At 72.0% G+C, this 53,648-nt stretch carries 60 protein-coding genes and 1 tRNA gene (1 of these 61 running past the window's edge); 29 read left to right on the top strand and 32 right to left on the bottom strand.

Annotated features, from left to right (window positions below):
- Positions 1 to 556: the 3' portion of a peptidyl-tRNA hydrolase gene (locus tag ACFVYA_RS28610; RefSeq protein WP_387049328.1), read on the top strand. 224 nt of this gene lie to the left of the window's left edge; the window shows 556 of its 780 coding nt (coding positions 225–780); its start codon lies beyond the left edge, outside the window; its stop codon occupies positions 554 to 556.
- 16 nt (positions 557 to 572) lie between these two features.
- A complete protein-coding gene (locus ACFVYA_RS28605; protein ID WP_387049326.1) occupies positions 573 to 974 on the top strand; it encodes an OsmC family protein in 402 nt (133 codons plus the stop codon).
- Here ACFVYA_RS28605 and ACFVYA_RS28600 read toward each other — a convergent pair.
- From ACFVYA_RS28600 to ACFVYA_RS28585, 4 genes are all read right to left on the bottom strand, one after another.
- Complete coding sequence (locus tag ACFVYA_RS28600) at positions 934 to 1,209, bottom strand: hypothetical protein (RefSeq protein ID WP_387049324.1); 276 nt, start codon at positions 1,207 to 1,209, stop codon at positions 934 to 936. The genes ACFVYA_RS28605 and ACFVYA_RS28600 overlap by 41 nt on opposite strands.
- 1 nt (position 1,210) lies before the next feature.
- Positions 1,211 to 1,552: a hypothetical protein gene (locus tag ACFVYA_RS28595; RefSeq protein WP_328449633.1), complete on the bottom strand. Its 342-nt coding sequence runs from the start codon at positions 1,550 to 1,552 to the stop codon at positions 1,211 to 1,213.
- Between the two features lie 58 nt (positions 1,553 to 1,610).
- Positions 1,611 to 3,659 (bottom strand): ATP-dependent DNA helicase, encoded by a 2,049-nt coding sequence (locus ACFVYA_RS28590; protein ID WP_387049323.1) that lies wholly within the window; start codon positions 3,657 to 3,659, stop codon positions 1,611 to 1,613.
- A 101-nt stretch (positions 3,660 to 3,760) separates the two neighbouring features.
- Positions 3,761 to 4,348, bottom strand: a complete 588-nt coding sequence (locus tag ACFVYA_RS28585) for a biotin transporter BioY (RefSeq protein WP_387049321.1) — start codon at positions 4,346 to 4,348, stop codon at positions 3,761 to 3,763.
- A 211-nt stretch (positions 4,349 to 4,559) separates the two neighbouring features.
- On the opposite strand from ACFVYA_RS28585, the gene ACFVYA_RS28580 reads away from it, so the two are divergent.
- Entirely contained in the window at positions 4,560 to 5,177 is a 618-nt protein-coding gene (locus ACFVYA_RS28580) for a choice-of-anchor P family protein (protein ID WP_387049336.1), read from the top strand.
- On the opposite strand, the gene ACFVYA_RS28575 is transcribed toward ACFVYA_RS28580, so the two are convergent.
- From ACFVYA_RS28575 to ACFVYA_RS28565, 3 genes are read right to left on the bottom strand one after another with little or no spacing between them, the layout of a single operon-like run.
- Complete coding sequence (locus ACFVYA_RS28575) at positions 5,178 to 5,822, bottom strand: bifunctional 4-hydroxy-2-oxoglutarate aldolase/2-dehydro-3-deoxy-phosphogluconate aldolase (protein WP_387049319.1); 645 nt, start codon at positions 5,820 to 5,822, stop codon at positions 5,178 to 5,180.
- Complete coding sequence (locus ACFVYA_RS28570) at positions 5,819 to 6,397, bottom strand: isochorismatase family protein (protein ID WP_285985865.1); 579 nt, start codon at positions 6,395 to 6,397, stop codon at positions 5,819 to 5,821. Before ACFVYA_RS28570 ends, ACFVYA_RS28575 begins: the two co-directional genes overlap by 4 nt.
- Before the next feature lie 13 nt (positions 6,398 to 6,410).
- Positions 6,411 to 7,712, bottom strand: coding sequence for a nicotinate phosphoribosyltransferase (locus tag ACFVYA_RS28565; RefSeq protein ID WP_285985864.1), 1,302 nt, complete (start codon positions 7,710 to 7,712; stop codon positions 6,411 to 6,413).
- A gap of 74 nt (positions 7,713 to 7,786) precedes the next feature.
- On the opposite strand from ACFVYA_RS28565, the gene clpS reads away from it, so the two are divergent.
- The 3 genes from clpS to ACFVYA_RS28550 are packed head-to-tail and all read left to right on the top strand — an operon-like array spanning position 7,787 to position 9,629.
- Positions 7,787 to 8,086, top strand: a complete 300-nt coding sequence (gene clpS, locus ACFVYA_RS28560) for an ATP-dependent Clp protease adapter ClpS (protein WP_013229464.1) — start codon at positions 7,787 to 7,789, stop codon at positions 8,084 to 8,086.
- Positions 8,083 to 8,640 carry a DUF2017 domain-containing protein gene (locus ACFVYA_RS28555; RefSeq protein ID WP_020640928.1) on the top strand — a complete coding sequence of 186 codons (558 nt, stop codon included), beginning with the start codon at positions 8,083 to 8,085 and terminating at the stop codon, positions 8,638 to 8,640. The genes clpS and ACFVYA_RS28555 overlap by 4 nt, the downstream gene beginning before the upstream one ends.
- Complete coding sequence (locus ACFVYA_RS28550) at positions 8,637 to 9,629, top strand: P1 family peptidase (protein WP_387049317.1); 993 nt, start codon at positions 8,637 to 8,639, stop codon at positions 9,627 to 9,629. The genes ACFVYA_RS28555 and ACFVYA_RS28550 overlap by 4 nt, the downstream gene beginning before the upstream one ends.
- Here the strand turns inward: ACFVYA_RS28550 and ACFVYA_RS28545 are convergent.
- Positions 9,614 to 9,994, bottom strand: coding sequence for a hypothetical protein (locus ACFVYA_RS28545; RefSeq protein ID WP_387049315.1), 381 nt, complete (start codon positions 9,992 to 9,994; stop codon positions 9,614 to 9,616). The two genes, ACFVYA_RS28550 and ACFVYA_RS28545, sit on opposite strands and share 16 nt — an antisense overlap.
- A 114-nt stretch (positions 9,995 to 10,108) precedes the next feature.
- On the opposite strand from ACFVYA_RS28545, the gene ACFVYA_RS28540 reads away from it, so the two are divergent.
- The 3 genes from ACFVYA_RS28540 to ACFVYA_RS28530 all read left to right on the top strand — a co-directional run bounded on the left by ACFVYA_RS28540 (position 10,109) and on the right by ACFVYA_RS28530 (position 11,807).
- The gene (locus ACFVYA_RS28540) at positions 10,109 to 10,516 is read left to right on the top strand and encodes a Mov34/MPN/PAD-1 family protein (RefSeq protein ID WP_043776741.1); all 408 of its coding nucleotides are present in this window, start codon (positions 10,109 to 10,111) and stop codon (positions 10,514 to 10,516) included.
- Between the two features lie 64 nt (positions 10,517 to 10,580).
- Positions 10,581 to 10,853 carry a MoaD/ThiS family protein gene (locus ACFVYA_RS28535; RefSeq protein WP_086679767.1) on the top strand — a complete coding sequence of 91 codons (273 nt, stop codon included), beginning with the start codon at positions 10,581 to 10,583 and terminating at the stop codon, positions 10,851 to 10,853.
- 3 nt (positions 10,854 to 10,856) lie between these two features.
- Positions 10,857 to 11,807, top strand: a complete 951-nt coding sequence (locus ACFVYA_RS28530; RefSeq protein ID WP_285985861.1) for a PLP-dependent cysteine synthase family protein — start codon at positions 10,857 to 10,859, stop codon at positions 11,805 to 11,807.
- 1 nt (position 11,808) lies between these two features.
- Here the strand turns inward: ACFVYA_RS28530 and ACFVYA_RS28525 are convergent, their stop codons facing one another.
- Positions 11,809 to 11,976: a hypothetical protein gene (locus ACFVYA_RS28525; RefSeq protein WP_387049313.1), complete on the bottom strand. Its 168-nt coding sequence runs from the start codon at positions 11,974 to 11,976 to the stop codon at positions 11,809 to 11,811.
- Here ACFVYA_RS28525 and ACFVYA_RS28520 point away from each other — a divergent pair.
- Positions 11,966 to 12,682 carry an aspartate/glutamate racemase family protein gene (locus tag ACFVYA_RS28520; RefSeq protein WP_387049312.1) on the top strand — a complete coding sequence of 239 codons (717 nt, stop codon included), beginning with the start codon at positions 11,966 to 11,968 and terminating at the stop codon, positions 12,680 to 12,682. The genes ACFVYA_RS28525 and ACFVYA_RS28520 overlap by 11 nt on opposite strands.
- On the opposite strand, the gene ACFVYA_RS28515 is transcribed toward ACFVYA_RS28520, so the two are convergent.
- Positions 12,640 to 13,488: an arylamine N-acetyltransferase gene (locus ACFVYA_RS28515; protein WP_387049310.1), complete on the bottom strand. Its 849-nt coding sequence runs from the start codon at positions 13,486 to 13,488 to the stop codon at positions 12,640 to 12,642. The two genes, ACFVYA_RS28520 and ACFVYA_RS28515, sit on opposite strands and share 43 nt — an antisense overlap.
- A gap of 91 nt (positions 13,489 to 13,579) precedes the next feature.
- Here ACFVYA_RS28515 and ACFVYA_RS28510 point away from each other — a divergent pair, with 91 nt between their 5' ends.
- From ACFVYA_RS28510 to rdgB, 5 genes are read left to right on the top strand one after another with little or no spacing between them, the layout of a single operon-like run.
- The gene (locus tag ACFVYA_RS28510; RefSeq protein ID WP_387049309.1) at positions 13,580 to 14,209 is read left to right on the top strand and encodes a rhomboid family intramembrane serine protease; all 630 of its coding nucleotides are present in this window, start codon (positions 13,580 to 13,582) and stop codon (positions 14,207 to 14,209) included.
- Positions 14,206 to 15,012: a glutamate racemase gene (murI, locus tag ACFVYA_RS28505; protein WP_285985857.1), complete on the top strand. Its 807-nt coding sequence runs from the start codon at positions 14,206 to 14,208 to the stop codon at positions 15,010 to 15,012. The genes ACFVYA_RS28510 and murI overlap by 4 nt, the downstream gene beginning before the upstream one ends.
- Before the next feature lie 29 nt (positions 15,013 to 15,041).
- Positions 15,042 to 15,809 (top strand): MBL fold metallo-hydrolase, encoded by a 768-nt coding sequence (locus tag ACFVYA_RS28500; protein ID WP_285985856.1) that lies wholly within the window; start codon positions 15,042 to 15,044, stop codon positions 15,807 to 15,809.
- Positions 15,810 to 15,831: 22 nt separating this feature from the next.
- Entirely contained in the window at positions 15,832 to 16,608 is a 777-nt protein-coding gene (gene rph, locus ACFVYA_RS28495) for a ribonuclease PH (protein ID WP_091317310.1), read from the top strand.
- Positions 16,605 to 17,207, top strand: a complete 603-nt coding sequence (gene rdgB / locus ACFVYA_RS28490) for an RdgB/HAM1 family non-canonical purine NTP pyrophosphatase (protein WP_285985855.1) — start codon at positions 16,605 to 16,607, stop codon at positions 17,205 to 17,207. Before rph ends, rdgB begins: the two co-directional genes overlap by 4 nt.
- Before the next feature lie 43 nt (positions 17,208 to 17,250).
- Here the strand turns inward: rdgB and bcp are convergent, their stop codons facing one another.
- The 5 genes from bcp to ACFVYA_RS28465 form a co-directional block, all read right to left on the bottom strand.
- Positions 17,251 to 17,724 (bottom strand): thioredoxin-dependent thiol peroxidase, encoded by a 474-nt coding sequence (gene bcp, locus ACFVYA_RS28485; protein ID WP_285985854.1) that lies wholly within the window; start codon positions 17,722 to 17,724, stop codon positions 17,251 to 17,253.
- 24 nt (positions 17,725 to 17,748) lie between these two features.
- A complete protein-coding gene (locus ACFVYA_RS28480) occupies positions 17,749 to 18,294 on the bottom strand; it encodes a hypothetical protein (RefSeq protein ID WP_285985853.1) in 546 nt (181 codons plus the stop codon).
- 190 nt (positions 18,295 to 18,484) lie between these two features.
- Positions 18,485 to 18,667 (bottom strand): hypothetical protein, encoded by a 183-nt coding sequence (locus ACFVYA_RS28475; RefSeq protein ID WP_285985852.1) that lies wholly within the window; start codon positions 18,665 to 18,667, stop codon positions 18,485 to 18,487.
- 128 nt (positions 18,668 to 18,795) lie between these two features.
- The gene (locus ACFVYA_RS28470; protein WP_387049307.1) at positions 18,796 to 19,683 is read right to left on the bottom strand and encodes a hypothetical protein; all 888 of its coding nucleotides are present in this window, start codon (positions 19,681 to 19,683) and stop codon (positions 18,796 to 18,798) included.
- A gap of 49 nt (positions 19,684 to 19,732) precedes the next feature.
- Positions 19,733 to 20,611, bottom strand: coding sequence for an AraC family transcriptional regulator N-terminal domain-containing protein (locus ACFVYA_RS28465; RefSeq protein WP_387049306.1), 879 nt, complete (start codon positions 20,609 to 20,611; stop codon positions 19,733 to 19,735).
- Positions 20,612 to 20,729: 118 nt separating this feature from the next.
- Between ACFVYA_RS28465 and ACFVYA_RS28460 the strand changes: the two genes are divergently transcribed.
- Positions 20,730 to 21,812 (top strand): aldo/keto reductase, encoded by a 1,083-nt coding sequence (locus tag ACFVYA_RS28460; RefSeq protein ID WP_387049305.1) that lies wholly within the window; start codon positions 20,730 to 20,732, stop codon positions 21,810 to 21,812.
- 6 nt (positions 21,813 to 21,818) lie between these two features.
- Here ACFVYA_RS28460 and ACFVYA_RS28455 read toward each other — a convergent pair whose 3' ends face one another.
- Positions 21,819 to 22,736 carry a helix-turn-helix domain-containing protein gene (locus ACFVYA_RS28455; RefSeq protein WP_387049303.1) on the bottom strand — a complete coding sequence of 306 codons (918 nt, stop codon included), beginning with the start codon at positions 22,734 to 22,736 and terminating at the stop codon, positions 21,819 to 21,821.
- A 70-nt stretch (positions 22,737 to 22,806) separates the two neighbouring features.
- Between ACFVYA_RS28455 and ACFVYA_RS28450 the strand changes: the two genes are divergently transcribed.
- Entirely contained in the window at positions 22,807 to 23,754 is a 948-nt protein-coding gene (locus ACFVYA_RS28450) for a saccharopine dehydrogenase NADP-binding domain-containing protein (protein WP_387049301.1), read from the top strand.
- On the opposite strand, the gene ACFVYA_RS28445 is transcribed toward ACFVYA_RS28450, so the two are convergent.
- Positions 23,747 to 24,673: an AraC family transcriptional regulator gene (locus ACFVYA_RS28445; protein ID WP_387049299.1), complete on the bottom strand. Its 927-nt coding sequence runs from the start codon at positions 24,671 to 24,673 to the stop codon at positions 23,747 to 23,749. The two genes, ACFVYA_RS28450 and ACFVYA_RS28445, sit on opposite strands and share 8 nt — an antisense overlap.
- A gap of 84 nt (positions 24,674 to 24,757) precedes the next feature.
- Between ACFVYA_RS28445 and ACFVYA_RS28440 the strand changes: the two genes are divergently transcribed.
- A complete protein-coding gene (locus ACFVYA_RS28440; protein ID WP_387049298.1) occupies positions 24,758 to 25,597 on the top strand; it encodes an NAD(P)H-binding protein in 840 nt (279 codons plus the stop codon).
- Positions 25,598 to 25,693: 96 nt separating this feature from the next.
- Here ACFVYA_RS28440 and ACFVYA_RS28435 read toward each other — a convergent pair.
- A tRNA-Leu gene (locus ACFVYA_RS28435) sits at positions 25,694 to 25,767 on the bottom strand.
- Between the two features lie 99 nt (positions 25,768 to 25,866).
- Here ACFVYA_RS28435 and ACFVYA_RS28430 point away from each other — a divergent pair.
- On the top strand, positions 25,867 to 26,088 hold the full coding sequence (locus ACFVYA_RS28430; protein ID WP_004559246.1) for a DUF3618 domain-containing protein: 222 nt from the start codon (positions 25,867 to 25,869) through the stop codon (positions 26,086 to 26,088).
- A gap of 3 nt (positions 26,089 to 26,091) precedes the next feature.
- Here ACFVYA_RS28430 and ACFVYA_RS28425 read toward each other — a convergent pair whose 3' ends face one another.
- On the bottom strand, positions 26,092 to 26,511 hold the full coding sequence (locus ACFVYA_RS28425) for a hypothetical protein (protein WP_387049334.1): 420 nt from the start codon (positions 26,509 to 26,511) through the stop codon (positions 26,092 to 26,094).
- 204 nt (positions 26,512 to 26,715) lie between these two features.
- Positions 26,716 to 27,273, bottom strand: coding sequence for a TetR/AcrR family transcriptional regulator (locus ACFVYA_RS28420; RefSeq protein WP_285993936.1), 558 nt, complete (start codon positions 27,271 to 27,273; stop codon positions 26,716 to 26,718).
- A gap of 113 nt (positions 27,274 to 27,386) precedes the next feature.
- Here ACFVYA_RS28420 and ACFVYA_RS28415 point away from each other — a divergent pair, with 113 nt between their 5' ends.
- Positions 27,387 to 28,844, top strand: a complete 1,458-nt coding sequence (locus tag ACFVYA_RS28415) for a flavin-containing monooxygenase (protein WP_387049296.1) — start codon at positions 27,387 to 27,389, stop codon at positions 28,842 to 28,844.
- A gap of 41 nt (positions 28,845 to 28,885) precedes the next feature.
- On the opposite strand, the gene ACFVYA_RS28410 is transcribed toward ACFVYA_RS28415, so the two are convergent.
- The 3 genes from ACFVYA_RS28410 to ACFVYA_RS28400 form a co-directional block, all read right to left on the bottom strand.
- The gene (locus ACFVYA_RS28410; RefSeq protein ID WP_387049295.1) at positions 28,886 to 29,356 is read right to left on the bottom strand and encodes a helix-turn-helix domain-containing protein; all 471 of its coding nucleotides are present in this window, start codon (positions 29,354 to 29,356) and stop codon (positions 28,886 to 28,888) included.
- Between the two features lie 179 nt (positions 29,357 to 29,535).
- Positions 29,536 to 31,212 carry an LCP family protein gene (locus ACFVYA_RS28405; protein WP_387049294.1) on the bottom strand — a complete coding sequence of 559 codons (1,677 nt, stop codon included), beginning with the start codon at positions 31,210 to 31,212 and terminating at the stop codon, positions 29,536 to 29,538.
- Positions 31,213 to 31,356: 144 nt separating this feature from the next.
- Positions 31,357 to 33,510: a phospholipase gene (locus tag ACFVYA_RS28400; protein ID WP_387049292.1), complete on the bottom strand. Its 2,154-nt coding sequence runs from the start codon at positions 33,508 to 33,510 to the stop codon at positions 31,357 to 31,359.
- A gap of 166 nt (positions 33,511 to 33,676) precedes the next feature.
- Here ACFVYA_RS28400 and ACFVYA_RS28395 point away from each other — a divergent pair, with 166 nt between their 5' ends.
- A complete protein-coding gene (locus ACFVYA_RS28395) occupies positions 33,677 to 34,951 on the top strand; it encodes a hypothetical protein (RefSeq protein WP_387049291.1) in 1,275 nt (424 codons plus the stop codon).
- On the opposite strand, the gene ACFVYA_RS28390 is transcribed toward ACFVYA_RS28395, so the two are convergent.
- Both ACFVYA_RS28390 and ACFVYA_RS28385 read right to left on the bottom strand, forming a co-directional pair.
- A complete protein-coding gene (locus ACFVYA_RS28390; protein ID WP_285985839.1) occupies positions 34,929 to 36,371 on the bottom strand; it encodes a GGDEF domain-containing protein in 1,443 nt (480 codons plus the stop codon). The two genes, ACFVYA_RS28395 and ACFVYA_RS28390, sit on opposite strands and share 23 nt — an antisense overlap.
- Positions 36,372 to 36,655: 284 nt before the next feature.
- On the bottom strand, positions 36,656 to 37,903 hold the full coding sequence (locus ACFVYA_RS28385) for an MFS transporter (protein ID WP_285985838.1): 1,248 nt from the start codon (positions 37,901 to 37,903) through the stop codon (positions 36,656 to 36,658).
- 288 nt (positions 37,904 to 38,191) lie between these two features.
- Here ACFVYA_RS28385 and ACFVYA_RS28380 point away from each other — a divergent pair, with 288 nt between their 5' ends.
- Complete coding sequence (locus ACFVYA_RS28380) at positions 38,192 to 39,091, top strand: SDR family NAD(P)-dependent oxidoreductase (protein WP_387049288.1); 900 nt, start codon at positions 38,192 to 38,194, stop codon at positions 39,089 to 39,091.
- Here ACFVYA_RS28380 and ACFVYA_RS28375 read toward each other — a convergent pair.
- Positions 39,088 to 40,938 (bottom strand): AMP-dependent synthetase/ligase, encoded by a 1,851-nt coding sequence (locus tag ACFVYA_RS28375; RefSeq protein ID WP_387049286.1) that lies wholly within the window; start codon positions 40,936 to 40,938, stop codon positions 39,088 to 39,090. The two genes, ACFVYA_RS28380 and ACFVYA_RS28375, sit on opposite strands and share 4 nt — an antisense overlap.
- Before the next feature lie 212 nt (positions 40,939 to 41,150).
- Here ACFVYA_RS28375 and ACFVYA_RS28370 point away from each other — a divergent pair, with 212 nt between their 5' ends.
- The 5 genes from ACFVYA_RS28370 to ACFVYA_RS28350 all read left to right on the top strand — a co-directional run bounded on the left by ACFVYA_RS28370 (position 41,151) and on the right by ACFVYA_RS28350 (position 46,333).
- A complete protein-coding gene (locus ACFVYA_RS28370; RefSeq protein ID WP_387049284.1) occupies positions 41,151 to 41,807 on the top strand; it encodes a transcriptional regulator in 657 nt (218 codons plus the stop codon).
- Positions 41,808 to 42,353: 546 nt separating this feature from the next.
- Positions 42,354 to 44,963, top strand: a complete 2,610-nt coding sequence (locus ACFVYA_RS28365; RefSeq protein ID WP_387049282.1) for a nitrate- and nitrite sensing domain-containing protein — start codon at positions 42,354 to 42,356, stop codon at positions 44,961 to 44,963.
- Positions 44,963 to 45,382, top strand: coding sequence for a roadblock/LC7 domain-containing protein (locus ACFVYA_RS28360; RefSeq protein WP_387049280.1), 420 nt, complete (start codon positions 44,963 to 44,965; stop codon positions 45,380 to 45,382). Before ACFVYA_RS28365 ends, ACFVYA_RS28360 begins: the two co-directional genes overlap by 1 nt.
- Complete coding sequence (locus ACFVYA_RS28355) at positions 45,379 to 45,750, top strand: DUF742 domain-containing protein (RefSeq protein ID WP_020640886.1); 372 nt, start codon at positions 45,379 to 45,381, stop codon at positions 45,748 to 45,750. The genes ACFVYA_RS28360 and ACFVYA_RS28355 overlap by 4 nt, the downstream gene beginning before the upstream one ends.
- Positions 45,731 to 46,333: an ATP/GTP-binding protein gene (locus ACFVYA_RS28350; RefSeq protein WP_103344348.1), complete on the top strand. Its 603-nt coding sequence runs from the start codon at positions 45,731 to 45,733 to the stop codon at positions 46,331 to 46,333. The genes ACFVYA_RS28355 and ACFVYA_RS28350 overlap by 20 nt, the downstream gene beginning before the upstream one ends.
- Positions 46,334 to 46,443: 110 nt before the next feature.
- Here the strand turns inward: ACFVYA_RS28350 and ACFVYA_RS28345 are convergent, their stop codons facing one another.
- A complete protein-coding gene (locus ACFVYA_RS28345; RefSeq protein ID WP_285985833.1) occupies positions 46,444 to 46,875 on the bottom strand; it encodes a DoxX family protein in 432 nt (143 codons plus the stop codon).
- A 129-nt stretch (positions 46,876 to 47,004) separates the two neighbouring features.
- Here ACFVYA_RS28345 and ACFVYA_RS28340 point away from each other — a divergent pair, with 129 nt between their 5' ends.
- Complete coding sequence (locus tag ACFVYA_RS28340) at positions 47,005 to 47,472, top strand: NUDIX domain-containing protein (protein WP_387049277.1); 468 nt, start codon at positions 47,005 to 47,007, stop codon at positions 47,470 to 47,472.
- Here the strand turns inward: ACFVYA_RS28340 and ACFVYA_RS28335 are convergent.
- From ACFVYA_RS28335 to ACFVYA_RS28315, 5 genes are all read right to left on the bottom strand, one after another.
- Positions 47,462 to 48,109, bottom strand: coding sequence for an HAD family hydrolase (locus ACFVYA_RS28335; RefSeq protein WP_387049275.1), 648 nt, complete (start codon positions 48,107 to 48,109; stop codon positions 47,462 to 47,464). The genes ACFVYA_RS28340 and ACFVYA_RS28335 overlap by 11 nt on opposite strands.
- Before the next feature lie 28 nt (positions 48,110 to 48,137).
- Positions 48,138 to 48,656 (bottom strand): O-acetyl-ADP-ribose deacetylase, encoded by a 519-nt coding sequence (locus ACFVYA_RS28330; RefSeq protein WP_387049274.1) that lies wholly within the window; start codon positions 48,654 to 48,656, stop codon positions 48,138 to 48,140.
- 19 nt (positions 48,657 to 48,675) lie between these two features.
- A complete protein-coding gene (locus ACFVYA_RS28325; RefSeq protein ID WP_387049272.1) occupies positions 48,676 to 51,141 on the bottom strand; it encodes a hypothetical protein in 2,466 nt (821 codons plus the stop codon).
- A gap of 47 nt (positions 51,142 to 51,188) precedes the next feature.
- On the bottom strand, positions 51,189 to 51,980 hold the full coding sequence (locus ACFVYA_RS28320) for an alpha/beta fold hydrolase (protein WP_387049270.1): 792 nt from the start codon (positions 51,978 to 51,980) through the stop codon (positions 51,189 to 51,191).
- A gap of 86 nt (positions 51,981 to 52,066) precedes the next feature.
- Positions 52,067 to 53,188, bottom strand: coding sequence for a metallophosphoesterase (locus ACFVYA_RS28315; protein ID WP_387049268.1), 1,122 nt, complete (start codon positions 53,186 to 53,188; stop codon positions 52,067 to 52,069).
- Positions 53,189 to 53,257: 69 nt separating this feature from the next.
- Here ACFVYA_RS28315 and ACFVYA_RS28310 point away from each other — a divergent pair, with 69 nt between their 5' ends.
- Positions 53,258 to 53,530, top strand: coding sequence for a DUF6412 domain-containing protein (locus ACFVYA_RS28310; RefSeq protein WP_387049267.1), 273 nt, complete (start codon positions 53,258 to 53,260; stop codon positions 53,528 to 53,530).
- Positions 53,531 to 53,648 lie beyond the last annotated feature (118 nt).

Raw genomic sequence — 53,648 nt, 5'->3', positions numbered from 1 at the left:
CGAGTGGGCCGAGCCGATGCACGCCTGGCTCGACAACCGGATCCGGAAGGTCGCGCGGCGGGCGCGGGGCGCGCACTGGGCCGCCGTCCAGGAGCTGCCCGGCATCACCGTCGAGGTCGACGGCGCCGAGGCACGGGCGCTCGTGCCGGGCCTGGTCACCGAGACACCAAAGGAAGTCGCGCGGCTGCAGATCTCCGGCAGCGAACTGCCGCCGGACGAGCCGGGCCCGCTCCCGGACGGCGTCCCGCTGCTGCTGCTCAACCCGCACGTGCCGATGACCGTCGGCAAGGGCGCCGCCCAGGTCGGCCACGCGACGATGATCCTCGCCGCGTTGCTGGACGACGCGGAGCGGGCCGCCTGGGCTGCTCGGGGGTTCCGGGTCGCCGTGCGCACGGCGAGCCCCGTGCGGTGGAAGGAACTGCACCCGGGCGACGACCCGGAGGGCGCGTGGCGGCGCGACCGCGTCATCGCCGTGCGGGACGCCGGGTTCACCGAGGTCGACCCGGGCACGATCACGGTGCTCGCCCAGTGGGCGCCGGAACAAGCGGCTTCCTGAGCTGGTTGGAGCGGGCATGACACTGGAAGTGGAACGCACCGGCGAGCACGCGTTCGTCGGGCGCAACGAACGCGGCGCGGAGGTGCGGCTGGGCCGTAAGGGCGCCGAAGGGGCGTTCTCGCCCGCCGAATTGCTGCAGATCGCGGCGGCGGGCTGCAGCGCGGTGACCGCGGAAGAGCTGATCACGCGGCGGATCGGCGAAGAGGCGAAGTTCCGCGTCGCCGTGAGCGCCGATCGTCGTGAAGGCGCTTCGGAGCTCGACGCCGTGCACGTCGCTTTCGACGTCGACGTGTCGACATTGGCGGCGGATCAGCGGGAAGCGCTCGCCGGCGCCGTGGACCGGGCGATCGAGCGGCTCTGCACGGTGAGCCGCACGCTCAAGAAGGGGATTCCGGTGACGGAGGAATTCCCGGTTTAGGGTCGGGAGCGACCGGGATCAGGTCCGCCCACTCCTCGGCGAGCTTCTCGCGTTGCGCCTGGTCGAGAAACGGCAGAACGACACCGCACGACCGGCAGACGCGGCCGTGAAGCGCCGAGAAGAACGGACGCGACTCGAGAAATCCTGGACGTTTGAAGCGCAGGCCAACCCAGTTCTGGGTGTCGAGATCGGCGAGCGGGCTCAGGCTCTCTTCGCCGCAGACCGGGCAGCGCACCTCAGTTCTCGCTGGATTCCCAGACGACGTAGGCCTGGTCGGCGTCGGTCGTCATGGCTTCGATGAACTTCTCGTTGTCGAAGCCGGGCAAGGACTGCAGGCGCTCGATGAGCGCGTCGGCCGCCGGGTCGCCGCTCGGGACCGCGGTGCCCTTGCCGTCGGTGCCGACGAGCATGAAGAACACGTCTTCGTTCCACGGGCCGTCGGGGATGACCCGCACCATCACCGAGGACAGGTCGGACCACGTGACGGCCTCTTCGCTGCCGTCCGCGAGCCGCCGCCGCACTCCGGTGTCGTCGACGCTGACGGTCCGGGACTGGGCGCTGGACGAATCCTGGGTCAACCGGTGCTCCCTTGTTGCTTCGGTGGCTTCACCGTACCGGGCGAGGCTGTGCACCGCGTCACGCGGGCGCGGCTGCGTCCAGCCGGCGCAGTGCTTCCCGCACCACCTTCGGGTCCATCGTCGGCCAGAACGGCGGCAGTGACGCGCGCAGGAAGCCGCCGTAGCGGGCGTTCGCCAGCCGCGAATCCAGCACCGCCACCACCCCGCGGTCGGTGACCGCCCGGTGCAGCCGCCCGGTGCCCTGCGCCAGCAGCAGCGCCGCGTGCGTGGCCGCCACGGTCAGGAACCCGTTGCCGCCGCGGGCTTCCACCGCGCGCTGCCGCGCCGAGGACACCGGGTCGTCCGGGCGCGGGAACGGGATCCGGTCGACCACCACGAGCTGCAGCGACGGCCCGGGGACGTCCACGCCCTGCCACAGGCTCAGCGTGCCGAACAGGCACGTGCGGACGTCTTCGGAGAACTTCTGGACCAGCAGCGATGTCGCGTCGTCACCCTGGCACAGGATCGGGAAGTCCAGCCGTTCCCGCATCTCCTCCGTGGCCTGCTTGGCCGCCCGCATCGAGGAAAACAGGCCCAGCGTGCGGCCGCCAGCCGCCTCGATCAGCTCGGCCAGTTCGTCCATTGTGGACGACGTCAGGCCGTCGCGGCCCGGTGGCGGCAGGTGCTTGGCGAGGTACAGGATGCCGTTGCGCCGGTGGTCGAACGGCGAGCCGACGTCGAGGCCGGTCCACTTCGGGCCCGAGTCGTCCGACGGCGCTTCCTTCTCCGTCGCAGCCCCGGGCGCCTGTTCCACCCGGGCCGCGCCCGGCGGGAGCCCCCACTGGCGCGCCATGGTGTCGAACGTGCCGCCCAGCGTCAGCGTCGCCGACGTCAGGATCGTCGTGTGCTGGTTGAACACCCGCTCCCGCAGCAGGCCGGCGACGCCCAGCGGCGCCACCTTCAGCGCCGGTGGCCGGGGGTTCGACGAGTACTTGTCGCCGGAGAGCCAGACGACGTCGCGCTGGTGCGCCTGGTCTTCGTCGAAGGCCTCCAGCAGCCGGACCGCGGTGTCGTGCACCTCGTCGAGCAGTGACCGCGCCAGCTTGCGCGCCGTGGCGCCCTCGACGTCCTCCTTGCGGTCGGAACCCAGCGCCGTGATGCACCGGTGTGCGGCGTCGCGGACCGCCGGGATCGCGCCCTGCAGCGGCCGTGGCAGCTCGTCCATCCGGCCCGCGGGCAGATCGTCGACGATCAGGGCCAGCCCGTCACCCGCTTCCAGCAGGCCGTCGGCGACGTCGGCGTCGATGAGCTTGCCGCAGCGGCGCGCGGCCGCCGCGCACATCGCGCTGGTCAGCTCGCCGGTGGCGACCGAGGTGACCCGGTCGACCAGGTCGTGGGCCTCGTCGATGATCACCACGTCGTGATCCGGCAGCACCTGGTAGCCCTGCAGCGCGTCGATCGCCAGCAGCGCGTGGTTGGTGACGATGACGTCGGCGCGGCCGGCTTCGGCGCGGGCCTTCTCGGCGAAGCAGTCCGTGCCGATCGGACAGCGTGAAGCGCCGAGACATTCCTTCGCCGTCACGGAAACCTGACGCCACGCCTGGTCGGTGACGCCGGGGACGAGCTCGTCGCGGTCGCCGGTTTCGGTGTCCGACGCCCACTCCCGCAGCCGCGTGACCTCCTTGCCCAGCCGGGAGACCGCGAACGGGTCGAACAGCTGGGCGTCCTCCGGCTCGTCCGGCGCGCCGGAATCCAGCCGGTGCAGGCACATGTAGTTCCGGCGGCCCTTGAGGATCGCGAAGGTCGGCTCGCGGCCGAGCGGCTTCTTCAGCGCCTTCGCCAGCCGTGGGAGGTCGCGGTCGACGAGCTGGCGCTGCAGCGCGATCGTCGCCGTGGAGACCACCACCGTGGCCTCTTTCTCGACGGCGTGGCGGATCGCGGGCACGAGGTAGGCCAGTGACTTGCCGGTGCCGGTGCCGGCCTGCACGGCCAGGTGCTCACCGGTGCGGATGGCGCGGCCGACGGCGTCGGCCATCTGGACCTGCCCCGGGCGCTCGGCACCGCCGACGGACTCCACCGCGTGGGTGAGGAGTTCGAGGACGCCGGGGAAATCGGTTCGGGCGGGCACAGCGACACATTAGCCGCCACCACCGACAGAGATCGGTGCTCCGTCGCGAACGGGCCACTCGCGCCGCGGGGACCCGCCGCGCGGCAGGTCCCCGCGGGCGGTCAGTCTTCGGTGCGGCCGGAGACCAGCTTCCAGGTCAGCGGCAGCAGACCGGCGGCAACGACGATCTTGATCGCGTCCCCGATGAGGAACGGCGTGACGCCCTTGGCGAACGCGGTCGACAGGTCGAACCCGGTCGACGCCATCAGCCACGGCACGCCGAACGCGTAGATCACCAGGTTGCCGAGCACCATCGTGCCCGCGGTGCGCACCGGCGTCCGGTCGCCGCCGCGGCCGGCGAGCGCGCCGATCAGCGCGCCGGCGAAGACGAACCCGACGATGTAGCCGGCGCTCGCGCCCGACAGGCCGGACGTGCCGTGCTGGAACCACGGCACCCCCACCGCGCCGACCAGCAGGTACACCAGCATCGAGGCGGCACCGCGCGACATGCCGAGCGACGCGCCGACGAGCAGCGCGGCGAACGTCTGGCCGGTCATCGGCACCGGGCTGCCCGGCACCGGGATCGTCAGCTGCGCGGCGGCGCCGGTGAGCACGGCACCGCCGGCGACCAGCGCGATGTCCCGCACGAGCGAGCCGGGTACGAGGTCGGCCAGCACGGGCCGCTTGCCGGCGAAGGACAGCGAAGACACGAAACCTCCCGATATGAACAGGCGACGACCGAGGTTAACGCTCGTTACCGTCCCGTGGACCCGCCGAGTTGCGTTCCTCACCGGCCACTCGTCCGGGTGGACCCGATCAGGGCGGGCGCCGGACCGGCCGATGACGAAGGGCATAGCTGCGATCTGTCACGCCAACCGAGGAGGCCGGAGCATGCGGAACGCCAGGAAGAGGACATATCGGGTGCTGGCCGTGACGATGCTGGCCGCTCCGCTCCTCGGCGCGGCGGCGCCGGTGACCTCCACCGGATGGGCGTCGTCCGGCTCGGTGGACGTGACGATCGACAACGAGCAGATCGTCACCGGTGAACTGGCGAAGTGCACCGTCGACGGCCCGTACCGGGGCTGGACGCAGGGGGGCGCCACCGGCGACATCGCGGTGTTCGGCGCTGGTGAAACCGGCTGCGGGCGATCCGGTGAGGCGTCGATCGCCCAGGCGGCCGGGCGCCGCTTCCGGGCGACCTTGCTGCAGCGCTACGGCGGCCCGGCACTCACCGTCCGCACGTTCTCGGCCAAGTGCGCGACGACGGCGACCGGCAGCCTCGGCGAGGTGGCGGTCGGCGCCGTCGAAGGGGTCACCGTGCCGGAGGAGATCCCGCCGAACTACCGGATCGTCATCCCCGGCGGGGCCGCCGGCACCGCGCTGGCGACGGTCGTGCTCAACGAGACGGTGACGCCGCAGCCGCCGGACGGCAGCCTGGTGACGCACGCGGTGCACATCAAGCTGTTCCCGCAGGGCGGCCCGGCCAGCGGCGACATCTACCTGGGCACGGCCGCTTGCGACCCGTTCGGGAAGAAGTGATCAGGCCGGGGTGAAGCGGGAAGCCGCCGCGACGAACTCGCCCGCCCGCGTGGCCAGGTCCGGCAGGCTGCCGCCGGAGGACAGCGCGTCGCCCAGCAACGGCGTCGCCGCGGCGACCGCGATCGCGCCCGAGCGCAGGTAGCCCTCGACGTCGGCCAGGTGGACGCCGCCGGTCGGCACCAGCGGGACGTCGGGCAGCGGCGCCCGCACCGCGCGCAGGTACGCGACGCCGCCCGCGGCGGCGACCGGGAACACCTTCACCGCGGCCGCGCCGAGCCGCCAGGCCTGGTCGATCTCCGTCGGCGTCAGCGCACCGCAGATCACCGGGGTGTCCAGGGCCGCGGCGCGCTCCAGGACCGCCGGGTTGACCGTCGGCGTGATCAGGTACGCGGCACCCGCGTCCACCGCGATGTCCACATCGGACGGTTCGCGGACGCTGCCCGCGCCGATCAGCGCGTCCTCGCCGAGCGCCAGGCGCAGCGCGGTGATGGCCGCGGGCGCGCCCGGCGTCGTCAGCGTGGCTTCGAGCAGGCGGACGCCCGCCGCGTGCAGCACCATCGCGGCGTCGGCGAACCGCGCCGCGCCGGTGGCGCGCAGGATCGCGACGAGCCGGTGTTCCGCCAGCGCCGCCCGCAGGTCCTTCACGCGGCCGGGCCGACGACGGCGGTGCCGGTGTACGCGACGCCCGCCTCGTCGAAGTCCTTCAGCGTCGCGTCGACCGTCGGCTGCGAGCCGCCCACGGTCAGGTCCAGCAGCACGCGCACGCCGAAGCCGGCCTTCGCCGCGTCGAGCGCTGTCGCGCGGACGCAGAAGTCCGTCGCGATGCCGACGACGTCGACGTCGGTCACGTCGTGCTCGCGAAGCCAGGCTTCCAGCGACTTGCCGTCGCGGGCCGCGCCCTCGAAGCCGGAGTACGCGGCGCTGTACTCGCCCTTGGAGAACACCTCGCCGATCGGGACGACGTCGAGCGCGGCGTGGAACGACGCGCCAGGCGTGCCGGCGACGCAGTGCACCGGCCAGCTGTCCTTGAAGTCCGGCGTCTCGCTGAAGTGGTCACCTGGGTCGATGTGGTTGTCCCTGGTCGCCACGACGTGGCTGTACCCGCCCTCGGCGGCCTGCTTCGAGATGCCGGCGGCCGCCGCGGCCCCGCCCGGCAGGCCGAGCGAACCCCCTTCGCAGAAGTCGTTCTGCACGTCCACCACGATCAGCGCGGTCCCCATGGTCGAACTCCTCTCACAAGAACAGCGTCGGGATAGCGGGCTCGCCGTGCGAGAGCTTGAGGCCTTCCCACGGCAGGCTGACCAGGCCGCGGCGCAGCCGCTGCCTCGCGTCGTCGAGCGTAGGCAGGTCCGGCGCCGGACGGCCAGCGCGGATCAGCGGGATCTGCAGCGGGCGGTCGTTGGCCTCCGGCTCCGGCGCGGCCGAACCGGAAGCCCAGACGACCTCCTCGACCGCCGTGCCGGTGCCGCGGTGGCGCCGCAGCGCGGACTTCCGGCCGCCACGCGACTCCTTGTGCGCACTGCGCTTGGCGACCGGCCTGCCGTCCACCTCGACCAGCTTGTAGACCATGCCGGCGGTCGGCGCGCCGGACCCGGTGACCACCGAGGTGCCGACGCCGTAGGCGTCCACCGGCTCCGCGCGCAGCGCCGCGATGGCGTGCTCGTCCAGGTCGCCGGAGACCACGATCCGGGTGTCCTTCGCCCCGAGGGAGTCCAGCTGCTCGCGGGCCCGGCGGGCGAGCGGGCCGACGTCACCGGAGTCGATCCGGATCGCGCCGAGTTCGGGCCCGGCGACGCGGACCGCCGTCTCGATGCCCGCGGTGATGTCGTAGGTGTCGACCAACAGCGTCGTGTCCGCGCCCATCTTGTCCACCTGGGCGCGGAAGGCCGCCTCCTCGCTGTCGTGCAGCAGCATGAAGGCGTGCGCGACGGTGCCGCGCGTCGGGATGCCGTAGCGGCGCCCGGCTTCCAGGTTGGACGTCGTCGCGAAACCGGCCAGGTAGGCGGCGCGCGCGGCCGCGACCGCGGCGTACTCGTGCGTGCGACGCCCGCCCATCTCGATGATCGGGCGGCCGTGCGCGGCGCCGGACATCCGGGCCGCCGCCGACGCGATGGCGCTGTCGTGGTTGAGGATGGACAGCACCAGCGTCTCCAGCAGCACGCACTCGCCGAACGAGCCGGTCACGGTGAGGATCGGCGAGCCCGGGAAGTACAGCTCGCCCTCGGGGTAGCCGTCGATGTCGCCCGAGAACTCGTAGTCGGCGAGCCAGCCCAGTGTCGCGTCGTCGACGACCGCGGTGGCCTCCAGCTGCGCCAGTTCGGCGTCGGTGAAGCGGAAGTCCGCGATCGCGTCGAGGACCCGGGCGGTACCCGCGACGACGCCGTAGCGCCGCCCGTCCGGCAGCCTCCTGGCGAATACTTCGAATACGCAGGGCCGCGCGTGCGTCCCGTCGGCGAGCGCGCTGCCCAGCATGGTCAGCTCGTAGTGGTCGGTGAGCAGCGCAGTGCTGGCCGTGACCGGCTCCGGTGAACCCATGGGGTAAGCCTATTCACCCACATGGCCGGACCTGGCGCGGCGTACCCGGTGACCCCCGTGACACCATGGGGTGCATGTCCACGCCTGTCGCATCCGAACAGACGCAGGTCGAACCGGCCGGTGCCGAAGTCGCCGAGTCGGACACACCGTGGCGGACCGTGGTGTGGAACGACCCGGTCAACCTGATGTCGTACGTGACGTACGTCTTCCAGAAGCTGTTCGGCTACAGCCGCGACCACGCCACCAAGCTGATGCTGGACGTGCACCAGAAGGGCAAGGCGATCGTGTCGTCCGGCAGCAAGGAAAAGGTGGAGACGGACGTGGCGAAACTCCACGCGGCCGGCCTCTGGGCCACCATGGAGCAGCCCTCGTGAACGGTTGGCGGCGCAAGGGCGCGGTGATCCACGCGGGGTTCGAGCAGCAGGAAGCGGCCGTGCTGCGCGGGCTGGTCAGCCAGCTCGAGGACATGCTCACCGCGCGTGCCGAAGAGGCGCCGCAGGACGAGCTCGCCGAGCTCACCGGCATCCGGACCGGGCCCAGCGAGTCGCCGGACGACCCGGTGCTCTCGCGGCTGCTCCCGGACTTCCACAAGCTCGACCCGGACAACCCGTCGCGGGAGGACATCGACTCGGTCGCGGCGATGCGGTCGCTGCACGAGCCGGAGCTGCTCGACATCAAGGTCGGCGTGGCCAAGATCGTGCTCGACACGCTGCCCCGCGACGGCGGCCACGTGCGGCTGACCGAGGAGCAGGCGGACGCGTGGCTGGGCGCGCTCAACGACGTCCGGCTGGCCCTCGGCACCGCGCTCGACGTCACCGAGGACATGCCCGACGAGCTGCCCGAGGACGACCCGCGGGCGCCGCACCTGGGCGTCTACCACTGGCTGACGTGGGTGCAGGAGACGCTGATCCAGGCGCTGACCGGATGATCACCGACGTGCCGGGTGTCCTGGTCGGGCACCACGAGCGGGTCGGCGACGGCTGGGCCACCGGGACGACGGTGGTGCTGGTGCCCGAGGGCGCGGTCGGCGCGGTCGACCAGCGCGGCGGCGCGCCGGGCACGCGCGAGACGAACTTGCTGGAGCCGGAAAACCTGGTGCAGCGGGTCAACGCGGTCTGCCTGTCGGGCGGGTCGGCGTACGGCCTCGCCGCGGCCGACGGCGTGATGCGGTGGCTGGCGGAGCGGAACCTGGGCTTTCCCGTCGGGACGCAGCCGCACGAGGTGGTGCCGATCGTGCCCGCGGCCGTGCTGTTCGACCTGCCGCGCAGCGAGTGGGGCAACCGGCCCGACGCGTCCTTCGGCTACGCGGCCTGCGACGCGGCTTCGGGCTCGTTCGCCCAGGGAACGGTCGGGGCGGGCGCGGGGGCGGCTGTGGGGTCGCTGAAGGGCGGGATCGGCTCGGCCAGTGAAGTCGTCGGCGAGTTCACGGTCGGGGCGCTGGCGGCGGTCAACGCGGCCGGCGAGGCCGTGGACCTGGCGACGGGCCGGGCCTACGCGGCCGACCACGGCGACTTCGGCGTGACCTGGCCTTCGCGGGCCGCTGACCTGCCCTCTCGCCGGACGGACCTCAACACGACGATCGGCGTGGTCGCGGTGGACGCGGCGCTGTCCAAGGCCGAAGCGCGGCGGATCGCGGTCGCGGCGCAGGACGGGCTGGCGCGAGCCGTGCGCCCGGCCCACACGATGTTCGACGGCGACACGGTGTTCGCGCTGGCCACCGGGGCGCACGAGCTGCCGGACGCGAGCGGCCCGTTCGGCGCGGCGGCCCGGCCGGCGGCGCTGGACGCGCTGTGCTCGGCGGCGGCGCGCGTGTTCGCGCGGGCGATGGTGCACGGCCTGCTGGCGGCGACCACGGCCGGCGGGGTGCCGGCCTACCGGGACGTCTGGCCGGAAGCGTTCGGTCAGCCGCCCGGGTAGGGGTCCTCGGGCAGGGCGTCGCCGACGGCCTCGAGGTTCGCCGCGCGCACGGCCGCGATGTACTCCTCGTCGATCTCCAGGTCGATGCCGCCGACCGACAGGATCGGCCCGAGCGAGGGGTGGATCTCGAGCGGGCCCAGTTCGGTGGAACGCGGCAGGCGTTCCCAGATCTGCTTCGGCCGGTTCAGGGTCCAGCGGCTGCAGGCCAGCAGGGTGACGTGCCGGTCGGTCACCATGATCAGGAAGCCGACCCGGACGCGCATGCGGTTCACGTACAGCGACATCCCGGGGATCACGTACTGGATCCGCTCGTCGGTCCCGAGGTACATCCGGCACCGATCGCGCACTTTCGACGACAACGGCATCGGCCCAGTATCCCGAGAACGGCTGGTGAGCGGTATATCTCCCTCCCGAGAACGGCTGGTGAGCGGTATATCTCAACATCTGGACCCGCTTTGTCCACCACCTAAGATGTAAGTGTGCTCCGGATCCGCCGTGAACTCGTCGACGAGATCGTCGCCCACGCCCGTCGTGACCACCCCGACGAAGCGTGCGGGGTGATCGCGGGGCCCGAGGGCTCGGATTCCCCCGAGCGGTTCATCCCCATGCTCAACGCGGCCCGGTCGCCGACGTTCTACGAGTTCGACTCCGGCGACCTGCTGAAGCTCTACCGCGAGATGGCCGCGAACGACGAGGTGCCGGTGGTGATCTACCACTCGCACACCGCGACCGAGGCCTACCCGTCGCGCACCGACGCGAACATCGCGGCCGAGCCGGACGCGCACTACGTGCTCGTCTCCACCCGCGACCCCGAAGTGCACGAGTTCCGGTCGTACCGGATCGTGGACGCCGAGATCACCGAGGAGCCGGTCGAGATCGTCGACTGAGCTCCCGGAACAAACCGCGCGCCACCGGCGTCTGCGTGTAAGAACCCACCGGAGGTATGAACCCATGGCCGTGACCGTCTCCATCCCGACGATCCTGCGCACCCACACCGGCGGCGAGAAGTCCGTCGAGGCGAAGGGCGCGACCGTCCTCGAGGTCATCGACGACGTCGAGTCCCGCCACGCCGGCATCAAGGGCCGCCTGGTCAAGGAGGAGAAGCTGCACCGCTTCATCAACGTCTACGTCAACGACGAGGACGTGCGCTTCGCCGGCGGGCTCGAGGCCGAGGTCAAGGACGGCGACACCCTGACCATCCTGCCCGCCGTGGCCGGTGGCTGATCGATGGCTCGCTTCGAGTCGCTGCTCGACGCGCTCGGCGGCACCCCGCTGGTCGGGCTGCCCCGGCTCTCCCCGACGCACGACGTGCGCCTGTGGGCGAAGCTGGAGGACCGCAACCCGACCGGCTCGATCAAGGACCGGCCCGCGCTGGCCATGATCGAAGCCGCCGAGCGTGAAGGCAAGCTGCGGCGCGGCTCCACGATCCTGGAGCCGACGTCGGGCAACACCGGGATTTCGCTGGCCATGGCCGCCAAGCTCAAGGGCTACGGGCTGGTCTGCGTGATGCCGGAGAACACCTCGACCGAGCGCAAGCAGCTGCTGCAGGCCTACGGCGCGCGGATCGTCTTCTCGCCGGCCGCGGGCGGCTCCAACGAGGCCGTCCGGCGGGCGAAGGAGCTGTCCGCGGCGAACCCGGACTGGGTGATGCTCTACCAGTACGGCAACCCGGCCAACGCCGACGCGCACTACCGCGGCACCGGCCCGGAGCTGCTCAAGGACCTGCCGACGCTGACGCACTTCGTCGGCGGTCTCGGCACGACGGGCACGCTCGTCGGCGTCGGGCGCTACCTGCACGAGGCCAAGCCGGACGTCCAGGTCATCGCGGCCGAGCCGCGCTACGGCGAGCTGGTGTACGGCCTGCGCAACCTCGACGAGGGGTTCGTGCCGGAGCTGTACGACCCTTCGGTGCTCAACGGCCGCTACTCCGTGGGGGCGTACGACGCTTTGCGGCGCACCCGGGAGCTGCTGGAGCACGAAGGCATCTTCGCGGGCATCTCGACGGGCGCGGTGCTGCACGCGGCTTTGGCGGTGGCCGAGAAGGCCGCGGCCCGGGGTGACGCGGCGGATGTCGCCTTCGTCGTCGCGGACGCCGGGTGGAAGTACCTGTCCACCGGGGCCTACGCGGGGTCGCTGGACGAGGCGGCCGAGCGGCTCGACGGGCAGCTCTGGGCCTGAGCTACCACAGCTGGGGCAGCTCGAGTTCTTCGAGCGGCTCGGCGGCCACGCTGTAGCCCTCCTGGACCTTCCGGGTCGACCGCGAGCCGGCCAGCGCGGTGACCAGGACGTTCGAAACCCCGGCGAACGCCGTGCGCAGTTCGGGCATCATGGTTCCCATGATGGTCATCGGGCTGCTCGGCGGCATGAGCTGGGAGTCGTCCGCCGAGTACTACCGGCTCGTCAACGAGCGGGTGAAGGTCGTCCTCGGCGGGCTCCACTCGGCGCACACCGTGCTCTACTCCGTCGACTTCGCCGCGATCGAGGCCATGCAGGCCGACGGCCGCTGGGACGACGCCGGTGCCGAGCTCAACCGGGCCGCCAAGGCACTGGAAGCCGCCGGTGCCGACTTCGTCGTGCTCTGCACGAACACCATGCACAAGGTGGCCGAGCAGCTCGAAGCCGGCCTCGGCATCCCGCTGCTGCACCTGGGCGACACCACGGCCGCGGCCGTCAAGGCCGCCGGGATCCGCCGCGTGGGGCTGCTCGGGACCGGCTTCACCATGGGGCAGCCCTTCTACCGCGACCGCCTCGCCGCGCACGGGCTCGACGTGCTCGTGCCCGGCGCCGAAGACCGCGACCTGGTGCACCGGATCATCTACGACGAGCTGGTGCTCGGCATCGTGAAACCCGAGTCCCGCGAGGCCTACCGCGGCGTGATCGCGCGGCTGGCCGATGCCGGTGCCGAGGGCGTCATCTACGGCTGCACCGAGATCGAGCTGCTGGTCGGCCCCGAAGACGCCCCGGTGCCGACCTTCCCGACGACTCGCCTGCACGCCGAAGCGGCGGTGGACTACGCGCTGGGCACCACCTCACTGCCCTTGCCACCGACGTGAGCCTCGTGCTGCGCGACGCACCGCCGCCACAGCCGCTCGCGCTCCTCGGCCGTGAACTGCGCCGGTGGGATGCCGAACACGTCGCCCGCGGCTGCCCACCAGTCGCCGGGTGACCCGATCAGCTCCTTGGCACCGTGGCGATCCAGGGTGAGCGCGCGCAGGGAGTCGACGCCCGCCTCGTCCCGCCGTTGCACCACGCAGACCCGCACGAACCCGGACTCGGGTGCCGTCGACAGCCAGGTGTGCTTCTCCGCGAAGTCCGCCATCTCCGCGACACCGGGCGCGAAGTCCATGCCGGTGAAGCTGCCCGAGGGGTCGTGCTCGAACCGCCAGCCACCCGGCGCCACCTCCGACGGCCGCAGCCGGTAGGTGTGCGGGCCCTGCACGTAGGTGCCTTCCCGGAGGGGGAGCGGCTCGTGCGGGCCGTCCCCGAGCCCCGCGTCGACCAGCCACGCCGTCTCCGGGGCGTCCGGCAGCCCGGTGACGGTCAGCGCCAGGTGGTTCCGGTCGACGTTCGGCGCGTCCGCACTGCCCTGCACCCCGCCCAGGTGCCGGGTGACCTGGTAGCCGAGCGCCGCCAGCAACGCCGAGAACGCCCCGTTCAGGTGGTAGCAGTACCCGCCGCGGCCCCGCAGGATCCGCGCCAGCGACGCCGACGGATCGAGCGGCGTCGGCCGCCCGAGCTGCACCTCCAGTGCCTCGTAGGGCACGCGTTCGACGTGCGCCGCGTGCAGCCGCCGCAGCGCCCCCAGGCCCGGCGGCTCGGGATCGAGGCCGAGCCGCGCGAGATAACCGATGACGTCCATGCCCGACAAGCTAGCGATGACCACCGACAAAACCGCCGGATCAGGGATTTCACCCGAGGTGGAGCGGCCGTGCCCCGCTTAGCCTCGAAGGGTGAGCACCTTGAACCCCGCCCCGGAAACCGCCGCCGCCAAGCGCGTGCTGCCGCCGAAACCGGTGGCGGCCGCGATCGTCGCGCTGTCGTTCACCCTGCTGCTGTACCTGGTCGAGCTGGTCGACGTCGTCCTCCCCGGTGACCTCGACCAGGGCGGCATCCACTCGCGGGCGCTGTCCGGACTGGACGGCGTGCTGTTCGCCCCGGTCCTGCACGCCGGCTGGTCGCACCTGTTCGCGAATACCGTCCCGGTGCTGGTGCTCTCCTTCCTCGCGATGGCCGCCGGGATCGGCCGGTTCGCGCTGGTCACGGCCATCATCTGGGTGGTTTCCGGGCTCGGTGTGTGGCTGATCGGGCCGTCGGACGGCGTCACCGTCGGCGCGTCCGGCCTGGCCTTCGGCTGGCTCGCCTACCTGCTGGTCCGCGGCCTGTTCAACCGCGCGGCCGGGCAGATCGTGGTCGCCGTCGTCCTGCTCGGCGTGTGGAGCGGCATGCTGGCCGGGCTGCTGCCGGGCAACCCCGGCGTCTCCTGGCAGGGGCACCTCTTCGGCGCGCTGGCCGGCGTCCTCGCGGCTTGGCTGACCACCCGCCGGGCGGGCAAGGCCGCCCCGGGTAACCTCGAAGCGTGACGTCTCCGCCCGCTGATGCCCCGATCGGCGTGTTCGATTCCGGCGTCGGCGGGCTGACGGTGGCGAGGGCGATCCTCGAGCAGCTGCCCGCCGAGCAGCTCCGCTACGTCGGCGACACGGCGCACAACCCGTACGGCCCGCTCCCGATCGCCACCGCCCGCAGCTACGCGCTCGCGGCGCTCGACGAGCTGGTGGAGAGCGGCGTGAAGGCTCTGGTGATCGCCTGCAACACGGCGTCCGCGGCCTGTCTGCGCGACGCGCGCGAGCGCTACGACGTCCCGGTGATCGAGGTCGTCCTGCCCGCCGCGCGCCGCGCCGTCGTGGCGACGCACACCGGCCGCGTCGGCGTGATCGGCACCGAGGGCACCGTGCGGTCGCGGGCCTACGAAGACGCCTTCGCCGCGGCGCCCGCCATCACGCTCACCAGCGTCGCCTGCCCGCGGTTCGTCGACTTCGTCGAGCGCGGCATCACGACCGGGCGCCAGGTGCTCGGGCTGGCGCAGGGCTACCTCCAGCCGCTCCTCGACGCCCAGGTCGACACGCTGGTGCTCGGCTGCACGCACTACCCGCTGCTGCAGGGCGTGCTGCAGATCGTGATGGGCCAGGAAGTCACCCTGGTGAGCAGCGCGGACGAGACCGCCAAGGACCTCGTCCGCGTGCTCACCGAGGGGGACCTGCTGACCACCCGGGACACCCCGCCGCGGCACGAGTTCCTCGCCACCGGATCGGCGGAGCCGTTCACCCGGCTCGCCCAGCGGTTCATGGGGTTCGCCCCGGGTGTCCTCGCTCCCACCACCGCGTGATCGCGGCGGCGGACGCTTAGGGTGTCGTCGTGCGACTGACCATCCTCGGGTGCTCCGGCAGCATCCCCGGGCCGAACGCCGCCGCGTCCGGTTACCTGATCGAGGCCGAGGGTTTCCTGCTCGGCCTCGAACTCGGCAACGGCACGCTCGCGCAGCTGCAAGCCGTGGCCGACCCGTTCGACCTGGACGCGCTCGTGCTCACACACCTGCACCCCGACCACTGCGCCGACGTCAGCGCGCTCACCGTCCTGCGGCGCTACCACCCGGCGCCGCCGTACCCGGCACGCCCGCGGCTGCTGCCGCTGTACGCCCCGCCGGACGCCCCGACGCGCTTGGCGAACGCGTACGCCCCCAACGAAACCGAGCGGGCCGTCACGGACCTCTCCGACGTCTACGACTTCCGGCCGCTGCGGCCCGAGCCGTTCCGGATCGGGCCGTTCGAGGTCGTCGCGGTCGAGGTCGACCACCCGACCCCGGCGTACGGCGTGCGGCTCTCCTACGGCGGCCGCATCCTCGCGTTCACCGGCGACACCGGGCCGTGCGCGGCGCTGAACGAGCTCGCCGACGGCGTCGACCTGCTGCTCGCCGAAGCGTCCTGGACGGATTCGGCGGAGCGGCCGGCGGGTGTGCACCTGTCGGGCAAGCAGGCCGGTGAGCTGGCCCGGGACGCCGGCGTCGGGCGGCTGCTGCTGACGCACATCGCGCCGTGGACCGACGCGGGAGCGGTGCTGGCCGAGGCTTCGGCCGGGTTCCCCGGTGCCGAGGTCGTCAAGCAGGGTGCCGTCTACGACGTCTGAACGGCGGTCATAGAGTGCACGTGTGGCTCGAAAAGACGGCAGGACCGACGACCAGCTCCGTGACATCAAGATCACCCGGGGATTCCAGCAGTGGCCGGCGGGGTCGGTGCTGATCGAATTCGGCAACACGCGGGTGCTGTGCGCGGCGAGCGTCACCGAAGGGGTGCCGCGCTGGCGGGCCGGCTCCGGCCTCGGCTGGGTGACGGCCGAGTACGCGATGCTGCCGTCCGCGACCAACACGCGCGGTGACCGCGAGTCGGTGAAGGGCCGGATCGGCGGGCGCACGCACGAGATCTCGCGGCTGATCGGCCGGTCCCTGCGGGCCTGCATCGACCTGGCGGCGCTGGGCGAGAACACGATCGTCATCGACTGCGACGTCATCCAGGCCGACGGTGGCACCCGCACGGCGGCGGTGACCGGTGGTTACGTGGCCCTGGCGGACGCGATCACCTGGCTGGGCGCGGCGAACCGGCTCAACGACCCGCAGCCGCTGTCGTCCTCGGTGGCGGCGGTGAGCGTCGGCGTGGTCGACGGCCGGGTCCGGCTCGACCTGCCGTACGAAGAGGACTCGCGCGCCGAGGTCGACATGAACGTGGTCGCCACCGACGCGGGCACCCTCATCGAGGTCCAGGGCACCGGCGAGGGCGCGACCTTCGCAAGGTCCACTTTGGACACGATGCTCGACATGGCGCTCGCGGGCTGCGCGGAGCTGACTCGCCTGCAGAACGAGGCCCTGGCGCTGCCGTACCCGGGTGAGCTGCCGGAGCCGCGTCCGGACAAGAAGAAGGGCTCGAAGTGACGAAGCTGCTTCTGGCGACGCGCAACGCGAAGAAGCTCGGCGAGTTGCGGCGGATCGTCGCCGCGGAAGGTCTTTCGGGCCTCGAGGTGATCGGCCTCGCTGATGTGCCTTCGTTCCCCGAGGCACCCGAGACGGCGCCCGACTTCGAAGGCAACGCGGTGGCGAAGGCCCGTGACGCTGTCGCCGCAACGGGATTGCCCGCCATCGCGGACGACTCGGGGCTCGCCGTCGACGCGCTGAACGGGATGCCGGGGGTGCTCTCGGCCCGGTGGTCCGGTAAGCACGGTGACGACGAGGCGAACCTGGATCTGGTGCTGGGGCAGCTTCGCGACGTGCCCGACGAGCGCCGCGGCGCCCAGTTCGTCTGCGCAGCGGCCTTGGTGCTGCCGTCGGGCGAAGAGACGGTGGTCCGGGGCGAGTGGCGCGGCACGCTGGTGCGGGAACGACGTGGGGTGAACGGGTTCGGCTACGACCCGATCTTCCGGCCGGACGGCGAAAGCCGGACGTCGGCGGAGATGGAACCGGCGGAGAAGGACGCGGTTTCCCACCGGGGGCTGGCGTTGCGGGCGCTGCTGCCGGCACTGCGGGAGCTGGCTTAGCTCCGCTTCAGCGCCGGCCCGCCGGGCTGGCCTGCGATCGGGATCAGGCAGCCAGGCCGAGGTCCCGGATCAGCTTCGCCACGTGGCCGGTCGCCCGGACGTTGTAGAAGGCGTGGGCGATCTTGCCGTCGGCGTCGACGACGAACGTCGAGCGGATCACGCCCAGGTACGTCTTGCCGTAGTTCTTCTTCTCGCCGTACGCGCCCCACGCTTCGATGACCGTCTTCTCGGGGTCGCCCAGCAGCGGGAACGTGAGGCCTTCGTTCTCGACGAACTTGGCGAGCTTCGCCTGCTTGTCCGGCGAGATGCCGACGACCTGGTAGCCGGCGTCGTTCAGCTCGGCGAGGTTGTCGCGGAAGTCGCAGGCCTGCTTGGTGCAGCCCGGTGTGCTCGCCGCCGGGTAGAAGTACACGACGACGGACCGGCCGCGGAAGTCGCGCAGCGACACTTCGTTGCCCTCGCTGTCGGGCAGGGTGAAGTCCGGGGCTTCGTCACCGGGGGAAAGGCGCTCGGTCATGCCCGCGAGCTTAACGGCGGTGGCTCAGGCGGGGCCGCAGTAGGTGACCGCGACGGCCTCGGTCGCGGTCGGCCGGATCTGCAGCCGCAGCTGCGTCTGCTCACGCGGGACCGCGAACGCCAGCGTGATGTGCACCGAGCGGCCGGGCAGGACGTCCTTGCCCGCGTCGGTGATGCCGGTGAAGCCCTGGGTGTTGTCCACGACCTGCTTGACCGCGGTGCCGCCCGAGGTGGCGGTCACGTTGAGGCCGGAGAGCTTGTACGTCGTCGAGCCGTCGTTGGTCAGCTGGACGTCGAAGGCCGCGCCGCGCGGGCTCTGCGGGTACGCCGACGGGCTGGGCCGGAACGACTGCGGGGAGCCGACCGAGATGGTGAGGCCGCTGGCGAACCGGTGGTCGGCGCCGAACTTGAGGTCGTTGCCCACCGGGGAGGCCGAGGCACCGGCGCCCGCGGGGGAGCCGGCCGCGCCGAGTGCCGCGGTGCCGTCGTGAGCCGAGGGGACCCCGCACGCCACCGCCAGGCCGAGCAGTCCTGCGGCGAACATGATCTTGCGGGTGCGCGCGAGCGCCATTGCGGGTACTCCAGTCGGCGGGTCGGGTGCCGTCGGCAACGGGGGTTTGCCGGGCGAACCCGCTCCACTCTGGCCGTGATCGCGCGCGGTTACGAGGCGCAACCGGGGGTTGTCGCGCACCTGGTGCCACCCCGTGGCCAATCCGTGACCGGAACGGCACGGCTGGTGACAATCTCTGGCCACATGCCACTTAAACCGCGAGGGCGAACAACAGGATGAAGATCGCGACGCCGGCCACCCACGCCGCCATCAGCCAGCCGAAATCCCGGATCGGATCGACCGCCCGGCTCTCCTCGCCGGGCACGTAAACGCCGCGATCCTCGAACCAGTCCGCCCAGCGGGCGATCCAGTGCAACGGATTGCGCGACGACATGCTTCACCTCCGGGAGCGCGTTTCCCCGTCACAGTACGCGTTCGGGCACGCACGCCGGAAGGCGCGGGCGGCCGTCCACTTCCGACACGCCACGGTCGGATGAACCTCGGCGCCACTCGTGTAGAGATTCAGGCGAGGCCGTGACGGCGCAGGATCGCCACCGCACGGACGGTGGCGTAGCCGCGCCATTCGAGCGACGCGGAGGGCGAGAAGCTCGCGAAATCCACCCGCCAGCCACCGTCGTCCTGTTGCGCGGCCGCGAGCCGCCGCAGTTCGGCCTCGATGACGTCGTCGGCGAACAACGCGCGCGCCGGGCGGTCCGGCAGCGGAGCGAAGTCCAGGGCGCGGAGGGTTTCGCCCTCCGAACCACCGGCCACCGGGGCCAGTCCGTCGGCCGGGACGAACGCGGCGAGGTGGTCCAGGAGCGCGGGCGCCTCCTCGTGGAGTTCGTGCGCCGCGTCCGCGAACTGCACCGCGAAGGACAACGCGATCGCGTGCGGCGGCGCGGAAAGCTCGCGGATGGCGCGGAAGCAGTACCGCGTCGCCGCGGCCAGCCACGGGTGCTCGCGGACGGCCCGGTCGTGGCGGGCGACGCGCAGGGCCACGCCCGCGGTGAACGCCGTGCTCTGCAGGGTGGCCTCCGCCGGATCGGCCTGGACCCAGAAGGGCGCGCAGCCGGCCGGGTCCGCCACGGGCCGGGCGAACGGCAGGCCACCGTCCGGACGGGACGCCGTGGCCAGCCAGTCGCAGAGCTTCGCCGCGTGCGGTGTCGTCGCCGGGGCGATCTCCTCGAACACCTCGAAGGCGTGGAGGGCGCCGCCCGGCTGGCTTTCCGGGGCCCGCAGGTCCGGCTCGAGGCCCCAGCCGTAGCCGCCGTCGGCGTTGCGGTAGCCGTCGACGGCGGCCAGCACCGCGTCGGCGTCGGCGGCGCCGCCGAGCAGTTCGAAGCGGCGGCGGTCGAGGAGGCGGGCGTGCGTCGCCATGAAGGACGCCGCCGCGGGAAGGTTCACGGACATGCCGCCAGCGTCGCACCGGTGCGGCCGGCGGTCTTGAACGGATCGGACCTCAGGGCAGCCGGGGCCCGACGGAGGCGGCCTCGCGCAGCCGCGCCGCGTCCTGCCCGGGTGGGGCACCGAACAGGCGGCGGTACTCGCGGTTGAACTGCGAAGGGCTGTCGTAGCCGACGAGGTGCCCGACACCGGCGACGTCGCCCGCGCCGGCCAGCAGCAGCGACCGGGCTTCCTGCAGGCGGATGCGCTTCTGGAACTGCAGCGGGCTCATCGCCGTGGCCGCGCGGAAGTGGCGGTGGAACGCCGAAGCGCTCAGCCCGCTCAGCCGCGCGAGTTCCTCGATCCGCATCGGCTCGGCGTAGTTGTCCCGTATCCAGCGGATCGCGCGGCCGACGTGGGCGGCGCCGCTGTCGGCCAGGCCGATCCGGCGGACCAGGCCGCCGTGCGGGCCGGTCAGCAGCCGCCAGAGGATCTCCCGCTCGATCAGGGGCGCGAGCACGGGCGAGTCGGACGGGTGGTCGAGCAGCCGAAGCAGGCGCAGCGCCGCGTCGAGCAGCTCCGGGCCGGCGTCGTCGATGGCGATGGGGGACGCCGGTGGTGTGCGCGGCGGCGCCTCGAGCAGCAGCGGGGCGATCGCCTCGGGCCGCAGGGCGAGGCCGAGGCCCAATGCCGGCGTCCGCGGGGTCGCGCCGACGAAGTGGCCGGTCACCGGCAGGTCGGTGCCGACCAGCAGGTACTGCCCGGCGCGGTACTCGTGCACCTGCTCGCCGAGCAGCAGGCGCTTGCCGCCCTGGGCCATGACGACCAGCAGCGGCTCGGCGAGCGAGTGGTGCGTTTCGCTCGTTTCCACTTTGGACAGCAGCAGGCCCGGCACCGGCGTGCGCAGATCGGCGTGCGCGTGCCGGGCGACGAGGTCGCGGAGTTCGTCGAGCACGCATCCAGGAAACCGCCATCGAGAGGATCGGGCAAGAGGTCGCTTCGATCGGTCTACCGCTGAGCTGGGCTTCCGCGGTTTCCTGGGACCAGTCGATCCGCTACCCAAGGAGAGTTTCGTGTCACTCGACCATTACGTCACCCTCGGCCGGTCCGGCCTCCGCGTCAGCCCCTTCGCCCTCGGCGCGATGACCTTCGGGGAAGACGCCGGTGGCGCCGGCTGCGGTGTCGAGGAGTCCGAAAAGATCCTCGCGACCTACCTCGACCTCGGCGGCAACTTCGTCGACACGGCGAACTTCTACACCAACGGGCATTCGGAAAAGATCCTCGGCGACTTCTTCGCCGCCCGCCCCGGCCGCCGTGCGCGGGTGGTGCTCGCGTCGAAGTTCTTCGGCAACCTGTTCCCCGGCGACCCCAACGGCGGCGGCGCCGGCCGGGCGTCGATCATCGCTCAGCTCGACGAGACGCTCCGGCGGCTGCGGACCGACCACCTCGACCTGTACTGGCTGCACAACTGGGACCGCCGCACGCCGATCGAGGAGACCATGCGGGCCCTCGACGACCTGGTGCGCGCGGGCAAGATCCGGTACGTCGGCTTCTCCAACACCCCGGCGTGGGTCACCGCGCAGGCCCAGGCGACCGCCTTGCTGCGCGGCTGGACGCCGTTGATCGCGCTGCAGGTCGAGTATTCGCTGCTGGCGCGGACGGTCGAGGGCGAGCTGGCGCCGTTCGCGCTCGACCAGGGCATGGCACTGGTGCCGTGGAGCCCGCTGAAGAACGGCTTCCTGTCGGGCAAGTACCGGCGTGGCGCTCCGGCGCCGGAGTCCGCCCGCGCGGCTTTCGTCGGCGGTCCGTCCGAAGCGGAGTTCACGGTCCTCGACGCCGTCGCCGCGATCGCCGGGGAGATCGGGTCGACGTCCGCGGCGGTGTCGCTGGCGTGGTTGCGCGCGCGGCGCGGAACGGTGGTCCCGATCATCGGCGCGCGGCGGCTGGAGCACCTGACCGGCAACCTCGCCGGGCTAGAGGTGACGCTGACGCCGGCGCAGCTGGCTCGGCTGGACGAGGTGTCGGCGCCGACGCTGGACTACCCGGCCCCGATGCACGGCGCCCAGCGGGCGATGCTCCAGTTCGCGGGCACGACGGTCGACGGTGAACCGTCCACTGTGTACCCGCCGTTGCTGCAGAGCGACGTCCGCTACTGAAAGACGCTAACTGCGGAACGTCCGGCGGTAGGTGTCCGGGGGCACGCCGACCGTCCGGTTGAAGTGCCGCCGCAACGTCGTCGCCGTGCCCATGCCGACCGCCTCCGCGACCGCGTCGATGCTCGCGTCCGTGTTCTCCAGCAGCTCCTGCGCGCGGCGGATGCGCTGGTTCAGCAACCACTGCAACGGCGTCGTGCCCGTGGCCGACCGGAAGTGGCGGCCCAGGTGGCGGGAGCTCATGTTCGCTCTCCGGGCCAGGTCCTCGACCGTCAGCGGGCGGTCGAGGCGGGCGGTGATCCACGGGAGCAGCGAGGCCAGCGGGTGGTCGTCGCGGGTGGGGACCGGTGCCGTCACGAACTGGGCCTGGCCGCCCGGCCGGTGCGGTGGGACCACCAGGCGGCGGGCGATCGCGTTGGCGGCCGCCGGGCCGTGGTCGGCGCGGACCAGGTGGAGGCACAGGTCCATGGCCGCCGCCTTGCCCGCCGAGGTCAGGACCTGGCCGTTGTCGACGTAGAGCACGTCCGGGTCCACCGTCACCTGCGGGTAGCGGGCGGCGAGGACGTCCGTGTGGGCCCAGTGCGTGGTGGCGCGCAAGCCGTCCAGCAGGCCGGCCGCGGCCAGCACGAACGCGCCCGTGCACAGCGACGCCACCCGTGCGCCGCGGGCGTGGGCCGCGCGCACCGCGTCGACCAGGCCGGCCGGCGGGTCCGCGTCGACGTCGGCCCAGCCCGGGACGAGCACGGTGTCCGCGCGCGCCAGCCGGTCGAGGCCGTGGTCGGGCTCCAGCAGGAACCGGCCCACCCGCACCGGGGCCGGGCCGCAGACCGCGAAGCCGTACCGGGGATCGTCGCCGAACACCTCGGTGGCGATCGTCAGCTCGAACGACAGCATCCCGTCCGTGGCGGCGAGCGCGACAGCGTGCATGTCCGAAAGTGTACGCATCACGTCGTTCCGGACACTGGTGACGACGGCTTCCGCTCGCCAGGATTGCCTCATGACTTCGGTACTGGTTTACGGCGCATACGGGCACACCGGCCGCTTCGTGGTGGCTGAGCTGCAGAAACGCGGGTACGACACGGTCCTTTCCGGACGGGACGCGGCGAAGCTGCCGGGCGGCCGTCCGGCGTCGGTCGACGACCCGGCGTCCCTCGACCGCGCGCTCGACGGGGTGGCCGCGGTGATCAACTGCGCGGGCCCGTTCGCCGAGACGGCCCTGCCGGTCGCCGAAGCGGCCATCCGCGCCGGCGTCCCGTACGTGGACGTCGCCGCCGAAATCGAGGCGAACCTCGACACGCTCGCGCTGACCGCCGACAGCGCCGTGGTGCCCGCGATGGCGTTCTTCGGCGGCCTGGCCGACCTGCTGGCCACGGCGGCGATGGGCGACTGGACGGCGGCCGACGAGGTGCACGTCGCCTACGGGCTCAGCGGCTGGCGTCCCACGGCCGGCACCCTCGCCGCGGGCCGGGTGTCCCGGGAACGCCGTGACGGCAAGCGCATCCGCTTCGCGGGCGGACGGCTGGAGTACCGCGACGACGCCCTGCCGACACGGGAGTGGCCGTTCCCCGAGCCGCTCGGCCCCCGGCCCGTCTTCGCCGAGTTCTCGATGGCCGACATCGTCACCATCCCGCGGCACCTGCAGGTGCGCGACGTCATCAGCTACATGACGGTCGACGCGGCGCAAGGCCTCGCCGCGGCGGGCGAGCGCGACGCGGCCGAAACGTTCGTGGTGGACGTCGTGGTGCGGGCCGGGGAGGACGAACGCCGGGTCGTGGCGCGCGGCGAGGACATCTACGCGGTGAGCGCGCCGCTGGCGGTGGAGGCGGTGGACCGGATCCTGACCGGGCGGGCGAAGGTGAAGGGCGTCGCGCCGGCGGGGGAGATGTTCGACGCCGCCGGCTTCCTGCGGGCGCTGGCTCCGCACATCACGGTCGAGTTCAGCTGAGGGCGGCGCTGCGGTAGCTGCCCGGGGTGGTCGCGTACTCGCGCCGGAAGGCCTTGGCGAAGGCGAACGCCGACCCGTAACCGACCGCCGGAGCCACCTGCGCCAGCGGCCGGTCGGTTTCGCGGAGCAGCCGCGCGGCCGTCGTCATCCGCCAGCGGGTGAGGTAGGTCAGCGGCGGTTCGCCGACCAGGGCGGTGAACCGCCGGGCGAACGCGGCCCGGGACAGCCCGGCCGCGGCGCCGAGCTGCTCGACCGTCCACGCCCGGGCGGGATCGCCGTGGATGGCGGCCAGTGCCCGGGCCGTCACGGGGTCGGCGAGCGCCGCCGACCACCCGGGCGTCCCGGCCGACTCGCTGAGCCAGGCGCGGAGCATGTACACGAGCAGGGCGTCGACGAGCGAGGGTGCGACGACGGCGGCTCCGGGCGGGTGCGCCGCGAGCTCGTCGTCGAGGAGCCGGACCAGCGCGCGCAGCCCGGGGTGGCGCCCCGGGACGGCGGGCAGGTGGACCACCTCGGGCAGGTCGCGCAGGAGCGGGTGGGGCCGGTGCCGGCGCAGCCGGTACGCGCCGCAGACGATCGTCGTGCGCGCCCCCGGGCCGGGGAGCGAGACGCGGCCGAAGGGGGTGGCCGTCGACGGGCGCGTGGGCCGGAAGCCGACGAGCGGCGTGCCGGGTGCGGACGTCAACGCGTGCGGGACGCCGCGGCCGAGCAGCACGACGTCACCCCGGCCGAGCTCGACCGGCTCGAAGCCGGCCTCGCCGGGCAGCGGGGCCAGCCACGCCGAGCCGGCCAGCACGACGTGGAACGCGGCCCCGGTGGTGTGGTCGAACCGCAGGCCCCACGGCGCGTGCGCCTCGGTCTGGGCCGCGACCGGGGCGCCGGAGCGCAGGGCCGCCAGTACGTCCGCCAGCACGTCCATCGGCTCACCCTAGCGAGACGAACGGACAATACAACGCGCTTTTCAGCCATTCACCGTCTCGCAACCCGTCCTTAACTTGGTGACATGACTGTTTGGGTTGAAGGCGCGACCGGCAAGGCCGGGCGCCGCGTGGTGGACGCGTTGACGGCGGCGGGGGTGCCGGTGCGGGCCGCGAGCCGCCACCCCGGCGAGGCACACGGCTCCGTGACGCCGGTGACGTTCGACTGGGCCGACGAGACGACCTGGGCCCCGGCTCTCGGCGACGCGGACGCGTTGTTCGTCAAGGGGCTGGACACCGACGACGACGCCGCGAAGACCATCGCGCGGCTGATCGGCACGGCGCCGTCCGCGCGCCGGGTCGTGCTCATGTCCGCGGTGGGGGTGGACCGGACGCCGGACCACGCGCCGCGGCGGGCCGTCGAGCTGGCGGTGCAGGAGTCCGGCAAGCCCTGGACCGTCCTGCGGCCGAACTGGTTCCTGCAGAACTTCGACGAGGACGAGTGGGTGTTCGCGCGGGCGCTGCGCGAGACCGGCGAACTGTACGCGGGCAGCGGCGACAGCTTGGTCGGGTTCACCGACACCCGCGATCTGGCCGATGCCGCTGTCACGGTCCTGACCGAGGACGGGCACGACGGCCGCGGCTACGCCATCACCGGGCCCGAGGCGCTGACGTTCGGGGAGATGGCGGCGCTGCTGGCCGAGGCGTCCGGCCGCCCGATCCGGCACCGGGACGCGACGCCCGCCGAGCACCGGGCGCACTTCGCGCGGTCCGGCCACCCCGAGGCGTGGGTGGAGCACATGCTGCACCTGTTCGCGCTGGTGCGGGCCGGGGTGTTCGCCCCGGTGACGGACGATTTCCGGCGGCTGACCGGGAAGGCACCGCGCACACCGGCGGCGTACGCCGACGAGGTGTGGCGGCCGTGACCACGGCGGGGGTCCGGGGGCGAAGCCCGCCGGAAACACGACGAGCGAGTCCGGCGAAGGCGCGAAGCGCCGAGCAGGACTCGCTCAACCCGTTCGTGGGCCCGGAGAGACTCGAACTCTCACTGGCACGGACCTAAACCGTGTGCCTCTGCCAATTGGGCTACGGGCCCCCGGTACTCCGAAGCCTAGCGTGCGGCGTGGCCCGTGCGGAGGCGGCGGGGCGGTCGACTAAGTTGGGACCTGGAAGTCCCATGCGGCGAGGAGGACAAGTGGCCCGCGATCCCGAGACGATCGAGCGTGAGATCGAGCAGGCTAGGACCGCTCTGGCGGCGACGCTCGACCAGCTGACCGTCAAGGCCGACCCGAAGAAGCTCGCCGACGCGGCCAAGGACGGCGTGCGCGCCAAGCTGGACAACCCCAAGGTCAAGTTCCCGCTGATCGGTGCGGGCGTCCTCGTGCTGGTCCTGCTGGTGCGCAAGCTCCTCAAGTAGCGCTCAGGCCTGTTTCGCCGGCGCCTTGCTCTCGGCAGCGGGCGCCGGCTCCGCCGGGCTCTTGCGGTCCTCGACCGCCTTCGGCAGCTGCTTGCTCGGCGGCAGCTGGGGCTTCTTGCCCGCCGACGCCGGAGTCTGCTGCTTCGGCACGCTGCCGGGCGGCGGGACCTCGAGCGGCGGCAGCTTCGGGAGCGTCAGCCGGGCCGTCATGTAGGCGCTGGTGAAGTCCAGCGCACTCCCGTTGAGCAGGTGCACCACCGTCGTCTTGCCGTCGCCGGCGAGCTCCTCGACCAGCTGGTCGGCCCGGTCGCGCGCGGCGATGATGCCGGGCGCCCGTGCGGTCAGCTCCTTGCCGCGGCCGCTGACCGTGATGGCCCAGTCGGCGTCGTCCTGGACGTACGTCGCCGTGATCGCTTCCACCATCTGCCTCACGCCCCTCTCCCTCACCAGCATCCTCACACAACCGTGACGCGGTCACCGCGTTTTCGTGACGTGGTTCCCGCGCCCCTCCTCCGGTCGCGAAAGTCCAGCATACTTTCTACCTTGTCATCGGTACCGTAGAGCAACTCTGTGTCACAGGACACGACAGCGCTGAGTAACGACCAAATGGCCTAGTGCACGCGCAGGCTAACGTGCACGTTGCCGCAGGCCGGTCCACAGCACGTCCATGGCGTATTCGGTGGCCGTCTCGGGGCTCACTTCGTCGTGGCGCTCGCACCAGATCGCGAGCCGTTCGCACGCTCCCACCACGAATTCCGCGGCCGCTTCGGCCCTCAGGTCGTCCCCGCTGTCGAAGTGGCCGCTCATCAGCGCGGCGATGAGGTCGGTCTGCTGCCGCCGGGTCTCCTCGACCTCGTCGGCGGCCGGCGTGCCGATCAGCACCATTTCGTGCCGCAGCAGCGACCACGCTTGGCGCCGTTCGCGGATGAAGACGAAGAAGGCCAGCAGGCCGCGCCGCAGCGCGTCCTCGGCGTCCACCGCGCCGACCGTGGCCTGCTCGGTGACCTCGCGCAGCACCGCCCGCGACTCCCGGATGCAGGCCAGCAGCAGGCCTTCCTTCGAGTTGAAGTACTCGTAGAGCATCGGCTTCGAGACGCCCACCAGTTCGGCGATCTCGTCCATCGACGCCGCCGCGTAGCCGCGTGCCGAAAAGACCTGCTCGGCGACCTCGATCATCTGCCGCATCCGGTCGGCCCGTGGCATGCGCTTGCGCTTCGCGGTGGTCACGGGTCAGACTCTACCGCTGGTAACCTACTCCCAGTAAGATGGACGACGAGTAACAGTAACCCGGAGGCGTCATGGGCAACCGCACGGAGACCGGGGTCGTCATCGTCGGGACCGGGTTCTCCGGTCTCGGCATGGCGATCCAGCTGCGCAAAGAGGGACGAGAGGACTTCGTCATCCTCGAAAAGGCCCACGACGTCGGCGGCACCTGGCGCGACAACAGCTACCCGGGCTGCGCCTGCGACATCCCGTCGCACATGTACTCGTTTTCCTTCGAGCAGAACCCGGGCTGGTCGCGGGCCTACTCCCCGCAGCCGGAGATCTGGCGGTACATGCGCGAGGTCGCCGACAAGCACGACCTGCGCCGGTTCGTCCGGTTCGGCCAGGAGATGACCGGCGCCCGCTGGGACGCCGAGGAGAACCGGTGGCACGTCGCCACGAGGGGCGGCGACGAGTTCGTCGGCACCGCGCTGGTCGCCGGGGTGGGCGCGCTCCACCTGCCGATGATCCCGGAACTGCCCGGGATCGAGAAGTTCGCGGGCCCGGCCTACCACTCCGCGCAGTGGCGGCACGACGTCGACCTCGCGGGCAAGAAGGTCGCGGTCATCGGCACCGGCGCCAGCGCGGTCCAGTTCGTGCCGAAGATCGCGCCCGAGGTGGCGGAGCTGACGCTGTTCCAGCGGACGCCGCCGTGGATCATGCCGAAGGCCGACCACGAGATGTCCGGCCGGACGCGTGCGCTGTTCAAGGCGTTCCCGCCGGCCCAGCGCGCCTACCGCACCCTGCTCTACTGGCTGCTCGAAGCCCGGGCCATCGGGTTCAACGGCCAGTCGTGGGTGATGAAGCTCGGGCAGCGGATCGCCAAGCGCAACATCGACCGCGCGATCAAGGACCCGCAGCTGCGCCGCAAGGTGACCCCGGACTACACGATGGGCTGCAAGCGCGTGCTCATCTCCAACGACTACTACCCGGCACTGGCGCGGGACAACGTCGACGTCGTCACCGAGGGCGTGCGGGAGGTCCGCGAGCGCAGCGTCGTCGACGCCGCCGGCGTCGAGCACGAAGCCGACGTCCTCATCTACGGCACCGGCTTCCACGTCACCGACGCCTTCGACGACCTGGAGATCGTCGGCCGCGACGGGCGCAACCTCGGCAAGGAGTGGGCGACCGAGGGGATGCGGACGCACCTCGGGATCACCGTCGCCGGCTTCCCGAACCTGTTCTTCCTGCTCGGCCCCAACACCGGCCTCGGGCACAACTCCGTCGTGTTCATGATCGAGGCCCAGATCTCCTACGTCGCCGAAGCGCTGCGGCTGGCCGGCGGCCAGGCGATCGAGCCGAAGCCCGAGGTGCAGGAGCGGTTCAACGCGCAGATCCAGCGCAAGCTCGCGAAGGGCATCTGGACCCGCGGCGGCTGCAAGAGCTGGTACCTGGACGCGAAAGGTGTCAACCGGACGATCTGGCCCGGCTTCACCTGGCGGTACTGGCTGGACACTCGGAAGGTGCGGCGCGAGGACTTCCGGGTCGGCTGATCGGGAGGGTCCCTCGCCGGTGGTGAGGGACCCTCCCGGGATCAGCGGGAGGTGTAGCGGCGGAGGCGGCCGATCAGGTCCACGGTCGGCAGGCGGCACAGCTCGGCCATCCGCTCGAGGGCGGGCAGGTCGAGGGCGATCTCGCCGCCCCCCTGCTCACCGGCCTGGCGGAGGCGGTCTTCGGCCCAGCGGCGCAGCGGCAGCAGATCGGCCGAGGCGTCGGCGACGACCTTGCGCAGGTCCACGCGGACCCGCCCGGGCTCGTCCAGGAACACCCGGCGGTGCACCTTGGCCAGCAGGTCCTGGGGCAGTTCGTCCATCGCGACGCACAGCTCGACCAGGCGCACGACGGAGCACTGTCTGGTGCCCAGCTCGTAGGTGGCCAGCGTCTGCAGCGAGATCTCGCTCTGCAAGTGCTGGTTCAGCTCCTTGCGCGTCCACCCTCGGCTGCGCCGGAGCTTGCGGAGCTCGTCTCCGAGGATCCGCTGGTACTCCTCAGCGTCGATCAGCACATCAATGTCCCCTGCCGTGCGCTCCCACGGCACCGCCCGGGCGTGATGATTCCCGTGCAGGTGCACCCTCACACGTATGTAAGTGCGCTGGTGCCCGGCCCTTACGCGATTTCCGGCATGTCTTTGATACCGATTGCGCGAGTTAGGCCGAACGGGTTAACGACAGCTCGCCGACCGGCTCAGTTGACGCAGGGAACGCCTTCGGCGGTGATCGGCTTCTCCTCGTCGGCGCCGGCCGGCGGGGGCGTCGCGGCCTGCGACGTCGCTCCCGGGGCACCGGCGCCCGAGTTCGCGTCGGAGGTCGTGCCCTGGTAGTCGGCGCCGAGGAACACCGTCACGTGGCCCGCCGCCACGCTCTTGTCCTCTTGGATCGTCGGCGAGCCGCCCAGTGCCTCCGCGACCGCCTGGCCCTTGTCCTTGCCGCCCTTCGGCACCCAGATCACCGTGGTCTTGCGCGCGGTCGCGTTGGCCGTATCGCCGGAGGTGAAGCCCTTGCTCTCGAGGGTCTTGGCGACGCCCGCCGCGAGGCCGGTGCGCCCGGAAGCGTTGCGGACGTCGACCGTGGTCGCCTTGTTCGCGGGGTCGGCCTGCTGCGCCGGTGGCGTCGTCTGGCCCGGCGGCGGCCCGGCGAGCCCCTGCACGAACTGCTTCACCTCGGCCGGGTCGACCTGGATGGCCGAGCCGTCTTCGGGGGTCTTGTAGTCGATGTTCTTCACCGGGATCGTGCGGAATTCGAGCTGGCCGCCGGTCAGGCCCTTCATCTGCTGGGCGAACCCGAAGATGTCCCAGTGCTGGCTGAGCACGACCGACTTCTTGATCGCCTCGATCAGGTCGTTGAGCTTGCCGGGGTTGGTCAGCGTGCCGGCCGAGAGCACCTTGCGCGCCATGCCGGCCATGAACACCTGCTGGCGCACGACGCGGTCGAGGTCGCCGTTCGGCAGGCCGTGGCGCTGCCGGACGAACTCGAGGGCTTCGACGCCGGAAATCGTGTGCTGGCCCTTGGTGAAGTTCGCGCCGGAGTACTGGTCTTTGACGTTGTTGTTCAGGCAGACGTCGACGCCGCCGACGGCCTTGGTGATCTCGCTGAAGCCGAGGAGGTTCACCGCGGCGTAGTTGTCGATGGTCGACCCGGTGAGCTTCTGGACGGTGTCGATCAGCTCCCGCGCCCCGGCCTGGTTGGCCTGGACGTCGAGCTCCTTCGGATCGGTGACGCCCTTCTTCTGCAGGTCCTTGCGGGCCGTCAGCATCGCCCGCGCATACGCGGAGTTGATCTTGTGCTTGCCGTAGCCGCCGGGGATGTCGACGTAGGTGTCACGCGGCAGGGAGATCGCGACGGCCTTGCTGCCGTCGTTGGGGATGTGCACGAAGATCAGGGAGTCGGTGTTGAGCTCGCCGTCGGCGTCGCCGGCGCGCAGCTCGTCGAGCACCTCGCGCGGCAGCGGGTTGCCCTGGGCGTCGGTGCGGCTGTCGAGGCCGACCAGCAGGATGTCGCGGGCGCCGTCGGCGGGCTTCTCGCCACCGCCGCCGTCGCTGATCACGTTCGTGTAGTTGAGCCCGTTGACCAGGCCCCGCATGGCCGCCCAGGCGTACCCGGTCAGGCCTACCACCAGCAGCGAGACGACGGCCATCGCGACCTTCGCGCCGCGGAAGGAGCTGCGGCCGGCGCGCGGGGCCGGGCGCGGCTGCGGGCGGCGGGACGCGGGCGGGTCGGCGCGGCGGGCATCCGCCGGCTCGCGGCGCGGTGCGGGGCGGCGCGGCGGTGAGCTGCCGCGGCGTGCGTCGTCCCGGCCTGGCTCGTCCTGCCAGGGCCGGGCGGGGCGGCGGCCGCCTTGCCCGTTCCGAGGCGGGTGATCCACGCGGGCGACTCCTCACTCCATCGATCGGGTGGTGCTCAGGGATGGACGCATGGTGCCGTCCCCTGGTTGCCGTAGCGTTACACATCCCCCTGCGAATGTGCTCCGCGCCACCCAGTTTCCCGCACGTTCGACGGTTTCGCCTGGTCAGGACGTCACGTTCGCCGGCGGCCGGACCGGGATGAGGGTGCCCGCGGCGGCCAGCAGGGCAAACGCGGCCGTCACCGCGTGGAGCGTGACGTCGAGGAAGCCGGGCGTGCTGCCGTCGGCGGCGAACAGCAGCGAAGGCGCGCAGGCGAGCGCCGTGGCCAGCCAGGTGCCGGTCGCCGCGCCGGCCCCGATCCGGATCGTGTGCAGCAGGAAGACCCCGAGCAGCAGGTGCACCAGGCTCTGGATCGGGTCGAGCCGCAGGCCGAGCAGGTCGGCGTCGGCGGCGACCCCGCCGAAGCGGGTCAGCGCGAAACCGAACACCCCCAGCGTCGCGTAGCCGATCCCGAGCCCGGCCGCGGCCCGGGTGAGCACCGCCGTCCGGCGGCCGGGGTGGTCGGCCGCGCGCGGCTCCCGGACGCCGTGGGTGTGCCGTTCGAACCACCAGAAGACCAGGGTGGCGGGCACCGCGAGCAGCCCGACCGCGACCAGCGTGCGCGGGCGGATCAGCCAGCTGAGCCCGTCGGCGATCCGGCCGGGCAGGTACACGACGGCGACCAGCAGCAGCATCGAGGCGAGGAACGCCAGGTAGAGGCTCATCGGCGCCCGCAGGACGAACCGGCAGGCGCGGGCGATGCCCGGCCGGTCGCCGAGCCTGCCGAGCGGGCGGGCCAGCAGCCCCAGCACGCCCAGCTGGACGAGGCCGAGCAGCAGCACGCCCCACGGCGGGGCGGAGAACGCGGCGGGCGCGCCCGGGCTGCCGAGCAGGACGGGTGGCCCGCCTCGCAGGACGCTCACCCCGGCGAGACCCGCGACCCCGGCCGCGGCGGCCGTGGCGAACACCCGTCGCGCCGGGCGGACACCGTCGGCGTGCGCGAAGGCGAGTTGCTGGGCGAGCAGGGCGATGGCGAACGTCGCCGCGTAGCGCGGCAGCGGCGAACCCGACCAGCTCGCGGCCAGCTCGCCGCCGGCGACCAGGGCGAGCAGCCCGGCGGCCGCGGGCACCGGCGCCCGGCGGTGCAGGGCCAGCAGCGGGGGCGCGCACACGATCGTCAGCAGGTAGACGCCGAGCAGCCAGAGCGGGTGCAGCGCGATCCGCATCACCGTCGCCGTCGTTCCCGCCGGGCTGCCGAGCAGTTCGAGCGCGAGCGGCGTCAGCAGCGCGACGACCGCGAAGATCAACGCCGGGCGCAGCAGCGGGCTCGCGCGTTCGGCCAGGTAGTGGCGGTAGCCGCCGCCGGCTTCCAGCTCGGCGCGCCACCCGGCCGCGTTGGCGTGACCACCGGCGAAGTAGATCAGCGGGGCGAGCTGGGCGAGCCAGGTGACCGGCCACAACGCGGGCTCGGGGGCGCCGGCCCAGTGCGCGAGCGCCGTCACCGACTCGCCGAGCAGCAGCAGGACGACCCCACCGGCGCCCAGCAGCGCCCACCGGCTGACCTCCGCGGGGACGGCAGCCGGTGCGGGCGCGCGTGGCTCGCGGCGGGCCCTCAGCCAGCCGCGCAGCCGGAAGACCAGCAGGCAGCCGATCACCAGCACCCCGGCGACCATCGGGCCGATCGGGTCGCCGACCGGCGGGCCCCAGCGCTGGTGCCACGAGTTGACGACCAGCCCGGCCGAGTAGAAGGAGGCGACGACCCGGCAGGTGAGCGCCGAGTCCATCGGGTTGAGGTCGCAGGCGTGGTGCATGTCGTAGGACAGGCGGTCGTCCAGGGCCTCCCGGACTTCGGGGCCGAGCGGGTGGCCCTTGCGGTCGGCGTACCGGAGCAGGTCGTAGCCGAGGTCGTGCGCCTTGCACGGCACCGCGTAGTCCCACTTCGTGTTGTCGTCGCCCCACGGCGTCGAGCAGCCGCCGTCGACGTGCACGGCGCGGACCGTGCCGTCGCGGGCCGGCAGCGCACCCGGGGTGACGCCGCTGAGCGCGGTGAAGTCCTTCGGCAGCCGGGCGAGCGCGTCGGGGTGCGGACCGGGGTGGACCAGCGCCTCGATGGCGTTCTGCGCGGCCAGCACGTCACCGGTCGGCGGGCCCTGGTCCGGCGGGGACGGCGGACGCGAGGCGATCAGCCCGAACGCGAAGACGACCAGCAGGACCAGCAGCAGCCACCCGGACGTCGACCAGGGTCGGCGGGTGCGTGGCGGATCGGTCGGGGCCGGCATGGGTTCAAGGGTGCCAGCCCCGCTCGGCGGCCGACATGGGGATAACCACAGGGTTGCATGGCGGTTTACCGCAGGCTGCCCGGACGGCTGCCCGTTCTTCCCTACCGCGGCGGGGATGTCCTGGTGAGACTGGCGACAGAGGGGGCGTGGCGACCAGGAGGCAGCAGTGCGCCCGACCGAGCTCGCCGTGCCCGCGGAGAACACCGTGCGCGCCCTGCGCCGGCTCGCCCCCGGCGCCCGGCTGCGCGAACCGCCCACGCCGGAGCTGCGGGTGCTGGCCGGTGCGCTGCGCGACTGTGCGCCGCCGGAGCTGGCCCGGGCCCACCCCCGGCCGGTCGCCCGGGTGGTGTTGGCCGCGCAACTGCGGATGCTCGACCGGGCGATGACGGGGTTCTTCGACGCGGGTGGTCCGGAGTCCGCCCGGCTGGTCAGGGCCGCGCGGTTCGGCAGGGTCCGGCCGCGGCGGCTGCTCGACCGGCTGGCCACCGAGCCGGGCTTGCGCACGGCGGCGCTGGTCTGGGCGGAGGTGCTCGGGCACCGGATCCTGGCGGGGGAGTTGCGCGGGGTGCGCGAGGTGCCGGCGGAAGAGGACGGACGGCTGGCGGCGGACCTGGCGGTGGCGGCGCTGCTGCCGCGGGCCGAGCCCGGGAGCGCGGGGCGGGAGGTGCTGCTGCCCTGGCCGGACGGCGGTGAGGGTGAGCCGCGGGCGCCGGGCGGCGGTGCGGGTGGTGCGGGTGGCTCGTCGCTGGGCCGAGGTGCTGGTGAGGGCTTGTCGCCGTGGGCTGGTGCGGGTGGCTCGTCGCTGGGCCGAGGTGCTGGTGAAGGCTTGTCGCCGTGGGCTGGTGCGGGTGGCTCGTCGCCGGGCCGCGCTGCCGGTGATGGCTTGCCGCCGTGGGCTGCGGCGGGGGGCTCGCTGCGGTCCGAGGGGGAGGACTGCGGTCTCCCGCGGGCTGGGGCCGGTGGTTGCGCGGAGGGCGTGTCGCGGGCTGGTTCGCCGTCGGGGCCGGAGGCCGGTGCCGTCGGTCGGTCCGGCCTGCCGCCGGAACCGGGTGGCCCGCCTGCCGATCCCGGTGGCAGCGCCTTCCTCCGCGTCCGCTCCGTGCGCGTCAGCGACCGTGGCTTCCGGGTCGACGTCCACGCCGAGCCGCCCGTCGAACTCCTCCGCGACGGCGACGGCCTCACCCTCCGCGCCCTGTGGTGGAACGGCCTGGACCGGGTCGCCGACGACCTCGGCCACGAGTACCTGCTGCTGGCCAGGGACCACGCCGGCACCGGGACCGTCCGGCACTGGTGCCATCCCCGGCCCGCGCCCGGCGCGCGGGTCCTGCGGCTCGAGTCCGCCGGCTACCGCGGTGAGCGGGTGCGCCTCGACCCGGCCTCGGCCGGGACCTGCGCCGAGGTGCTCGTCAAATGCGAACTCACCGTCCGGCTGGGGGCGTGACCGTGTCCGGGGCGAAGCAGACCTGGTCGCGGCCGTTTTCCTTCGCCAGGTAGACCGCCGCGTCGGCGGACTGGAGGAGGCGCTCGAGGGTGTCCCCGTGGCGGGGGTGGCGGGCCACGCCGATCGACGTCGTGCGGTCGGCGATGGTGGCCGGGTCGCCGCGCTTGTCCGTCGTCACGATGTGCAGCTTCGCGATCGCGATGCGGATGCGTTCGGCCGCGTCCCACGTCGCGTCTTCGTCGATGTCCGGCAGCAGAATGAGGAATTCCTCGCCGCCGAAACGGCCGACCAAGTCGCTCGGTCTGGTCACTTCGTCGAGCGTTTGCGCAACGGTGCGCAGCACGTCGTCGCCCGCCGGATGTCCATAGGTGTCGTTAATCCACTTGAAGTGGTCCAGATCGACCATCAGCAGCGCCAGTTGATCACCCGATCGAGCGGTCCGTTCAAGAGCCCGCTCCGCCGCCTCCGACCAGCCACGCATGTTGAGAATGCTCGTTTTCGGGTCCGTCCGGACGTCGTTCTGGAGCTGGTCGAGTTCCGCGAGGCGATTGAAGACCACGGTGACCACGGCCATCACCGCCACCATCGGCGGGACGGCGGCGAGCAGGATCGCGGTCACCGCGCCGAGGCCGATGGTGATCGCTTCGAGCATGTTGTCGGCCGGGCTGCCCAGCACGTTACGAACCGTGCGCCCGGCGGGGGATCCGAGCAGCAGGACCCCGCCCACGTACGCGATCTGGATCGCTTCGTAGATGGCTCCGGTGACGACGATGGTGCCGAACTCGCGGAGGAAGTCACCCCAGCCCGGCCGGCCGAGCAGGTGCGGCCCGAGCGCCGTGTAGGTGAGGTGGGCGAGCGCGCCGGCGAGGCCGTGCGTGATGGACGAAAAAATGAAGTTGTGGGCGGGCCGCCGTGCGATGAACCAGTGCTGCAGCCGGATGACGGCGATGACGAAAAGGGTGAGCGGTACCGGCAGTATCATCGCGGCGGAAAACGTCCACACGGCGGTGAGGTCGATCAGTACCGTTTTGGTCCGGTTGCGCCGCCGTTCTTCCTGGCGCTGGGTCAGTTGAATGTGGACGGTGGCACCCGCGGCCAGAATGGCGAAATTGATCCAGTCGTTTCCGGACGGAATCGGCGAGCGTGCGAACGACACGGCGAGAACGGCCACCGCGACGGCTTCGGCCGCCAGCATGAAGGCGACCTGCACCGGCCGACGGCGCCAGAGCGCCCAGTTGCCCGGCCAGTACGCGTGGCGGACCCGGGCGGTCGCTGGTGGACCACTGGTCGTGGTCGCGGGCGTACCTGTGGTCACGTCCGGTTCCGCGGCGCCGCGGTTTGGGGACGCAGCGGCCCGCGCCGCCTGGCCGGCGCCCGGCTCGCCCGGCGCGGCGGGGTCCCCGTCCGGTCCTGGATGCAATTGGTCACCTCCTTTCCAGCCTAGTCCCGGCCTTGAGTAATCTCATCGGTACCTGGCAGAGTGTTCACGCATTCCGTGGCCGGGTACCATCCCACAGCAACGGATCGGCCAAGGGCCCGGAGTAACTGCCGGGAACGCGGCGCAAAAGGTTCTGCGAGACTCTCCCCGCATGGAGGTGGCCCCCATGAGCAACCGCGACTTCTGAACCACCCTCGAATTGTCGCCCGTGACGCCCGCGAATGCCATTCATGATCTTGGGCGTACCCGGAGGTGGCACCTGGCGCTCATGACGGCCGAGGTCGCGGTTCCGCCCCGCCCACCCGGCGCCAGGCGAACGCCACCGGCACGGCCAGCAGCAGTCCCACCGCGCCCGCGAGCGCGATGGTCGCGTGCGCGGAACCCAGCGCCTGCGCGACCAGCCCGCCCACGCCGACGCCCACGCCCTGCGCGACCCGCAGCCCGGTCCGGTACAGGCCACCCGCACTGCCCCGGATGTCGTTCGGCACCCACGTGATGAACGTGGCCGACACCGTGATGACGTACGCGCCCGTCGCGCCGGCCAGCGCGAGCAGGATCAGCGCGAACGCCAGGTTCGGCCGCAGCGCGAACGCCGCCAGCGCGGCCAGCGGCAGCGCGGCGAGCACACCGAGCAGCTTGCGGCGGTGCTCGGTCGTGACGAACCGCGACAGCAGGAACGTCCCGGCCACGAAGCCCAGCGGGTCGGCGGCCAGCAGCCAGCCGACCGCCTGGTCGCCCGCGCCCAGCTGCGCGGCGAGCGGCGCCGCGAGGCCTTCCGGGATCACCGCCAGGCCGACGAGCCAGGACAGGTAGAGCAGCACCCGCAGCCGTTCGTCGCCGAAAACCTGCCGGACGGCGCCGAACCACGGGGCACCGCCGTTGCCCGCGGCGGGCCGGCGCAGCACCAGCAGCCGCACGGCGACGGCGGCCACCAGGAACGTCAGCGCGTCGATCGCCAGCGCCCACGAGGTCCCGATCGTGGTCACCAGCAGCCCGCCGGCCGCGAGGCCGGCCAGCATCGCGGTGTTGTTCGTGATCCCGCGCAGGTCCTGGCTCTGCAGGTAGACGTCGTCGTCGGCGAAGACCTCGCGGCCGAGCGCGTTCTGCGCGGCGTTGCCGGGCGCGTTCGCCAGCCTCGCGAGGACGAACAGCGCGAACAGCCAGCCCATCGGCATCCCGGGCAGGGCCATCAGCCCGATCAGCACGGCCTGCGCGAACGAGCCGGTCACCAGCACCGCGCGCCGGGGGAACCGGTCGGCGAGCTGGGACAGCCCGAGCCCGCCGGCGAGCGCGGGCAGGAACGTCAGGGAGTAGACGACGGCCGACAGCAGCGGCGACCCGGTCCGGTCGAAGGTGAGGATGGCCAGCGCGACGATGGTCAGCTGGTCACCGAGCATCGACTGCGTCTCGGCGAACCACAGCGCGCGGAACTCGCGGTTGGCCAGTACGGCCCGGAGCCGGGGTGTCGCGCGCGTTGTCACCTCGTCACCACCGTCCCCCGATCGAGTGAACATGAATCGTCGCATTGTGCCTCTCCGGTGACGATCCCGTCCGGGGGAGTCACGGTCTACCACCGGGAAGCACCCACAGTATGCCGCCGGTTACACCCCGATGTCCCCGGAATGCGCGCCAGTCACCCCCTCGTGACCGCCCCGCGGGTACGTCCGGACTGATCGATCCGGACTCGCTCGGCGCAGGGCGGCGGCCGCTCGTCGTCGCGCCGATGCCGCGTTGGACCGAATGGGCCAAGACTGGACAGTGAGCCGGCCGGGGTGGACGGGCGCTGCAGATCGGGGAGAGCGATGGACGGGTTGATGCAGGGCAAGGCGGTCGTGGTCACCGGCGCCGGCCGGGGCCTTGGCGAGGCGTTCGCGGTGCACATCGCCCGCGCGGGCGGGGCGGTGGTGGTCAACGACGTCGACGCCGAGCTGGCGGAGCGGACGACGGAGAACATCCGCGCGCACGGCGGCCGCGCCGTGGCGAGCGGGCACAGCGTGGCCGAGGCGGGCGAGGCGCAGGAGATCGTCGACCTGTGCGTCAAGGAGTTCGGCGGGATCGACGGGCTGGTCAACAACGCGGGGCTGAACTACGAGGCGTTGCCCTGGGAGGACGACGCCGAGCAGGCGCGGGAGCTCGTCGCGGTGAACGTCCTCGGCGTGGTGAACACCGGCCTGGCCGCGATCAAGGCGATGGTCGACGCGGGCACCGGCGGCTCGATCGTCAACATCTCCTCGGGTGCTTCGCTCGGGCAGCGCAAGCTCGGCGTGTACGCGGCGAGCAAGGGCGCGGTCGCGTCCCTGACCTACTCCTGGGCCCTCGACCTCGAGGACGTCGGGATCCGGGTCAACGCCGTCTGCCCGCTCGCGCACACGCGGATGGTGTGGAAGTCCGAACGCTCCCTGCGCGCCTGCCCGCCGGACCGCACGCCGTCGCGGATCGCGCCGGTCGTGCTGTTCCTGCTCGGCGACGGTTCGGACGGCATCACCGGCCAGATGATCCGGTGCAACGGCCCGCAGCTGCACGTCATGGGCCAGCCGTTCCTCAAGCAGCCGATCCTCGAGCGGCCGGTGTGGGACACCGAGACCGTGCAGAAGGCGTTCGACGAGGTCTTTTCCGCCCACCTGGAGAACTACGGCCTGGAGAAGCGCGTCCCGCCGCGGCTGCGCAAGTGGACGGAAACGACCTCGCCCCGGACCGCCTAGGCGCCCGCCGCGGGCTCGCGCACCGCCGCGTAGAGGGCCTCGATGTCGGCCGAATACCGGTCGTTGATGACCCGGCGCTTGAGCTTGAGCGTCGGGGTCAGCTCGCCGGATTCGGGCGTCCACGCCTTCGGCAGCACGTGGTAGCGCTTGATCTGCTCGATCCGCGCGAGCCTGCTGTTGGCCGACTCGACCGCGCGTTCCAGCTCGGCCCGCACCGCCGGGTGGTCCGCGAGGTTCTCCGGTGCGGCTTCGACGCCGTTCGCCGCGGCCCAGCCGGGCGCGATCTCGTCGTCGAGCACGATCAGCGCCGTCACGTACGGGCGGTCGTCGCCGATCGCGACGGCCTGGCCGATCAGCGGGTGCTCCTTGAGCAGGCCCTCGACGCGGGTCGGCGCGATGTTCTTGCCGCTCGAGGTGATGATCAGTTCCTTCTTGCGGTCGGTGATCGTCACGAAGCCGTCTTCGTCGATCGTGCCGATGTCGCCGGTGGCGTACCAGCCGTCGGCGTCGGTGGCGTCCTGGATCGTCCCGTCCTCCTGGAGGTACCCGAGGAACACGATCGGCCCGCGCACCAGCAGCTCGCCGTCCTCGGCGAGCTTCACCTCGACGCCGTCCAGCGGCTTGCCGACGGTGCCCGCGCGGAAGTCCGAGCCGGAGTTGGACGTCGCCGCGCCCGTCGTCTCGGACAGGCCCCAGACCTCGCAGATCTCGATGCCGAGCCCGGCCAGGAAGTAGATGATCTCCACCGGGATGGCGGCCGCGCCGCTGGAGGCGACGAGCACCTTGTCGAGCCCGAGCAGGGCGCGCACCGGCGCCAGCGCGGCTTCGTCGGCCTGCCGGATCTTCTCGGCCAGCTCCGCGGGCACCGGCTTCCCGGCGCTGCGCAGCTTGTAGCCCTGCTGCAGCAGCTCGTTCGCCTGCAGCAGGGCGGTGCGCCGGTCCTCCGGCACGCCGCCGAGCATGTTCTTCAACCCGGCGACCATCTTCTCCCACACCCGCGGGACGCCGAAGAAGCTCTGCGGGTGCACCTTGCCGAGCGCGCCGACGACCGCCGTCGGGTCGGCGAGGGTGTGCACGTGCCCCGCCCAGACGATCGGCAGGTAGATCGACAGTTCTCGTTCGGCGATGTGCGCGAGCGGCAGGTACGCGATGTTCGTCGCGTGCATCGGGGGGTGGTGCAGCTCGGTGACCGCGTACGCCTGGTGGATCGCGTTGCGGTGCGAGAGCACGACGCCCTTCGGGTCACCGGTGGTGCCGGAGGTGTAGATCATGGACAGCGGGTCGTCCGGCTTGATCTCCTGCCACGACCGCTCGAACACGTCCGGGTCAGCGGCAAGCGCTTCCCGGCCCTGGGCGCGCAGGTCGGCGAAGGAGAGGAAGCGGTTGTCGCCGCCGGGGATCGCGGTCTCGTCCATGACGACGACGTGCCGCAGCGCCGGGAGGTCGTCGAGCACCGGCCGCCAGCGCGCCAGCTCGTTCTCCCCGCCGAGCACCACGACCGGGGCCGCGCTGTGCCGCGCGACGAACCGGATCTGGTCCGGGCTGAGCGTGGCGTAGGCGGTGCAGGGGATCGCGGACAGGTGCGTCGCGGCGAGGTCGGCGACGATGTGGTCCGGGCAGCCGGGCGCCATGATCAGCATGCGGTCACCCGCGGCGAGCCCGAGCCCGGCCAGCCCACGGGAGACCTCGGCGATCGCGGTGCGGAACTCCGCCCACGTCAGCGTCGGCTGTCCTTCGAGGTCGAGCGAGGTGATCGCCGGCAGGTCCGGGTACTCGACCGCGTTGCGGTGCAGCAGCCGCGGGATCGTCTGGCCTTCGGTCTGCTCGGCGACGGACGGGGTGGTCAACGCTGGCCTCCTCGGTACTCCGGATGGCCACACTGTAGGGGCTCCCGGCGCAGGGGGATAGAGAATCGCGGCCACGTCAAACGGCACCGTCGAACCGGACAAAGCGGTCAGGTCCCCACGACCGTCCACTGTGCACACGGGCGTCCGCGCCGGAACCGCGCTTCAATGGGGGGACCGCTTCCACGAGGGGCGGCGGACTCCAGGGGGAACCGATGACGCGGTCGGCGCGCAAGCTGCTCGAAGAGATCCAGGCCGAACTCGCGCCGCGCGACGACGACAACCGGCTCGTGCCGCTGATCACCGCGGGCCGGGCCCCGCGCGCGGTGTTCGCCGCGCTCGCCGCCGAAGAGAAGCTGATCACGCTCAGCGACTGGCGGAGCTTCCACGCGCTGGCGGCCCGGGCCGACGAGCCCAACGCGCGCACCTTCTTCGGCGGGCTCGCGCCGGGCGAGCAGCAGGCGAACGGGATGCTCGACGCGTTGCTCGCGGCGACTGGTCCGGACCACGGGAAGGAACGCCCGCGCGCGGGCTGCCAGGTCTACCCGGCCTACGTGGCCTGGCTCGCGCTGAACGGCGAGTCGTCGGCCACGGCGGCGGGGATCTTCGCCAACTTCGCCGCCTTCGGCCGGTACTGCCGGGACGTCGCCGCCGGCATGCGCGAGCACTACGGCTTCACCGACGAGCAGTGCGCGTTCTTCGACTTCTTTGCTGCGGACGTCCCGGAAATAGAAGAACAAGCGCTCGCCGCGATCCAGGCCGGCCTCGACGCCCACCGGCTCGACGAACGCGAAGCGCACCGCTGTGCGCGGCTGTTCCAGAGCTACGAGCTGCTGTTCTGGAACACGCTGGCCGACGAGTTCTCGGGCTGAGCACCCGCCGCGGCCGCGGAACCGGTACCGGGCCACCGGAGGGTGATCGGCGGCCGCGGTTGCGGAATACCGGGAATTCCGGCTCCGTCTCCGGTGAATCCGCGGCCGTGTTCGCCAATCCTGCGCAATCCGCTTTCCTGCGGCTGTCTACTCCGGGACGAACGGGGTGCGCGGAGGGGTCGGCGCGGATCCGTGATGTTTGTCACCGAACGATTCAGTGCTGTCGTACGTAGAGGGGCCGGCCGGGATGCCCGGCTGAATCCGGGAGCGCTCCCAGCACTCACATCCGTGCATGGAACGAAAGTCGCCCTGCGACGAAGGTCACGACTTACGGTGGTGGACTTTCCAAGCGCAGGCAGCGAGTGTTGACGGGTCACCGTTCCAAGATCACGTTCTCGCCACGGACTTGACGCGCCCTGGAGGGCTGCCTAACGTCGTCGCGGGCGAAGCAGACCACGGTGATGTTGATCCGGCTGGTCGGAATCCGGGTGTTGAGCGCCTCGGGCGACCCGAAACCATGTACTGCCGGAAGGAAAACGGACCCAGGTGAAGCAGATTTCTCTTCGACGCAGCCGGGGATCCTCGATTCGGAAGCGCGTCCTCACGATCGCGCTCGTCCCCAGTGTCGCGCTGTTGCTGGTCGGTGTGGCCCTCGCGGGCTACCTCATCTACGACGCCGTCACCGGCCGGGACTACACGAACCGCATCCGGGGCTCGGAGGCCCCGTCGATCCCGTTCCTCGCCTCCCTGCAGCAGGAGCGCCAGGCCACGCTGACCCTGCTCGCGGGCCAGAGCAACCAGCGTGCCGTGCTCGCGGCCGTCCGGCCCAAGACGGACGAGAACGCCGCGAAGACGATCCAGTACCTCAAGGACAACTTCGCCGACTACGACGACACCCCGCCGAGCGTGCTGAAGAACATCACCACGTTCTTCGGGCTGTACCAGCAGCTGCCGCAGAACCGGCAGGCGATCGACGGCGGCCAGATGCAGATCAACCAGGCCTTCGTCTACTACAACAAGATGATCGACCAGTTCACCGACGGCGTGGCCGGGCTCGCGCAGAACGCGCGCGGTGCCCAGAACGCGTTCGACCGGCTGACCGCCATCCCGCTGTTCACCGCGGCCGACCAGATGCAGCGCAGTGACGCCCTCGCCGCCGCCGGGCTGGCCGCGGGCGGGCTGAGCAACGACGACTTCCGGACCTACGTCGGCCAGGTCGGCGCCTACCACGCCCAGCTCGACGCGTCGGCGCCGAAGCTGATCCCCGAGGTCAAGGCCAAGTACGACGAGCTGCTGGCCAGCCAGCCGTGGCAGACGGTGAACCAGGTCGAGACCACGTTCCTGCGCGGCGACCTGTCGAAGCTGCCGGTGCCGCAGGACCAGTGGCGCACCGCCGCCCGCCAGGTCGGTGCCGCGCTGATGGGCATCTTCATCCTGCAGAGCTCCAACGCGAGCCAGGCCGCGATCAACGACGCGGACTCGACGTTCACCGAGTCGCTGATCGCCGGCGTGGTCGCGGTCCTGTTCGCGGTCTTCGTGGTCTTCGTCGCCGTCCGGCTGTCGAACCGGCTCATCGGCCGCCTGCACCGGCTGCGCGAGGACACCCTCGACGCGGCCGAGGTCCGGCTGCCCGAGCTGGTCGCCCGGGTCCAGGCGGGCGAGCCCGTCGACCTCGAAGAGGGCGGTCACTTCCTCGACCACGGCACCGACGAGATCGGCCAGGTCGCCGACGCCTTCAACAAGGCGCAGCAGACCGCCATCGCGGCCGCCATCGAGGAGGCGAAGACCAAGGAGGGCACCAAGGCGGTGTTCCTCAACATCGCCCACCGCAGCCAGGTCATCGTGCACCGCCAGCTCAAGGTGCTCGACCAGGCCGAGCGCAAGCAGGAGGACCCGGAGCAACTGGACACGCTGTTCCAGCTCGACCACCTCTCCACCCGCGCCCGGCGCAACGCGGAGAACCTGATCATCCTCGGCGGCGGGCAGCCGGGCCGGCAGTGGCGCAACCCGGTCGGGCTGGCCGAGCTGGTCCGCGGCGCGTCCGCCGAGACCGAGGACTTCGCCAGGGTCAAGACGGCGGTGCTGCCGCAGATCGCCATCCGCGGCCCGGTCGTCGGCGACCTCGTGCACCTGCTCGCCGAGCTGATCGACAACGCGACGGCGTTCTCGCCGCCGCAGTCGCGGGTCGAGATCCGCGGCAACGTGGTCGGCAAGGGTGTCGTGATCGAGGTCGAAGACCAGGGCCTCGGCCTCGAGCCGGACCAGACCGAAGAGATCAACACGATGCTGGCCGCCCCGCCGGACTTCGGGATCATGGCGCTGTCGGACGAACCCCGCCTCGGCCTGTTCGTGGTCGCGCGGCTGGCCGCGCGGCACGGCATCCAGGTGCACCTGCGGGAGTCGGCCTACGGCGGCACCCGGGCCATCGTCCTGGTGCGCACCGACCTGCTCGCCCCGCTCACCGAAACCGAGCCGGAACAGCCGATCACCCCGCCGAAGCCGGAGCTCGTCCCCAACCCGGCCGAGCCGGAGACGATGGCCAACAACGAGGTCGCGCCGCTCAAGCGGCCGGTCCGCCGTCCGGCCCGGCACCGCACCGAGCCGCCTGCCCCGGCCACGGCTCCCGCGGCCGTGACCTCGTCGCCCACGGCGGTCCCGCCGGTCACCGTCCCGCCGCCGGCTCCGGACCGGTCGCCGTCCACACCGCCGCCGGCCGCCCAGCCGCCGTCGGTGCCGACGCCGGTCCCGGTCGGGTCCGTGTCGGAGCCGGTCAGCCAGCCGACCCAGGCCCAGCCGGTGGCCTCAGTCCGGCCGCCCGCCCCGCCCGCCCGGTCCTCGCGCCCGGCACGGCCGGCCGCGCAGCAGCCGGTGTGGCCGCCGCAGGAGCCGCGGGCCGCGGCGACGCCCGAAAGCCGCCCGCAGCAGCCGCGCCGCCCGGAGGCGCCCGGCCGCCCGCCGCTGCCGCAGCGGCGACGCCAGCAGAGCCTCGTCCCGCAGTTGCGGGAAGACAAGCCCGCGACCGCGGAACGCGAAGAGGTCCGGCTGGATTCCCCGGAGGTTGCCCGCAGCAGGCTCTCCGCCTTCCAGCAGGGCACCCGGCGGGCCCGAGACGAAGAGTTTCCCGAGAACGACGACAGGTACGGAGAGCGCGAGTAATGGTCAACTCAGGCGCCCACGAGCTCGACTGGCTGCTGGACGACCTCGTCAAGCGGGTCGCCGGGGCGGACCGGGCGGTGGTGCTGTCCTCGGACGGCCTGCTCATCGGGAGGTCGGGCAACCTTTCCGAGGAGGACGCCGAACACCTGTCCGCGGTGGCTTCGGCGTTCCAGAGCCTGGCCCGCGGCACCGGACGGCACTTCGGCGGCGGCAACGTCCGCCAGACGATGGTCGAGATGGACCACGCGTTCCTGTTCGTGACGGCGGCCGGGCGGGGCGCCTGCCTCGCCCTGCTGGCCCGCGAAGACGCCGACATGGGGCTGGTCGCGTACGAGATGAACCTGATGGTGAAGCGGGTCGGCCAGGTCCTCACCTCGGCTCCGCGGACCGGCGCCGGCGCTCAGCCCACCGCACCATGAGCGCACGGCACGAAGCCTGGTTCGACGACGAGGCCGGCCCACTGGTCCGGTCGTACGCGGTCACGGGCGGCCGCACCCGGTCGGACACGCTCGGGCTCGACCTCATCACGCTCGTGGTCGCCCTGCGCACCGCGCACGAAGCGGGCATGCTCGAACCGGAGTACGCGCGGATCATCGCCCTGTGCCAGCGGCCGGTCTCGGTGGCCGAGGTGGCCGCCAGGGTCGACCTCCCGCTGCCCGTGGTGAAGGTGATGCTGAGCGACCTCATCGAGCAGAACCTGGTGCTGTTCCGTACCGCGGCACCGGCCCAGGAATCCCCCAACCGACACGTATTGCAGGCGGTCCTTGATGGCATCCGGAAACTCTGACCCCCGGCGGAACCTGACCGCGACCGCGGTCAAGGTACTCATCGCCGGCGGGTTCGGGGTCGGCAAGACCACGATGGTCGGTTCGGTGAGCGAAGTGCCGCCACTGCGGACCGAGGAGGTCATCACCACCGCGTCCGAGGGTGTCGACGACCTGTCCGGCGTCGAGCAGAAGACCACCACGACGGTCGCGCTCGACTTCGGCCGCATCACGATCAACCCGGACCTGATCCTCTACCTGTTCGGCACGCCGGGGCAGGACCGGTTCTGGTTCATGTGGGACGAGCTGGCGGAGGGCGCGCTCGGCGCCGTCGTGCTGGCCGACACGCGGCGGCTCGACAGCTGCTTCGCCGCGGTGGACTTCTTCGAGCGCCGCAACCTGCCGTTCGTCGTCGGCGTGAACTGCTTCGACGGCGCGTACCGCTACGGCACGGAGGAGGTCCGGCAGGCGCTCGACGTCGGCATGGACGTCCCGCTGCTGCTGTGCGACGCCCGTGAGCGCGATTCGACGAAGCAGGTGCTGACCAGCCTGATGGAACACGTGATGGCGCGGTCCGACCTCGCGGCCGCCCAGGGCGGCTACTGATGAACCTCATTCTGGTTAGGCCGGCGCTACGGGTCGCAACGCGCCGCAAGTAGTGACCGTTGCGCCGGACGACGGCTGAATGAGGTTCACAGGACCGCGCGCCCCGCCCCTCAGCGCTTGATCAGGTTGTCGAGCGCGAGGCGGCCGGGGCCGATCGCGGCGAACAGCAGGAAGATCCACGAGTACACCGCGGCGGGCTCGCCCATGTTCTGCAGCGGCAGCAGGCCCATCGGGGCGTGCACGGTGAAGTAGGCGTACGCCATCACGCCGGAGAGCAGGATCGCGGCCGGCCTGCTCGCGAGCCCGACGAGCAGCAGCACGGCGCCGACGAGTTCGAAGACGCTGCCCCACCAGCCGGGGAACGAGCCGAACGGGACGCCGCCGCCTTGGCCGTCGATGCCGCCGAAGAGCCCGAATCCCTGCAGGCCGTGGAAGCCGAACAGGAACGAGATCACGATCCGGCTCGCGCCGATCACGAGGCCGGTGACCTGGGTCTTGGCCGGGGCGGTGGTGCGGGTTTCGCGGGCGATGGTGGCGGTCATGGTGGGTTCCTTCCCTGGGGTTTCCTTGATTTCCGGCTACGCTGCCTTCTGCCTACGCGTCGATCGGGCCCCGGCCGGTTTCGACACCCTCGCGGAAAAATCTTGGAAGAGTTTCGGGAGACTGTCTCCATGGCGGGCAAACAGAGTGCCGGGCTCCTGCTCTACCGCGGCCGCGGCGAAGTCGTCGAAGTGCTGCTCGGGCACATGGGCGGGCCGTTCTGGGCGAAGAAGGACGCGGCCGCGTGGTCGCTGCCCAAGGGCGAGCTCGACCCGGACGAGTCCCCCGAGAAGGCGGCCCGGCGGGAGTTCGAGGAGGAGCTGGGCCTGCCCGCGCCCGACGGCGAGTACGTCGAGCTGGGCGTGGTGAAGCAGTCGGGCGGCAAGGTCGTCACGGCGTGGGCGGTCGAGGCCGACCTCGACCCGGCCGCGGTGGTGCCCGGGACGTTCACGATGGAGTGGCCGCCGCGCTCGGGCCGTCAGCAGGAGTTCCCCGAGGTGGACCGGGTGGCCTGGTTCTCGCTGCGGGACGCCCGCGAGAAGCTGGTCAAGGGCCAGCTGCCCTTCCTGGACCGGCTCCTGGCGCTGGTCAGCGGCTGAGCAGGGCCTCGAGCGGCTTGGCGGTGAACGACGGCAGCACGACGTCCGCCTGCCCGAAGTCGAGGCTCCGGGTGATCGCGTTCGGCACGGCGACACAGGTCAGCCCGGCGGCCTTGGCCGAGGTGACGCCGTGCGGGGTGTCCTCGAAGGCGATGGCCTCCGCGGCCGCTGTTCCGAGTGCGTCGAGGGCGGCGAGGTAGAGGTCGGGGTCGGGCTTGGCTTTGTGCAGGTCCCCGGTGAGGACGGCGTCGAAGTAGCCGTCGATGCCGAGCCGTTCGAGGTGCGGGTTCACCCACGCCCCGGACGAACTGGAGGCGACGGCCAGCTTGAGGCCGTTCTCGCGCGCGGTTTCGAGGTAGCCGAGGACGCCTTCGCGCGGGCCGAGGTCCTCGAGCAGCCGGAGGACGTGCGCCCGGGTCCTGGGCCGCAGCGCTTCCGGGTCGATCCCGGGCACGCGCTCGGCGAGCAGGGCGAACATGGCGGGCGTGGTGCGCTGGGTGCCGATGACGGCGTACCAGGCATCCAGCGGCAGTTCGGTGCCGTGTTCCCGGAAGACGGCCTGCCAGGACTGCAGGACGGCGGACTCGGTGTCGGCGAGCGTGCCGTCGAAGTCGAAGACCAGGGCGCGGGTGGGCACGCCTGCACCCTGCCCGCTCGGTGATCGTTCAGGCAAGGGAGTTGTGACGAGCCCGAAAGACCGCCATGGCCGCTTCGCCACGCAGTGCGAAGACTACCTCTTCGACGGAGCCGGGCTCGGCGGCGGAGACGGTGGTGAGCGCGATCTCCGCGGCCGATTCGAGGGGCCAGCGGTAGATGCCGGTGGAGATGGCGGGGAACGCGACGGTCCGGGCGCCCAGGTCCCGCGCCACCCGCAGCGCGTTGCGGTGGCAGTCGGCGAGGAGTGCCGAGCGGTCTTCGGTGGCCGACCACACCGGGCCGACGGTGTGCACGACCCACTTCGCGGGCAGGTTCCCGGCGGTGGTGGCAAGGGCCTGGCCGGTCTTCAGGCCCTTGCCGTAGTGCCCGGCCCGCAGTTCCCGGCACGCGGCGAGGATCTCGGGGCCACCCTTGCGGTGGATGGCCCCGTCGACCCCGCCGCCGCCGAGCAGCGAGGAGTTGGCCGCGTTGACGACGACGTCGACCTCGAGTGTGGTGATGTCGGCGTCGAGGATCCGGATGCGCATGGTGCCATTGTCCGGCCGCCTACGGGTGGACGGTCAGCCGGTACAGGCGCTCGCCGATCTTGTAGTACAGGTCGCCGAACCGGTCTGCCGTCAGGTCCTCCAGGCCCGGCTTGGTCAGCAGCACCGTGACCGCCTTCGTCACCTTGTCGATCCGGAAGATCCGGTCGCCCTGGGTGCCGTACACGTGGTCCGGGTCCTTCGCCACCGTGAGCAGCACGCCGTCTCGCCAGGCCATCGTCGACTTCGCGTCGTAGTCCGGGTCCGCGAACAGGTGTTGCGTCTTCATCGCCGACGGCGCTGCCGGGTCGAACGTGAGCAGGGAGCCACCGGCCAGGCCCCACACCCGGCCGTCCACCTCGGTCAGCGCGGTGATCGCCCTGGTCGAAGGCAGCGGGTAGCGCGTCACCGCGCCGTTCGCCGGGTCGTAGGAGAACACCTCGGCCGAGGCGCCCGGCGCGAACACCGGGTTGACGCCCAGCGCGCCCCGGGTCGACGTGCCGCCGAAGACCTTGCCGCCCGCGTAGGCCAGGGAAACCACCGCCTGGTCCGGGACGACGCAGAGGGTCCGGCCCGGCGTGCCCTCCTTCGAGATGCTCAGCGCGCCGCTGCGCTTGCCGTACTTCGGAACCGTTCCCATGTAGACGGTGCCGTCGGGGGCTCCGGCCAGCGCGTACGGGCGGTCCTGCGGCGGCGGGCCTTCGCCCGCGCGGCAGTCGGCGGCCTTGTCACCCGCGGCGCCGCCGGTGTACTGCAGCTTCGGCGGCCACTCGCCACCCGGGGTGTAGCTGTACAGCCTGGCCGAGGGGTAGACGCCGATGTAGAGCTTCCCGTCGTGGGCCAGCAGGCTGTCGGTCTGGTTGAGCCCGGTGCGGGTCTTCGTGTCCGGGTGGTTGCCGTCCGCGTCGCCGTGCTGCGGGTCGTACACGCCGGTGCCGCCGGTGAGGTAGCCGCCGGTGTAGATCTTGCCGTCCGGGCCGGTGCCGAGCGCGTTGATCGCGGCCGGCAGCACCGGCGTGCCGGTGACGAGCCGGGTGCTCGACGTGCCGGTCGCCGGGTCGAACTTGAAGATCCGGGTGCCGTCCGGTCCCGCGCCGAGGCCGGCGAGCGTGCCGTTTTCCCAGCTGTAGCCGGTGACGTCGAGGTCGGGCCGGACGGTCGTCGCCCGCACGGCCTTCGTCGCGATGTCGTAGGACTGCAGCAGCCCGTCCTTGACGAACCAGACCTTGCCGTCCGCGGCCGGGGAGTGGTGCAGGTCCGTGTCGGTGATCGCCGCGTCCACCACCGAGCGGTACGAGCCGTCGGCGTTCTTGACGACCTGCAGCACGAGCAGCGTCCGGTCGAGCCAGGCGAACAGCCGGCCGCCGGTCCAGGTCAGCCCGCCCACCATGGAGCTGTGCCCGTACTCGGCGGGCAGGAGGCTGTCGGTCCGCCCGGTGACGTTGTCGTAGCGCACCAGCGAAGCGTTCGTCCCCGTGCCGAGGTAGGTCGCGTTGGCGGCCGGGTCGTGGGCGATGCTGCGCACGTACTCCGCCCCGGCGACGATCGGCGTGGAGCCGATGGTCGTGAACGTGCCGTTGTCGTACTTGAAGTAGCGGCCGTTGTTGTAGGTGCCGCCGTAGACCTTGCCGTTCGCGCCGGCTTCGAGGTCCCAGATGAAGGAGTACCCGCTTTCGGCGCGGCCGAGGTCGGTCAGCGTGGTGGTGCCCGGTACGTGGCGGTACAGCTTCGAGTTCGGATAGGTGCCCAGGTAGACGCTGCCGTCGGTGGCCGTGGTGGCGGCCCAGCCGCCGACCGTCGGGGTGTCGGTGGTGTCCGGGAAGGTGAGCTTCGAGGTGACCTTCTCGGTGGCGACGTCGATGACCGCCAGCTGCGGGTTGCTGTCGGCGGTGCCGGTGTAGACCGCGTAGGCCTTGCCGCCGGCGAAGGTGGTGGCGTTGGGGACACTGCTTTCCAGCTGGACGCCGAGGTCCGTGTCGTCCTGGCCGAGCACCACCTCGTCCCAGTACGCCGTGCCGACGTTGCCGACGCCCGAGTAGACGAGCGCGGAGACGCTGGCGGTGCCGGCGGGCGCCGCTCCCGAGGCGGTGGCGGTGTTCCACTTCCGGCCGGAGACCGGACCGCCGGTCACGCTGCCTAGCAGCTGCCCGGACGCGTCGCGGAACCGCAGGTACAGGTCGGCCGCGCCGCTCTCGGTCCAGACCTGGGCGTAGGCGGTGTACCGGACGCCGGCGGTGGCGGGCAGCCCCGGCTGGTTCTCCCGGCCGTAGGCGTTGTCCGGGGACGTGTCGTCCACGCGCGCCGCGGTGCGGCCGTCCCACGTCACGGCGGTGAACCCGCCGGGGCTGTGCGACCCGCTCCACCCGGTCAGCCCCTGGTCGAACCCGCCGTTGGCGATCCGCAGGTCGGCTGCCCCCGCCTGGGTGGGCACCGCGAGCAGCCCGGTGGCCAGCGCGGCGGAGAGTGCGGTGCACAGCAGACGTCTCATGGCGGCGACGATCGGGCGCGGCCGTACAAAACGGGTACAAGCGCCACTCAGGCGAGGAAGAACTCCTTCAGCACTGGCGCCAAAGCCGGGGCCTTCACGATGTGCGTCTGGCCCGGCAGCGTCCGGTACTCTGCCGACGGCAGCACCTTCGCCAGCGACGCCACGCCGTTGCGCATCCAGTCCGGGCTGCGGCCTCCGTCGATCACCAGTGCCGGGACCTTCACCTCCGGCCACGCCGCCGGCAGGGGCTCGCCGGCCTGGTGGTCGATCACCATCGCCGTGTCGTACGGGATCGTGTGGGCCACCCGCTTGAGCTTCGACCAGAACGGCATGATCCGCATCATCGCCACCGTCGCGCCGCTCAGGCCCACGCCTTCGGTCATGAACATCTTGACCGCCTTGCCGCGCTTGCCCTCCTTCAGCGCCTGGTCGAGCCGGGTCGCGTAATCGGCCGGGACGCGGGGGCGGGTGCTGTCGACGATGAACGGTGGCTCGTACACCGCCAGTTTCGGGACGGGGAGGCTGCGCGCCGCTTCGAGGGCCAGGGCGGCGCCGGAGGAAATGCCGAACAGGAACGCCTCGCCGCCCGCCTCCTTGATGAGCGCCGCGACGTCCTCGACCTCGCGCTCGACCGTGTACGGCCCGGTGTCGCCGCTTTCGCCCCGGCCGCGGCGGTCGTAGGTGTACACGGTGACGTGCGCGGCCAGCTCCTTCGCCAGCGCGTCGTTGGGGGACGAGCCGCGGTAGCACATCGCGCCGTCCACGAGGACGAGCGCGGGACCGGACCCCGCGCGGGTGTAGGCGATCTCGGTGCCGTCGGCAGAGGTGGTCGTCGTCATGGCAACCAGCCTGACTCCGACGCTTCGATCTGTCAAGACAAAAAAAGTTGTCGGTAGTGCCTCTCCAAGGCGATCGATCGGGAACGTCAGGCCGAACGCAAGGTCAGGAGCGTGATCTCGCTGGGTGCGAAGATCCGGAACGGCGGGCCCCAGAACCCCGTGCCGCGGCTGTTGTACAGCTGCGTCTCGCCGTGCCGGGTCAGGCCGGACAGCGTCGGCTGGTCGAACCGCACCAGGAGGTGGAACGGCCAGATCTGGCCGCCGTGCGTGTGCCCGGAGATCTGCAGGTCCACACCGGCCTCGCGGGCCTCGCGGACCTGCTTCGGCTGGTGCGCCAGCAGTACCACCGGCACGCCGGCGGGGCGGTCGGCCAGCGCCGCGGCCAGGTCGGGGCCGTGGCCGGGCAGCCCGGACGCCGCGCCGGTCGGGTCGTCGATGCCGGCGAAGAGGATCCGGTCGCCGTCGCGCTCGAGCAGCGTCGAACGGTTGTGCAGGGTGTCCCAGCCGAGCCCTTCCATGTGGTCGAGCCACGCCTGGGCCTCGCCGAAGTACTCGTGGTTGCCGGTGATGTAGAACCGCCCGAGCCCGGCCTGGACGCCGCCGAGCGGGTCGACCTGCTTGCGGCGCTTGGCCACCGCGCCGTCGGCGAGGTCACCGGCGTGGCAGACGACGTCCGCCTCGAGCGCGTTGACCGCCGCGACGACGTCCTCCGACCACTTCGTCCGGTCGATCGGCCCGAAGTGGGTGTCGGTCAGCACCGCGACGCGCAGGCCGTCGAGCCCCGGCCCGAGCCGCGGGATGGCGACGTCGACCGCCTTCACCGGCGGCACCCGCATGGCGACGCGATGGCCGTGCACGAGCAGCCCGGTGGCGATCAGCGCCGTCGCGCCCGCGACGATCCGCGACCGCGCCGGGTCGTCGACGCCGAGCAGCGCGACCCGCAGCACCAGGCTCAGGATCGACCAGCTGAACAGCACCCAGATCACCGCGAGCAGCGAGTCGCCGAGGCGGGCGGCGCTGTCGCTCTGGTGCCGGGAATGGCCGCGGAACATCGCGACCGGCATCGTGACCAGGCCCGACACCAGCACGACGGTGCCGGCGATCGTGCCGGCGAGGCCCCACTCCGGAGCCAGGACGAGCGTCCACCACGGCACGCCGAACAGCAGGAGCATGGCCAGGATCGGCACGATGACGAGTTGCCCTCTCATCGAACCAGGTTACAGCCCATCGGGCTGTTAGCGTTTTCGCTACTCTGGTGGTGGAAGGAAGGGGACGCCGTGCACACGTTGCTGGAGCTGGCGTTCCCCGCGTTGACCAGCCCGACCGCGCTGGTCGCCTTCGCCTCCCTCGCCGCCGCGAGCCTCTTGGTCGTCCTGCTGGTCGGCAGCACCCACCGCGCCGAGCTCGCGCTGTGGTCGGCGCCGGTGCGCAGCCGCGCGACGGCGTTGCGCCGCCGGGCCCGGCGCGCCGAGTCGATCCGGCTCCGCGACCCGGGCCGACCGGGCCGAAGCCGCCCACGAGCACCCGGTTCCCGCAGCACGGCTGCGTAGGAACCACTTCAGCGCAGCCATTCCGCTCACCCCACCCCTTCCACTCATGGCTCCCCTTTATGTCAAGGGGCGATCCTGGCGGGGGTAGGCTGGGCGGCGGCAGGTTCGGGTTGTGGCT

Origin of the sequence: Amycolatopsis sp. NPDC058278 (genome assembly GCF_042881395.1) — a bacterium.
In the GTDB taxonomy this organism is placed as follows: Bacteria; Actinomycetota; Actinomycetes; order Mycobacteriales; family Pseudonocardiaceae; genus Amycolatopsis.
The sequence above is the reverse complement of the archived record's forward strand: the minus strand, read 5'-3'. Positions and strand labels throughout refer to the sequence as shown.

What these genes read in the sequence shown, in the direction of transcription:
- ACFVYA_RS28605 (WP_387049326.1), top strand. Translation starts at nt 573, where the DNA reads ATGACACTGGAAGTGGAACGCACCGGCGAGCACGCGTTCGTCGGGCGC.
- ACFVYA_RS28570 (WP_285985865.1), bottom strand. Translation starts at nt 6,397, where the DNA reads ATGGGGACCGCGCTGATCGTGGTGGACGTGCAGAACGACTTCTGCGAA.
- ACFVYA_RS28565 (WP_285985864.1), bottom strand. Translation starts at nt 7,712, where the DNA reads ATGGGTTCACCGGAGCCGGTCACGGCCAGCACTGCGCTGCTCACCGAC.
- clpS (WP_013229464.1), top strand. Translation starts at nt 7,787, where the DNA reads ATGTCCACGCCTGTCGCATCCGAACAGACGCAGGTCGAACCGGCCGGT.
- ACFVYA_RS28550 (WP_387049317.1), top strand. Translation starts at nt 8,637, where the DNA reads ATGATCACCGACGTGCCGGGTGTCCTGGTCGGGCACCACGAGCGGGTC.
- ACFVYA_RS28545 (WP_387049315.1), bottom strand. Translation starts at nt 9,994, where the DNA reads ATGCCGTTGTCGTCGAAAGTGCGCGATCGGTGCCGGATGTACCTCGGG.
- ACFVYA_RS28535 (WP_086679767.1), top strand. Translation starts at nt 10,581, where the DNA reads ATGGCCGTGACCGTCTCCATCCCGACGATCCTGCGCACCCACACCGGC.
- ACFVYA_RS28530 (WP_285985861.1), top strand. Translation starts at nt 10,857, where the DNA reads ATGGCTCGCTTCGAGTCGCTGCTCGACGCGCTCGGCGGCACCCCGCTG.
- ACFVYA_RS28520 (WP_387049312.1), top strand. Translation starts at nt 11,966, where the DNA reads ATGATGGTCATCGGGCTGCTCGGCGGCATGAGCTGGGAGTCGTCCGCC.
- ACFVYA_RS28525 (WP_387049313.1), bottom strand. Translation starts at nt 11,976, where the DNA reads ATGACCATCATGGGAACCATGATGCCCGAACTGCGCACGGCGTTCGCC.
- ACFVYA_RS28515 (WP_387049310.1), bottom strand. Translation starts at nt 13,488, where the DNA reads ATGGACGTCATCGGTTATCTCGCGCGGCTCGGCCTCGATCCCGAGCCG.
- bcp (WP_285985854.1), bottom strand. Translation starts at nt 17,724, where the DNA reads ATGACCGAGCGCCTTTCCCCCGGTGACGAAGCCCCGGACTTCACCCTG.
- ACFVYA_RS28480 (WP_285985853.1), bottom strand. Translation starts at nt 18,294, where the DNA reads ATGGCGCTCGCGCGCACCCGCAAGATCATGTTCGCCGCAGGACTGCTC.
- ACFVYA_RS28475 (WP_285985852.1), bottom strand. Translation starts at nt 18,667, where the DNA reads ATGTCGTCGCGCAATCCGTTGCACTGGATCGCCCGCTGGGCGGACTGG.
- ACFVYA_RS28470 (WP_387049307.1), bottom strand. Translation starts at nt 19,683, where the DNA reads ATGTCCGTGAACCTTCCCGCGGCGGCGTCCTTCATGGCGACGCACGCC.
- ACFVYA_RS28455 (WP_387049303.1), bottom strand. Translation starts at nt 22,736, where the DNA reads ATGCACGCTGTCGCGCTCGCCGCCACGGACGGGATGCTGTCGTTCGAG.
- ACFVYA_RS28450 (WP_387049301.1), top strand. Translation starts at nt 22,807, where the DNA reads ATGACTTCGGTACTGGTTTACGGCGCATACGGGCACACCGGCCGCTTC.
- ACFVYA_RS28445 (WP_387049299.1), bottom strand. Translation starts at nt 24,673, where the DNA reads ATGGACGTGCTGGCGGACGTACTGGCGGCCCTGCGCTCCGGCGCCCCG.
- ACFVYA_RS28440 (WP_387049298.1), top strand. Translation starts at nt 24,758, where the DNA reads ATGACTGTTTGGGTTGAAGGCGCGACCGGCAAGGCCGGGCGCCGCGTG.
- ACFVYA_RS28425 (WP_387049334.1), bottom strand. Translation starts at nt 26,511, where the DNA reads ATGGTGGAAGCGATCACGGCGACGTACGTCCAGGACGACGCCGACTGG.
- ACFVYA_RS28420 (WP_285993936.1), bottom strand. Translation starts at nt 27,273, where the DNA reads ATGCGGCAGATGATCGAGGTCGCCGAGCAGGTCTTTTCGGCACGCGGC.
- ACFVYA_RS28415 (WP_387049296.1), top strand. Translation starts at nt 27,387, where the DNA reads ATGGGCAACCGCACGGAGACCGGGGTCGTCATCGTCGGGACCGGGTTC.
- ACFVYA_RS28400 (WP_387049292.1), bottom strand. Translation starts at nt 33,510, where the DNA reads ATGCCGGCCCCGACCGATCCGCCACGCACCCGCCGACCCTGGTCGACG.
- ACFVYA_RS28385 (WP_285985838.1), bottom strand. Translation starts at nt 37,903, where the DNA reads ATGTTCACTCGATCGGGGGACGGTGGTGACGAGGTGACAACGCGCGCG.
- ACFVYA_RS28380 (WP_387049288.1), top strand. Translation starts at nt 38,192, where the DNA reads ATGGACGGGTTGATGCAGGGCAAGGCGGTCGTGGTCACCGGCGCCGGC.
- ACFVYA_RS28370 (WP_387049284.1), top strand. Translation starts at nt 41,151, where the DNA reads ATGACGCGGTCGGCGCGCAAGCTGCTCGAAGAGATCCAGGCCGAACTC.
- ACFVYA_RS28360 (WP_387049280.1), top strand. Translation starts at nt 44,963, where the DNA reads ATGGTCAACTCAGGCGCCCACGAGCTCGACTGGCTGCTGGACGACCTC.
- ACFVYA_RS28355 (WP_020640886.1), top strand. Translation starts at nt 45,379, where the DNA reads ATGAGCGCACGGCACGAAGCCTGGTTCGACGACGAGGCCGGCCCACTG.
- ACFVYA_RS28350 (WP_103344348.1), top strand. Translation starts at nt 45,731, where the DNA reads ATGGCATCCGGAAACTCTGACCCCCGGCGGAACCTGACCGCGACCGCG.
- ACFVYA_RS28345 (WP_285985833.1), bottom strand. Translation starts at nt 46,875, where the DNA reads ATGACCGCCACCATCGCCCGCGAAACCCGCACCACCGCCCCGGCCAAG.
- ACFVYA_RS28340 (WP_387049277.1), top strand. Translation starts at nt 47,005, where the DNA reads ATGGCGGGCAAACAGAGTGCCGGGCTCCTGCTCTACCGCGGCCGCGGC.
- ACFVYA_RS28330 (WP_387049274.1), bottom strand. Translation starts at nt 48,656, where the DNA reads ATGCGCATCCGGATCCTCGACGCCGACATCACCACACTCGAGGTCGAC.
- ACFVYA_RS28325 (WP_387049272.1), bottom strand. Translation starts at nt 51,141, where the DNA reads ATGAGACGTCTGCTGTGCACCGCACTCTCCGCCGCGCTGGCCACCGGG.
- ACFVYA_RS28320 (WP_387049270.1), bottom strand. Translation starts at nt 51,980, where the DNA reads ATGACGACGACCACCTCTGCCGACGGCACCGAGATCGCCTACACCCGC.
- ACFVYA_RS28315 (WP_387049268.1), bottom strand. Translation starts at nt 53,188, where the DNA reads ATGAGAGGGCAACTCGTCATCGTGCCGATCCTGGCCATGCTCCTGCTG.